The organism is Rathayibacter sp. AC182 (genome assembly GCF_979253875.1).
This window is the reverse complement of record NZ_CEEDEK010000001.1, coordinates 1-56,968: the sequence shown is the minus strand read 5'-3', so window position 1 is coordinate 56,968 and position 56,968 is coordinate 1. Positions and strand designations below refer to the sequence as shown.

Sequence of the window (56,968 nt, the reverse complement as noted above, 5' to 3'; positions counted from 1 at the left end):
GCACCCCGAGCTCCGCGCCGTGAGCGGCCTCTGCGCGCGCCGATCGCGAGCCTCGCCCTCGGTGCGCGCCTCGAGCGGCTCGAGCCCGGACTGCTCGAGCGCGCCCGCCTCCTGCGGCACAACCCGCACCGCCGGCTCGTCGTGGCCGAGGCGTCGCGCGTGGTCAAGATCGTGACCCCGGAGCGGCCGCGTCCGTCGTGGAGGTCGCGCGCGTGCAGTGCGCCCTCGCCGACCGGGGCGTCCCCGTCCTCGTCCTCGCGGTGATCGGCTCCGGCGCCCTCGACCCCGTGGTGGGGCGACGGCGATCTGACCGAGCGCCCCCGCAGCCTGCGGCGCGGCCCGGGCGGGTCCGCGCTCGCCCGACTGCACGCCGTGCGGGGCGTCCTCGTCCCGGCGGGCTCCGGCGACGAGGTCGCCACCGCGGTCCGAGCCCTCGTCGATCTCGTCCCGGATCTCGCCCCGCGGCCCGAGCGGCTCGCGGCCGGTCTCGCCGGCGCGGGCCGCCGCTCCGCCGTCGTGCACGGCGACTTCCGGCCGACCAGGTCCTCGTCGGCGACGGTGTGCGCCTGATCGACTTCGACCGCGTCCGCGCCGACGAGCCCGAGCGCGATCTGCGGCTCCTCGCGGCGGAGCCGCCGTCCTCCGGGCTCGGCGCAGCCCTGCTCGAGGCGTACCGCGCCGACGGGGAGTTCTCGACCCCGCCGCCCTCCGCCGCCGCACCGCCTCGGCCGTGCTCCTGCGCGCCGTCGAGCCGTTCCGCACCGCCCTGCCCGACTGGCGGGAGCGCCGCCGAGGCCGCCCCGCGCGGGCCGAGGAGGGGTGCTCGGTGTGCTGAGCGCGGTGCCCGCAGATCGTCGAGGACGGAGTGACGGGACCGTCACGCGCGCCTGGCCCGCTCCCGACGGCGCCGATCCGAGGCGCACGCAACCGGCTCGCCCGACGTCCGCGGCGGCCGCTGGAGTGCCCCGGGCGGGATCCGGCTCCTGCCCGCCGGCACCGACCGCCGTCTCCCCGCCCTCGAGTCCGCCCCGCCGGGAGGGCTCCGTCGTCGTCCACCGCCCCGGCCGTCGTGCCAGGTGCGCTCGGCCGACGGCGGAGCCGTGCGTGCTGCGCCCGCACGCCGCTCCCGGAGTCGGCCGCCCATGCGAGCGCCGAGGTCTTCGCCGCAGGGTTCGACCTGCCCCGGGTGCTCCACCGCGCCGGCGACCCGAGGGCCTCGTGCGCTTCGCCGCGCTGCCCGGGCGCACGCTGCTCGAGGTCGGCCTCGACCCGCGCACGACGCCCGAGCAGCGGTGCGCGGTCTGGGAGCGCTGGGCCCGGGGGTGGGCGCCCTGCCCCTGGCGCCCGCCGAGCTGCCGGAGCACGGGCCGGCCGCGGAGTCCGGCGTCGTCGCGACCTGGGCCGCGCACGCCGCGACGCAGCGGCCCGCGCACGAGCGCGCCGGCGTGCGTCGCGGCGGCCGCTCGCGTGTCGGAGTCGCTCCTCGCCGCCCCCGCCGAGCCGCTCGTCCTCGCGCACCGCGATCTGCACGACAAGCAGCTCCTCGCCGCCGAGGACGGGTCCCTGGCCCTGCTCGACCTCGACACCGCCGCGCGGGCCGAGGCCGCGCTCGATCTCGGCAATCTGCGCGGCACCTGCGGCTGCGCACCGCGCAGGGGCTGCTGCCGCCCGAGCGGGCCGCCGAGGCCGCCGCGATCGTCGACCGCACCGCCGAGAGGGCCGAGAGCGCCTCCGCACCGCCTCGACGCCCACGACACGGCAGCGCGACTCCGCCTCGCCTGCCTCTACCTGTTCCGGACCGGCCTGGCGCTGCTCGCCGCCCGGTCGCTCGCCCGCACCACCGGAAGGATCCTCGCCCCCGTGAGACCATCGACACCGAACCCGTTCCGCCGCTCGACCCGCACCGGCACGACCCCCGAGGAGACGCCCATGGCCCGACGCGGTCCCGTCCTGCCCGCGGTCGGCGCGCGCTGTCCGCCTCGCCGCGATCATCGGGCGCCGTCACCGTCGCCGGCGCGATGCAGCCGCCGCAGCAGGTCACCGAGATCGGCTCCACCCCGGTCGGCCTGAGCCGCGCCCCCGGGGCCGACGAGACGCCGACCGGGGGTCCGAGTGCCGACCCGGGCACCGCGACCGATCCCGGGACGGCGACGGACCCCGCCGCGACGCCCGCTCCCGCCGCGCCCTCCGCCGAGCCGAGTCCGCCCGCTCAGCCGAGCGGGGGCACGGCCCCCGTGCCGGTCGTCCCGGTCCCGGCCCCCGCGCCGCCGACGGCGACGACGGCGACGACGAGGACACCGACGATCCGGACGACGACGTCGACGACGACACCGACGACTAGCCCGGGGCGTCAGCCCACCATCCGGTACCCCATGCCGCGCACCGTCTCGATCCGGTCGGCGCCGATCTTGCCCTGCAGGTAGCGCACGTAGACGTCCACCACGTTCGAGCCCGGGTCGAAGTCGTAGCCCCACACCCGGCTGAGCAGCTGCTCGCGGCTGAGCACCTGCTCGGGGTGGCGGAGGAACTCCTCGGCCAGGCGCGAACTCGCGGGCGGACAGGTCGATCGTCCCGCCCTCCACCGTCGCCCGGCGCGACCGCAGATCCAGCGTCACCCCGCCGTGCACGAGCGTCCCGTCGTCCTCGCCCGCACCGGTCGCGGCGGCCTCGCGCAGCCGCAGCCGGATCCGCGCGAGCAGCTCGTCGAAGCGGAACGGCTTCGCGAGGTAGTCGTTCGCGCCGAGATCGAGCCCCTCGACGGTGTCGGTGACCGAGCTGCGGGCCGTCAGCATGATCACGGGGGAGCGTCGACCCCTCCGCCCGCAGCGCCCGCAGCACCGCGAACCCGTCCAGGCCGGGCAGCTCCGACGTCCAGCAGCACCAGGTCGAACGGGGTGCCGCGGAGGTACGACAGCGCGTCGTCCTCGCGGGCGGCGCGCGTCGTGGTGTACCCCGCCGCCCGCAGGCCCTTCTCGACGAAGGCGGCGATCCGCTCCTCGTCCTCGGCGATGAGAGGATCGTGCTCACTCGGTGCTCCCTCGTCCTGTCGTCGGTGTCGTCGTGCGGATGCCGCTCCAGCGGCAGCGAGAGGGCGAAGCGGGTGCCGCGGCCGGGCACCGAGTCGAGCTCGACCCGGCCGCCGTGCGCGCGGGCGATGGCCGACACGATCGCGAGGCCGAGACCGGAGCCGCGGATCCCGCGCCCGTCGTCGACCCGGCCGAAGCGCTCGAAGATCCGGTCGCGCGCGGCCGGCGGGATGCCGGGCCCCTCGTCGGTGACGAACAGCTCGACCCGGTCGCCGCGCCGCTCGCTGCCGAGGACGATCGTCGACCCCTCCGGGCTGTACTTCGCCGCGTTGTCGGCGAGCTGCAGCCAGGCCTGCGTCAGCGGGCCGCATCGGCGTCGATCCGGACCTCGGCGACGGGCCCGGAGCGCCACCGGGGCCTGGGGATCACCGAGACCTTCGCGAGCACCTGGCGGGTCAGCTCGCCGATGGCGGTGGGCTGCGGGGCGACGCGGTCCTCGCGCTCCGCCTCGGACAGCTCCGCGATGTCCTCCAGCAGGTGCCCCATCCGGTCCAGCTCGTCGAGCGCGATCGCCCGCGTCGACTCGACGTCCACGGGGTCGCGGGTGTCGACGAGCTCCAGGTGCCCGCGGACGATCGTGATCGGCGTGCCGAGCTCGTGCCGCACGTCGGCCAGGAGCCGGCGCTGCGCCCGAACGAGCCCTCGAGCCGGCCGATCATGTCGTTCACCGTCCGGGTGAGGTCCGGGACGTCGTCGTCGCCGGCGACCGGGATCCGCTCGCCCAGGTCGGTCGCGGTGATGCGCGAGGCGCGTCCGCCGCGCAGCTCGCGGATGGGGGAGAGGAGCCGGCCGGCGACGAACCAGCCGACCAGCCCCGTCGCGGCGAGGGCGACCAGGGCGATCACCGCGTAGCTGAGCGAGACGTCGCTCAGATCCGACAGCCGCGCGTCGGTGTCGATCGCGGTGACGAAGACGCCCTCGGTGCCCGCGCCTCCACCCGGAGCGGCACGGCCGCGTACCGCAGCGTCCCGTCGTCGGTCTCGCCCCAGCCCAGCACGGTCGCGCCGGCGGCGGTCTCCTCCGACACCCGGGCGAGGACGGCGTCGTCGTCGAGCAGGAAGCTGAGGGCGTACGGCTGCGGCTCCCAGCGTGCGACTCCGTCGACGAGGCCGACCGTGCTCCCGTCGAGCCGGGGACACCTGCCCGAGGACGGTCCGCAGCAGAGCGTCCATGTCGGTGAAGCCGGAGCCGTCGGTCGGCGCCGCGGTGAGCGGAGCGTCGTCCGGCTCGACGACCACCGCCTCCTGGGGCGATTCGACGATGGTGCGCACGCTCTCGACCTGCTGGCGCAGCTCCTCGTCGATCGACGCCAGGATCCGGTCGCGCTGCAGGAGGAACGACGCGCCTCCCGAGACGAGGAGCCCGAGCGCCGTCACGACCAGGATCGCGGCCAGGATCCGCACCCGCACCGATCGCAGGCGCCGCACGGGCGCGGACGCGGGGGTCGGGGTCATGGCGGCTCCCGGGGCGGGGCCGATGGACGGCCGTCGGGCGGGAGCGCGGCCGCCCCCGCCGCCATCATCCCAGCGGCCCGCTCGGCCCTTCCTGGAGGCGGGCCCGACGAGAGGCGCCGGAACAGAGATCGACCCCCGACGGCGGGGGCGGGGCCGCCTGCTCGGACCGGGGTCGAGCTCTTCTTGGCGTCGAGCATCCTTCGACGCGCGCCGGGTCAAGACCCCGGCCCACGAGGAGCGGGGCGGCCGTCGGCGCGGTTCCCGGCTCGCGCGGTCGTTAGACCGGACCGCCTGTTTTCCTGCGGCCCCCGGAGCGCGATCCGCCTCCCGGCCGCGACGGGCCAGCACGGGAAGGGCGCACGATGACGGACGGGAACACGATCCTCGAGACCGAGCTCACGCGCGAGCGCGAGTACGTGGCGGGGCTCTACGCCCGGCTGGACGAGCTGATCGCGCAGGCGCGCCGGGCGCTGGACACGGTGCGCATCCAGAGCGTCGGCGGCAACCACCAGAGCCGGCCGGAGCGCGACGCGTACGCCCGACTCTACGAGGACCGCATCCGGACCCTGTCGGGCGCCGACGACAGGCTCGCCTTCGGCAGGCTCACCCTCGCCGACCAGGAGACCGAGCACCGCTACATCGGCCGCATCGGCCTGCGCGACGAGGAGCAGGACACGCTCCTGCTCGACTGGCGCCGCCCCGCAGTCCGCCGCCTTCTACCAGGCGACCGCGGCGCGCCCCATGGGCACCCGCGCGCGCCGCCATCTGACCACCCGCGGCCGCGAGGTCGTCCGCTTCGAGGACGAGGTCTTCGACGAGGAGCTGCTGCGCGAGGGCACGGCGCTGCAGGGCGAGGGCGCCGCTCATGGCCGCGCTCGGCGCGGAGCGCACAGCCGGATGCACGACATCGTCGCGACGATCCAGGGCGAGCAGGACCGCATCATCCGCTCCGACCTGCGCGGCGTGCTCGTCGTGCAGGGCGGCCCCGGCACCGGCAAGACCGCCGTGGCGCTGCACCGCGCCGCCTACCTCCTCTACTCCTACCGCGACCGCATCGCCTCCTCCGGGGTGCTCGTCGTCGGTCCCTCCCGCTCGTTCCTGCGCTACATCGAGGCGGTGCTGCCCTCCCTCGGCGAGACGGGGGTGGTGCTCGACCCTCGGCAGCTCTACCCGGGCCTCGACCTCGTCGACGAGGACGACCCGGCCGTCGCGCGGGTCAAGGGCTCCGCGCGCATGGCGGAGCTGCTGCGCCGCGCGGTCCGCTCGCGCCAGGTCGCCTCGCCGAGACGCAGATCCTCGACGTCAACGGCGAGAAGCTGCGCCTCGAGCCGCACGACGTCGAGCGGGCGATCACCCGGGCGCGGGAGTCGCGCAAGCCGCACAACGAGGCGCGCGTGAGCTTCGTGAAGACCATGATCCGCGACCTCACGAAGCAGCTCGCCGACCAGCTGCGCAGCCACGGCAACACGGTCGACGAGGCCGACGAGGCCGTGCTCCGCGAGGACGTCCGCACCGCGAACGACGTGCGCATCGCGCTCAACACCGCCTGGATCCCGCTCACCCCCGAGAAGCTGATCCAAGACCTCTACGCCCGGCCGAACTGGTTCGCCACGCTCACGCCGCGCTGGACCCCGGCGCAGCGCGCGCTCCTGCCGCCGAGGCCGCGACGCGCCCTTCACGGTCTCGGACGTGCCGCTGCTCGACGAGGCCGCCGAGCTCCTCGGCGCCTACGACGACCACGCCGACGCGCAGAAGAAGGCCGAGAAGGAGCAGCGCCGTCGCGACATCGAGAACGCCGAGCAGGCGATCCGCAACATGGGCGTCGACGGTCTCGTCAACGCCAAGGACCTCGCCGCCGGGTTCGCGGAGCGCACCAGCCTTCGGCACGACCGCCGAGCGCGCCGCCGCCGACCGCTCGTGGACCTACGGCCACGTCGTGGTCGACGAGGCGCAGGAGCTCTCCCCGATGCAGTGGCGCGTGCTCATCCGCCGCTGCCCGATGCGCTCCTTCACCATCGTCGGCGACGTCGCCCAGGCCTCGGGAGCGTCCGCCGCGTCGAGCTGGGACGACGCGCTGCGCGACGGGTTCGGCCGCCAGGGCCGCGCCGGCGAGGCGCCCGTCTGGCGCATCGAGGAGCTCACCGTCAACTACCGCACGCCCGCGCAGATCGTCGCGTTCGCCGAGCGGACGGCACGGCAGAACGGCCTCGAGATCACTCCGAGCCGCTCGGTCCGCTCGACGGAGTGGCCCGTCCGCACGATCCGCGACCGCGGCGACGCGACCCTCCCCGACCGCGTCCTGGGCGCGCTCCGCGAGGACCAGGAGATCTCGACGGAGGGGACCCCGCCGTGATCGCGCCCGACGCCGACCTCGACGCGATCACCGCGCGCCTCGAGGAGGAGTTCGGCCGCGCCGTCGGCCGCGGCTCGACCGGTCTCGACCGCGCGATCGCCGTGCTGTCCACCACCGAGGCGAAGGGCCTCGGAGTTCGACTCTCGTCGTCATCGCCCGTCCGCGCCTGATCGCCGAGGCCGGCGAGCGCGGAGCCGCCGCCCTCTACGTCGCGATGACCCGCCCCACACAGCGCCTCACCCTGGTCGAGTGACTGCCGAGGGAACCCCGGCCCGTCGAGGGAACCAGTAGCACCGGGCTCCTCGACGTCCCCCGGGTTCCCTCACCCGCCCGCTCCCCGCACACCCCGCTCCCGGCCGCCCCGCTCTAAGATCGATGACCATGAGCAGCGAGAACCTGACCAAGCCCGAGGTCGACGCCCCCGAGGGCCCGGCCCTCGATTCCCTCGTCGTCGAGGACATCGTCGTCGGCGACGGCGCCGAGGCGCAGCCCGGCTCGACCGTCGAGGTGCACTACCTCGGCGTCGAGTACGACACCGGCGAGGAGTTCGACTCCTCCTGGAGCCGCGACCAGTCGATCAACTTCCCCCTGAACAATCTGATCCGCGCCTGGCAGCAGGGCATCCCCGGCATGAAGGTCGGCGGACGCCGCAAGCTCGTCTGCCCGCCGGCACTGGCCTACGGCCCCGCGGGCGGCGGGCACCCGCTGTCCGGCAAGACCCTGATCTTCGTGATCGACCTGCTCGGCACGAAGCAGTCCCTCCCGTTGCGCCCTCCGGGCGCACGCACGGCGAAGGCGCAGCCCTCTCGGGTGCTGCGCCTTCGTCGTGTCCGGCGGTCTGCGCACAGCGGATCGGCACCGAGCGGATCGGCACCGAGCGGATCGGCCCCGAGTGGATCGGCCCCGAGCGGATCAGCGCGGCTGCGCCTTCCTCACGCGGTCGACCAGCTCGCGCCAGGCACCGTCGAGCTCCGTCTCGCCGAGCCGCACGTGGTGCGTCTGCACCTGGATCTCGTACACGAAGCGGTCGGGCCGCCCGGCAGCGTGCTCGGGGGACGCGGCACGCGGCGGTGACGGGGCCGAAGCTTCGTCCTCGTCCCACGGCAGAGAGCCGAGAAGCTCGCGCCAGGCGCGCTCGTCCGGCTGCTCCTCCACGTCGACCCGCCACACGCGCCGGAGTCCGGCGAATCCTCCGCCGCGCGACACGATGACGTCCATGCGCGCGATGGTACTCGCCCGGTCTCCGAGCGGCGCGGGCGGCAGCGCACCCGGCGTGAACCCCGCTCAGGCGGACGGCAGCTCGACCTTCACGGTGCTCCAGGCCCGTGCGCACCGCCTCCTTCGACGTCGGACCCCGCTCCGTAGCGCTCGGCCGCCGCGGCGACCGCTGAGGCCCGCGAACGTCGGAGTCGGCGGTGGCGGTGAGCACCCTCCGGTGAGGACGTCGTACCAGACCTGCCCGGCCCGTTCCCAAGCCGTCCCGCCGAGCGTGATCGCCGCCACCGCGAAGGCGCGGTTGGGGATCCCGGAGTTGATGTGGACGCCGCCGTTGTCGTCCTCGGTGTCGACGTAGTCGTCCATCGAGCCCGGCTGCGGGTCCTTCCCGAGCACGTCGTCGTCGTAGGCGGTGCCCGGTGCGATCATCGAGCGCAGCGCCGTGCCCTGGACCTCGTCGGTGAAGAGGCCCTCGCCGATCAGCCAGCTGGCCTCGTCGGCGCCCTGTCCGGCGCCGAACTGCTCGAGCAGCGCGCCGAAGACGTCCGAGATCGACTCGTTGAGCGCCCCCGACTGCCCCCGGTAGACGAGGTTCGCCGTGTACTCGGTCATCCCGTGCGCCAGCTCGTGGCCGATCACGCTGGGCGAGATCGTGAAGCGGCGGAACACCTGGCCGTCGCCGTCGCCGAAGACCATGCGGGAGCCGTCCCAGAAGGCGTTGTCGTAGTCGTCGCCGAAGTGCACGGTCGCTCCAGCGGCAGCCACGCGTCGTCGATGGAGTCGCGGCCGTAGGCCTCTCGCAGGAACGCCGACATCGCGCCGAGCCCGTCGTAGGCCTCGTCGACCGCGACGTCGCCGGTGGCCGGCTGCCCCTCCGTGCGCACGGTGACGCCGGGGAGCGTCTCGGTGGTCTGCGCGTCCGAGATCGTGCGCTGCAGGGCGGCGACGCGGTTGCGGTGGGGAGGGCGCGGCGGTGGCGGTGGGGGCGCCCCGACCGGGGGACGGCTCGCCCGGCCGGACCCGCCGGAACGGCACGTCCTGCTCGAGGAGCGGCTCGCGGCCCGCGCCGCCCGCGCGAAGGCGGGATCGTCGAGGCGGGCGATGCGGACGAGGAGGTACGGCGGCACGACGGTTCGTCTCATGCGCCGATCCTCGCACCCACCGCCGACACCGGCCCCGGGCTCGCCCGCGCGTCCCGGATGCGGTAGCGGCGATCCGCGCCGCCCCCGCGATAGCCTGGCGATCGACGAGCGGTTTCACCGATCCGGGGCCCGGCCCCGAGGACGACGAGGGCGGACATGGGCATCATCACGCGGGGCTTCTTCGGCAAGCGCACCGAGAATCCGGACATCCCGCCGGGGCAGTACCTCGAGACCGGCTTCCCCGCCTCTCGATCGGGCCGACCCCGAACATCCACGAGTGGAGCTTCTCGATCGACGCCGGGGCCGCGGGCGCGCGCAGCTGGTCGTGGGACGAGTTCCAGGCCCTGCCGCAGGAGGACGTCCACACCGACATCCACTGCGTGACGCGCTGGTCCGCTCGGCACCACCTGGCGGGGCGTGTCGGTCGACACCTTGCTCGACGGCATCGAGAGCGACGCCGGATACGTCATGGCGCAGAGCTTCGGCGGCTGACCACCAACCTTCCCCTCGCCGAGATCCGCGGCGGGAAGGCCTGGGTGGCGACGAGCTTCGAGGGCGCGCCGCTGGCTGCCGAGCACGGCGGCCCCGCGCGACTGCTCGTGCCGCACCTCTACTTCTGGAAGAGCGCGAGGCGGGTCAGGAGCCTGCGCCTGATGCCCGGCGACGAGCCCGGCTTCTGGGAGCAGAACGGCTACGCCAGCGCACGGCGACCCGTGGAAAGAGGAGCGCTACCGGTGAGGTGGCAGGAGTCGGTGGCGGAGGCGGTCGCGCCCTCACTCCGACCTCTCGCCTGATCACCCTGCGCGTCCCAGGCTGGCCGGGCCACCTCGCCGGGCAGCACCTCGACGTGCGCCTCACCGCGCCCGACGGCTACCAGGCGAGCAGGTCCTACTCGATCGGAGCCCCCGCCGACGGCGAGCGCGTCGAGCTGGCCGTCGAGCGGCTCGAGGACGGCGAGGTCTCGCCCTACCTGGTCGAGGGCCTCGAGGCGGGCGACAGCCCGCCTCGAGGTGCGCGGACCGATCGGCGGCTGGTTCGTCTGGCGTCCCGAGCAGACCGAGCCGGTGCAGCTGATCGCCGGCGGCAGCGGACTCGTGCCGCTGATGGCGATGGCGCGGGAGCACGGCCGCACGGGCAGCCTCATGCGCCCATGCTCGGCGGTGCTCCGTCCGCTCGCCCGTCTTCGCGTACTACCAGCGCGATCTGCAGGCGCTGGCCGAGCTGCCCGCCGAGCGGGGCGGAGTCGCGGTCGACACGGTCTACACGCGCGTCGCTCCGCCCGGTGCGATGCGGCCGGCCGGCAGGCGCCACTCCGGAGCTCCTCGCCGAGGCGGTGCTGCCGGCGTCGGCCCGGCCCACCGTTCACGTCTGCGGACCCACCGCATTCGTCGAGGTCGCCACCGCGCTCGTCGCCCAGGGCCACGCCCCCGAGCGCGTCCGCACCGAGCGCTTCGGCGGCCCCTGACGCTCGGCGCGACTGCGAGATGCCCCTCCAGTACGCGACACGCCGTGCGGGGCGTACCTGGAGAGGCATCGCGCGCGGAGCGCGCGAGCGGTGCCTACTCGAACGAGACGGTGCGGTTCTCGCCCACGTCCGGCTGTCCGCCCTTCGCCGCGGCGGCGAGCACCTTCAGCAAGGCCACGGGTCCGGGCTCGTCCGAGGCCCACAGCTCGACCGTCTCGGCCTCCGACGCGCAGGAGCGCGACGGTGGGGTCGTCCTTGCCCTCGGGGAACCAGCCCGCGACCTGCGGGCTCCAGAGCTCGTCGACCTTCGCCGCATCGTGCACGACGGTCGCCGATCCGGCCACCGAGAGGTAGCCCTTCTTCGATTCGAAGGCCACGTTCACGCTCGGGTTCGCGCGGATGTCGTCGACCTTGGGCGAGGGTCCTGGGGAAGCACCGAGGATGCCGTCGAAGTCGGTGTCCTGGGCGGCGAGGGGTCGGCTGACGAGCTGCCCGGTCGCGTTCACGGTGGTGAGCAGCCCGATCTTCGCGCTCTTCACGAGCTCGGCGATCTGGGCGACGTCGTCGGAGTTGGCAGGGGTGATGTCGGTGTCGGTCATGGGGGCGACGCTACGCGGCTGCCCGGGGGCCGCAAGGGGTGGCGAGCGCCGGGCGGGCGTGCCTACCGTTCAGGCATGGACACCACCACATGCACAGCCATCCTCGACAGCGGAGCCGAGCAGCAGAGCATCCGCCCGAGCTCGTCGACGGAGCACCCCAGCGCTCCTCACCCGCGTCGCCGACATCGACGGCGAGGAGGTCGAGGTCGTCTGGGAGCTCGAGGACGACGACGAGGGCTTCCACGTCTACCGTCCGACCCGGGTCGAGGCAGCGCGACGACGACAGCGGAGCCGTCTCGGACGAGAACCTCACCGACGGACGCGGCACCAGCGACTTCGCGGGGAGTGACCCCGTCCGCCGCGCTCCGGCTCCGGGGCGCGGCGGACGCCTCAGGCCGTCGGATGCAGCGCGTCGTAACCGCGGAACGCCGGCCGCGTCCGCAGCACCGCGGCGAGGATCGCGAGGATCGCGAGCCCTCCGGCCAGCGGCGGCAGCCAGAGCAGCGCCAGCGAGGCGAGGAGACCCGTGTAGAGGTCGCCCACCCGCGGTCCGCCGGTGACCACCACGATGAACACGCCCTGCAGCCGCCCGCGCATGTTGTCGGGCACCGCGGTCTGCAGCATGGTCTGCCGGAAGATCGAGCTGACGTTGTCGGCCGCTCCGGCGCCCGCCAGGGCGAGCGAGGCGAGGCCGATGAAGGCGAGGTTCGGCACCGAGAGTCGTGCCGCACCAGAGCGGCGGTCAGGAGCACCGCTCCGAACGCCGCGATGAACGCGCCGTAGACCCGGATCGACCGGCCGATGGCGAAGCCCTGCCGCCGGACGCCGGTGAGCCGGCCCGAGAAGACGCCGCTGAGCAGTGCTCCGACGGCGAAGGCCGCGGTGAGGACCTCGACCGTGACCGCGCCCCGCCCAGCAGGAGCGCCGCCGCGGCGGAAGACGACGCGCGGCTGCCCGAAGGTCATCGCGACGATGTCGACCAGGAACGACATCCGGATGTTCAGCGTCCCCGCGCAGGTCGCAGCCCGAACCGCAGCGACTCGAGTCCCGGCCGCTGCCGCTCGCCCTCGGGGACCAGCGCCGGCAGTCCCACGATGCCCAGGAACGCCGCGAGGAACAGGACGACGTCGATCGTGTAGGTGAGCGGGAAGCCGACGCCCGCCACCAGGACGGCCTGCGAGTGCCGGACCCACCGTGACCTCCACGCCGCCGGCGATCCCGCCCAGCGCGGCGGCCGCGAGGACCAGCTCCGGCGGAGCAGCCGCGGCGCGAGCGTCATCCTCGTGGCCCGATGACGACACGTCGCGACGGCGTTCAGCGCGGTCAGGACGTAGAGGGTCAGCGGGGTCTCGGCGCCCAGCCAGGCGAGCGCGGCGATCCCGGCCGTCGAGCCCCAGGCGACGAGGGCCGACAGGAGCAGCACGAGGCGGCGGTCGAACGCATCGGCAAGCATGCCGCCGTAGAGCCCCGCGATCACCGTCGGCACCAGCGCCACGACGCCGACCCGGATCGCGACGGCGAGGGTCGACCCCGGTGAGCTCGTAGATGTGGAGGCGACGGCGACGATCGCCATCTGCCCGCCGATGCCCGAGATCACGCTTGCCGGCCCACAGCCGGGCGAACGCGGGGACTCCCGGAGCGGCGAGACGTCGAGGACGTGGCCGCGCCGGGCGCGCGCGGGAGCTGGCTCCACCTGCTCCACTGTGCTCGGGGCGCGCTGCGGTGCGCTCGGGCGCGCGTTGCGGCCCGGCGGGGACGCGCGCGCGGACCCTCTAGGGTGGTGGGCATGACACGTCATCCGACGGCGCGCCCCGACGTCCGGCCGCCCCCGCGTCGCGAGCGGCCGGAGCAGACTCCCCGCGCCGCTCGGCCCGCACCGCCGCGCCGACCCGCACCGCCGCGCCGACCCGCACGGCGGCGCCGACGCGCGCCGCGTCCCGCCCGCGGACCCGCACCGCCGCCTCCCCGGCGTCCGGCGGGCGCGTCGCCGCACTGTGGCGCCGCTACGGAGCCGCCCTGTCGGGCATGGCGATCGCGGTCGTCACGGTGCCGATCTCGTTCTTCGTCTGGTACTCGATCTCCTGGGCGCCTACCCCGGCGACCGCGCGGTGAGCGATCTCGCCGTCGGCGTCCTCTACACCGCGCTGATCCACGCGCTCCTGCTGGTCGGGATCCTGCTCGGAGTGTCGTCGATCCGCGCCCGCCGCCGCGAGAAGCGCCCGCCGATCGCCGGCTGGATCGCGGTGGTGCTGAACCTGCTCGTCCTCGTCTACTGGGAGCTGCTCGTCTCGCCGTGGCTCGTCGTCCTCTGGAACCGGGCCGTCCGAGCCTGAGCCCCTGCCCCGAGACGGGCTCCGCTCTGTAAGCTCGTCCGGTTGCCGTTCGGACGGCCGCGGATCAAGAGAGCCCACGCATCAGGCGCCGGGCACCGCGCAACGAGAGAGAGGGGATCCACCTATGGCACTCGAAGCAGATGTCAAGAAGGCGATCATCGAAGAGTACGCGACCCACCCCGGTGACACTCGGGTCCCCCGAGGTCCAGGTGGCCGTCCTGACCCGCCGGATCAAGGACCTCACCGAGCACCTCAAGGAGCACAAGCACGACCACCACTCGCGTCGTGGCCTGCTGCTGCTCGTGGGTCAGCGTCGCCGACTCCTCGGCTACCTGTCGGACGTGGACATCAACCGCTACCGCGCGCTGATCGAGCGTCTCGGCCTCCGCCGCTAGTTCCTCCGGGAGCGAGCGCGGGGTCTCGATGACACCGCGAACTTCTTGCCGAACGGGCCGTCCTCCTCGCGGAGGGCGGCCCGTTCCGCGTTCCCGGGGAGCTTCGTCCAGGTCCGGACCGGGCGCTCGACCCCGCCCTCAGCTCCACCCGCGCCGGCCGACTCGAACCAGTCCTCGGCGGTGCGGGAGCGAGCTCGCTCGCCCCCCGCCCGGCGGAGGATCCCCAGCTCGACGAGCGGCGGCAGCCGCCAGCCGTCGGCGGCGGCGCGCGACGACGCCGCCCGCCACGCGTGCGCGCAGCCGGCCGTCGACGCCGCGCGATCGAGTGTCCTCCGGCTCGGTGAGCGACCAGCCCTCGGCGCCTCCGCCGAGAGCGGAGTGCGCAGGTGAGCGCGGCCGAGCGGACGAGGGAGCGCGGTGCCCTCGGCGGCAGGGTCGCCTCCGCGGCGTCCTGCGCCTCGACGATCGCCGTCAGGCGAGGTGCAGCCGCGTCGCCCTCGCGGTCAGGGCGCGGCCGGAGCGTGCGCGGGCCCGGGAGACCGACACGGACGCTCCCGGCGCGACGAGCAGACTCGTCCTGAGCGGGCGGCGTGCAGGAGCGCGCAGCCAGCCTCGCTCACCCTCCCGCCCGGCTGACGACACCGCGGACGGAGGCGTCCCCGAGGACCCAGACGACGGCGTGCGCGTCGTGGATCGTCAGGATCCGGTGGTCCCGGTCGGAGCAGGCGAGCAGTCGTCCCGGATCGGGATCGCCGAGACCGGGGAGGGGCGAGCAGCTCCCTGCGCGTCCGCGCACGCCGCGAGTGCCGCGCCCGCCGAGGCGGGCAGGTCGGCGAGAGGCGCGAGCGAGCCCAGCGCCAGGACCAGCACGGCCGAGGCGGCGGCGGCCGCTGCGGCGACGCCCAGGAGCCGGGGGCGCCCGAGCCGCGCGGAGATCTCGCGTGCCCGACGCGGTCGCGGGGTGCTGCGTCGCACCATCCGGGACTCCCTCTCGTCGGGATCGTAACCCCGGGCCGCGGCGCCGACCAGGCCTTATCGGGAGCAGGAGCGGGACGGATCGGAATTCCTCGAACAAATTCCCGGCTGCGTGCATCCGTCGACGGCCTCCGTCCGGAAGTAGTCCGTGAAGGCCCTTCTCGAGCACCCACCGACCCCTCACCGGGTCCCATCGTGAAAGAGGAACACCGTGAACACCACCCGCTTCTCCCGTCGTCTCCTGACCGGCGCCTGCGTCGGCACCTGGCCGTCGTCGGCTCGCCGCCGCACCGGCGAACGCCGCGGACGCCGACTCGGCCGACCTGTACGTCCTCCACGCGGTCCCCGACACCCCGGTCGACGTGTACGTCAACGGAGCACTGACGCTCGACGACTTCACCCCCGGCACCCTCGCGGGCCCGCTGGACCTGCCGACCGGCACCTACACCGTGGCGATCACGGCCGCGGACGCGGCCGACGCGAGCGCCCCGGTCATCGGCCTGGTCGACCTCGCCCTGGAGGCGGGCAAGAGCTACACCGTCGCCGCGCACCTGAAGACCGACAACACCCCCACCGCGACGCTGTTCCCGAACGACATCTCCGCGACCGCCGCGGGTGAGGGCCGGCTCACCGTCCGTCACATCGCCGCCGCTCCGGCCGTCGACATCCTGGCCGGCGGCTCGCCCGTCCTGACCAACGTCACCAACCCGAACGAGGGCATCCTGAACCTCGCTCCGGCGACGATCTCGACCGTCGTCGCGGCGACCGGAACGACCGCCCCGGTCATCGGCCCGGCCGACGTCCAGGTCCAGGAGGGCGCGAACACGATCGTCTACGCCTGGGGCAGCCTCGACAAGGGCAACCTCGCCTCGCGACGCAGACCATCGACGGCCTGCACTCGACCCCGTCCGGCGTCCCCGCCGGCGAGGCCGGACTCGCCGCCGACAACCGCACCGACGCCGCCGCGGGATGGTGGGCGCTGCCGCCCTCGCCGCTCTCGGTCTCGCCGGAGCGACCCTGATCGGCCGTCGCAAGGCCGCCGCGGGACGCCGACCCGCGGCACGAACCACCGGTCCGGACGCGCTGGGACGCGTCCGGACCGGTCCGCCCGATCTCGACACTGGAGGACGTCGCGAGCCGGAGCCCCTTCCGTCTGCGCGTCCTCGTCGCGACCGGGTCGATCGCGGTCGGCGCGGGCCTCGCCGGATGCTCGGCACAGGCGGCCGGGTCGTGCCCGCCCCTGACGCGAGCGTCTCGTCGGAACAGCCCTCGTCCGCGCCGACCGCGCGATCCCCTCCTCGTCACCTCCCGCTGTGCCCTCCGTGCCCCTCGCGGATGCGAGCCTCGGTGCCACCCTCGCTCCCGCGGTCGTCGCGCCGACCAGGCTCGTCGTCGACGGGCTGCCGGTCGACATGCCCCTCGAGCCCGTCGGAGTCGCCGACGACGGCACCATGGAGCTCGTCCCCGACACCGATGTCGCCGGCTGGTACCGCTTCGGCGCCGGTCTCGACGAGCCCGACGGCACGATCGTCGTCGCCGCGCACGTCGACTCGCTCACCTACGGGCTCGGCCCGTTCGCCGAGCTGAAGAAGGCGCAGCCGGGTCAGACCGTCCGCCTCACGGGCGAGGACGGCGTCGAGCGCTCCTTCACCGTCTCGACGGTCGAGACCACCGAGAAGAGCTCGGTCGACCTCTCCGCCGTCTTCACCCGCGACGGCGCGACCCGCCTGGTGCTCATCACCTGCGGTGGCGACTTCGACTACGACACGCGCCACTACCTCAGCAACGTCGCTCGTCACGGCGGTGCCGTCACCGTGACTCCGCGACCGCGACCGCCCCGCGTACGACAGCGCGCAGCGACCGCCGCAGCGCAGCCTCGCCGCTCGGGCACCGCGCCGTCCTCACCTGGTGGAGTATCGAACTGTCCGACGCCCTTCCCAGCGAGCCCCTCGACGGGGCCGAGGACGAGCGCGCCGTCGTGCACCGTCTCGGGCTCCGCTTCTCGGCGGGCGACGAGTCGGCGCTCTCCGAGGCCTACGCGCGCTGGTCGCCCCTGCTGTTCACCCTGGCCCTTCGCTCGCTGGGCGATCGCGGAGACGCCGAGGACGTCGTGCAGCGCGTCTTCGTCTCGGCCTGGACCGGCCGGCAGAACTTCGATCCCGGCCGAGCCGCCCTCGGCGCCTGGCTGGTCGGCATCTCGCGCAACCGCATCGCCGACGCCCACGAGAACGCTCGAGGGAGCGCCGTCTCACCCAGGCCCTCGTCGCGGTCGCTCCGATCGAGGAGGGGCGACCCCGGTCGATCTGGAGGCCAAGGTCCTGGTCGCGGACGAGCTCGCGCGGCTGGACCCGGTCCCGCGCCGGGCCGCGAGCCTCGCCTTCTACGACGATCCGACCCACGCCGAGATCGCGGAGCGCACCGGGCTCCCGCTCGGCACCGTCAAGAGCCACATCCGCCGCAGCCTCGACAGACTCCGCACCCGATTGAGGTGAGCACCCCGTGACCCACCTGGATCCCGACGAGATCGCCCTGCTCGCCTCGGCGAGGAGTCGACCGACGGCGCCGACGCTCACCTCGCCGAGTGCCCTCGACTGCGCCCGGCAGCTCGTTGAGCCCGGGCACGTCGCCGAGCTGGGCCGCGACACCCGTGCGCTCGAGCCTCGAGTCGCCGTCGGCCGCGGTGTGGACCCGCATCCGCGACGAGCTCGGCCTGGAGGAGTCCGTGCGGCGCCGGTGGCGGCCCGGTCGCCGACGCGGAGTCCGCGCCCGGCTCGGCGCGTCCGGCTCCTCTGCGGCCCACTCGTCCGCGTCCGGCCCGACCGCGTCCGACTCGACCGCGCGGCACCGTCCCGAGCGCCGCCGCCGACGCCGCACGAGCCGCCTCGTCCTCCACCGGCCGTCGCCGCCTGCGCGGCACTCGTGGTCGGCGTCGCGGGCGGTGCGTGCAGGCGTCGCGGACCGGCGCTGATGCCGTCGTGCTGGCGAGCGCCGAGCTCGAGGCCTTCCCGGCCTGGCAGGGAGCGACGGGCACCGCCGAGCTCGAGGACGTCGACGGCGGTCGCGAGCTCGCTCGTGCATCTCGACACCGACGGCTCCGGCGACGGCTACCGCGAGGTCCGGGCTCCTCGCGGCCGACGTCGGCACTCGTGCCCCTGGGGGCGCTTCGACGGCACCGAGGGGGCGCTTGCCGCGTCCCGGCCGATCTCGACCTCGCGCAGTACCCGCTCGTCGACGTCTCCGAGGAGCCGCTCGACGGCGATCCGGCGCACTCGGGCGACTCGATCGTCCGCGGCCCGCTGCTCGAGGCCAGGGCGGGTTCAGCACGCCCGAGCGTCCCGGCGCTCCCGGAGAGCGCGGTGAGCGCCTGGACCGCCGCGGACCGGCTGCGCCGCCGTGCAGACCGAGCCCCCACTCGAGCCCCGGCCAGTCGAGGTCGATCGCGGTGACGCCCGCGAGTGGAGCCACTTCGACGCGCGGCACACCGCCACCCCCAGACCCGCCTGCACGAAGCGCGGGATCCCGGCAGGTCGGCCACCTCGGTCGCCACCCGCCGGGGCACGCCCTCGGCCAGGAAGGCCCGGTCCACGCTCACCCGGTTGCCGAAGCCGCCGGGAGTGTCGACGAAGGTCTCGCCCGTCAGGTCCGCCGGCACAGGTGCCGCCGCCTCGGCGAGCGGATGCCCGTCGGCGACCAGCAGACGTAGCCGCTGCGCACGAGCGGAGTCGCCGCGAGATCCGCGAGCCCGCCGCTCGGCGGCGCGAGCAGGGCCGCGTCCAGCCGCCCGCGGCGGCAGGTCCTCGGCGAGCCCGGTGGATCCGGTGGCGAGGTCCTCAGCAGCAGATCGACGAGCGGATGCCGTCGCCGGTACGCCCCGAGCGCCCCGGGCAGGTCGACGAGGTCCATCCCCGAGAAGGTCCCCACCCGGACGCGGCCGCAGTCCCGCCGCGTCCTCGGCGGCGAGCGGCATCCGGTCGAGGCCGTCGATCGCCCTCCGCGCCTCGGGGAGCAGCGCCTCGCCCACCGCGGTCAGCGCGACCCGGCGCGTCGAGCGCTCGAACAGCGCCGAGCCGAGCTCGAGCCCGAGCGCGCGCGGATGCTGGCCGAGAGCGTCGACTGCACCACGAACAGCCGTGCAGCGGCCCGGGTGAAGTGGAGCTCCTCGGCGACCGCGACGAAGGCGGCGAGCTGACGATCGTCCATGCGCACATTATGCGTCGAAACCGATCAATCGGACCGAGATCCTCCGTTGGACACGCACAGTGCCCGGGAGGACTCTGATCACGTGACCGCATCGGACCTCACCACCCGCCCCACCGCCCCGCCCGCTCCCGCCGCCCCGAGCTCCCGCATCGGCACGGCTTCTGGTGATCGCCGTCGCCTTCCTGACCCGTCATGGCGTTCTCGACGGTCCCCACTCCGCTCTACGCGATCTACCAGGAGCGCGACGGCTTCCCCGCCGTCGTCGTGACGGTCGTCTTCGCCGCCGCCTACGCGTGTCGGAGTCGTCGCCAGCCTCTTCCTCGCGGGCCACGTCAGCGACTGGCTCGGACGGCGCCGCATCCTGCTCGCGTCGATCCTCGTGGAGGTGCTCGCCGCCGTCGTGTTCCTGCTCTGGCCGGAGGTGCCCGGGCTGCTCGTCGCACGCCTGCTGACCGGCTCGGAGTCGGCGCCCTCACGGCGACCGCGACCGCGCACCTGTCCGAGCTGCGCGCGGTGGCGCGTCCCGACGAGGGCCCGGGAACCTCGCGCGCCGTCTCGACCCTCGTCAACATGGGCGGACTCGCGCTCGGCCCGCTCGTCGGCGGGATCCTCGCCGTGACGGTCGACCGGCCGCTTCGTCGTGCCCTACGAGGTCTTCCTCGTGCTGCTCGTCGTGCTGGGCGTCGCAGTGGCGCTGGTGCCGGAGACCGTCGAGCGCCGGGAGATCCTGCCCGCCTACCGCCCGCAGCGGCTCGCCGTCCCCGCCGAGTCGCGCGGCGCCTTCCTCTCGGCCGCGGTCGGCGCGCCCGCGGGCTTCGCTGCCCGGCCTCTTCACTCGTCGCCCTGACCTTCCTCGCCGTCCGCTTCGGCGAGACGTCGCACCTGCTCGCCGGCGCGGTGTCGTTCGGGGTCTTCGCGCAGGAGCGTGGCGCAGCTGGTGTCGGCACGGCTGCCCGCCCGCCCGGCGCTGCTGCTCTCGGCGGCCGCTCAACCGCCGGCTCGGCTCCTGGCGCAACAGGTCGCGGTCGCGGCCGCCGCCGCCGTCGCGCCCTTCGTGGCCGGGGGAGTGCTCCGCCGGCGCCGGAGTCGGGCTCCTCTTCACGCCTGTCCCTCGCGGGTCGCGGGCTCCTCGCCCTCGACGCCGCGCGCGGCGAGGTGCTGGCAGGCATGTTCCTCGCGGCGTACCTCGGTCTCGCGGTGCCGGTCCTCGCGATCGGCGCCGCGCTGGCGTTCCTGCCCGCCGTCCCCGTCCTCCCCTCGCCTTCGTCGCCGTGGTGCTGGTGCTGGGTGCTCGCCGCGGTGATCGGCCGGATGCTCCGCTCCCGAGCCTGATCCGCACCTCGCGCAGGCCTGCCTGGCGGTCACAATGGGGGCATGAAGCTCTTCTCCTTCGGCCGCGACCGACGACCAGAACCCCCTGCCCGCGAACGACCGGCGGATCGGGGAGCTCGACGATCTACGACTACGACCTCCTGCCCAAGTCCCGCCGCGGTGGACACGCTGCTCACCCCTCGCCGACAGCACGCCGCACCAGGAGGAGCTCGCCCGGGTGCTCGCGCTCGGCGAGTGACGAGATCACGGCGGTCATCCCGCGCCGCACCCTCCGAGGAGGAGCAGCGCGGACGCGTCCTATGCCGGCTTCCTGCCGGCTCGCGAACCACCGGCTTCCTCCGACCTCGTCGGCTTCGCAGCCGCGTGCGCGGCCTCCGAGAACGCCGTCGACGCGGCACTCGCGCGACCACGTCGGAGGCGGGGAGGCGGCCTCGCGTGCCCGCTCGGATCGTGACGGTCAAGGGCGCGCTCCGGCGTGCGCCGGATGCACGAGACCCGCGGCTGACCGGCACCCCCGGCACCGCGCGGCACCCCGCTTCCTGGCCCTGGAGCACCTCGCCCTGATGGGCATGAACCTGGTACCTGAACGTCGCGGCCGCCGGCCGTCACCGGGTTCGAACCACGAGCAGGCCGGTGCGGAAGCTGGTCCTCGGTGGTGGAGTCCCGGTTCACAGGTGCGGCGTCGTCGCACAGGAGGCGACCCGGATGCTCACCGGTGGCCAGCACGAACGCCGGCTCCACACGACGGCACGGCGGCGACGCCCTGCCGTGGGAATCGCCCCGATTCCTGACCGGAACTCTGCTCCGACGAACGCCGGTGCCCAGAACGCAGCGCCGCCGCATACGTTGAAGGAGACAGAACCCGCAGGCGTCCTGAAATCACATTCGCCGAAGCCGTTCTCGACAACGGCTCTGTACGGCACCCGCACCGTCCGCTTCGAGACCGGCCGCCTCGCGCAGCAGGCTCAGGGAGCGGTCGCCGCGCACCTCGACGACGACACGAGGGCGATCCTCGGCCACGTCGGCGTCGAAGAACCCGGGAAGGACAACCTCGACTTCTTCCCGCTGACCGTCGACGTCGAGGAAGCGCTCCTACGCCGCCGGCAAGATCCTCGGCTCGTTCTTCCGCCGCGAGGGCCGCCCCTCCACAGAGGCGATCCTGGTTCGCCGTCTGATCGACCGGCCGCTGCGCCCCTCGTTCGTCGAGGGCCTGCGCAACGAGGTCCAGATCGTCACCTACGGTCCTGAGCATCGCTCCCGACGAGTTCTACGACGCGCCTCGCGATCAACGCCGCGAGCGCCTCGACCCAGAGATCTCGGGATCTGCCCTTCTCGGGCCCCACCGCCGGTGTGCGCCTCGCGCTTCAAGGCGTCGGACGGCTCGGGCAACGACCAGTGGATCGCGTTCCCCAAGCGCCTCGCAGCTCGGAGACCGCCGTCTTCGACCTCACCGTCGCGGGCCGCGTCGCCACCAACGACGGACGGCCTCGGACGTCGCCATCATGATGGTCGAGGCCGAGGTGACCGAGGGCTCCTGGAACCTCAACAAGGCGGGCGCCACCGAGCCCGACGAGGTCCGGCCGTGGCTCAGGGCCTCGAGGCCTCCAAGCCCTTCATCCGCGCGCTCGTCGAGGCGCAGGCGAAGATGGCCGCGAACACCGCGAAGCCCGTGAAGGACTACCCGGTGTTCCTGCCCTACGCGCAGGAGACCTACGACAACGTCGCCGAGCTCAGCTACGACGAGCTCGTCCGCATCTACTCGATCGCCGACAAGACCGAGCGCCAGGACGCCGACGACGTCCTCAAGGCGAAGGTCAAGGAGCAGATCGCCGAGCGCATCGCGTCCGGTCAGCTCTCGGCCGAGGCCTACGGACAGGTCTCCGCCGCCTACAAGGGCGTCACGAAGGTCGTCGTCCGCGGACGCATCCTCCGCGACGGCGTCCGCATCGACGGTCGCGGCCTGGCCGGACATCCGTCCGCTCGACGCCGAGGTGCAGGTCATCCCGCGCGTCCACGGCTCGGCGATCTTCCAGCGCGGCGAGACCCAGATCATGGGCGTCACCACGCTGAACATGCTCAAGATGGAGCAGCAGATCGACTCGCTGTCGCCCGTCACCAAGAAGCGCTACCTGCACCACTACAACTTCCCGGCCCTACTCGACCGGTGAGACCGGTCGCGTCGGGTCGCCGGAAGCGTCGCGAGATCGTGCACGGCTTCCTCGCCGAGCGCGCCCTCGTGCCGGTGCTGCCTCGCGCGAGGAGTTCCCCTACGCGATCCGCCAGGTGTCCGAGGCTCTCGGCTCCAACGGCTCGACGTCGATGGGCTCCGTCCGCGCCTCGACCCTGTCGCTCCTCAACGCCGGTAGCCGCTGCGCGCCCCGGTCGCGGGCATCGCGATGGGCCTCGTGTCCGACGTCGTCGACGGTCAGACCCGCTACGCGGCGCTGACCGACATCCTGGGCGCCGAGGACGCGCTCGGCGACATGGACTTCAAGGTCGCCGGCACCGCCGAGTTCGTCACCGCGATCCAGCTCGACACGAAGCTCGACGGCATCCTGTCGTCGGTCCTCGACGCCGCGCTCAAGCAGGCCAAGGACGCGCGCAGCACGATCCTCGCCGTGCTCACGGCCGCGATCGACCAGCCCGACGAGATGGCCCCGACCGCGCCCTGCGTGATCTCGGTGCAGATCCCCGTCGACAAGATCGGCGAGCTGATCGGCCCCAAGGGCAAGACGATCAACGCGATCCAGGACGAGACCGGCGCCGGACATCTCCATCGAGGAGGACGGCACCGTCTACATCGGCGCCGTCGACGGACCGTCGGCCGAGGCCGCCCGTGCCCAGGTCAACGCGATCGCGAACCCGACGAACCCCGAGGTCGGCGAGCAGTTCCTCGAACCGCCGCCAAGCTCGCCACGTGTCGGCGCGTTCGTCTCGCTGCTGCCCGGCAAGGACGGACTGCTGCACATCAGCGAGGTGCGCAAGCTCGCCGGCGGCGGCGTCGAGAACGTCGAGGACGTCCTCGGAGTCGGCCAGAAGCTGCTCGTGCAGATCACCAAGATCGACGATCGCGGCAAGCTGTCCCTCGCGCCCGTCGTGGCCGAGGAGGCCGACGCCGAGGCGCCGGTCGAGGCTCCCGTCGAGAGCTGATCCTCCCGCACGTCGTGACGCCCGTCCCACTCCGGTGGGGCGGGCGTCCGTCGTTCCCGGGCCGATGAGGTAGCGTGGCGGAACCGCGCCGTCGCACCGCCCCGACCGGAGGAACACCGTGACCGACCCGACGCCCCTGGCCCTCGAGCCGGAGACGCTCTCCCGGGCACCACCGCACCCTCGGTTTCACCTCGGCCTCCCCGTGCACCCGCTCGCCCTCGACGGCTCCGCCCTCGGCTGGGCCGCCGGGATCGACGACACCACCGAGGCGCTCGACGCTGCGCCGCGCTCGGCGGCACGCTGACCTCGACCGCCGACCACTACGCCACGGGGCGCAGCGAGTACATGATCGGGCGCTAGCTCGAGGCGAGCGGTGCTCGCGAGCGCATGCTCGTCGCCACGAAGGTCGGCCGCCACCTCGGACGCCACCGGGCCTGGCGCCCGGAGACGTGCGAGCAGCCGTCGAGGGCAGCCTCGAGCGCCTGGGCACCCGCATCGATCTGCTCTCGTTCGACAGCGAGGACCCGGAGGTGCCGATCGAGGAGAGCCTCGCGGCCGTCGCCCCGTTCCTCGCGAACGGCTCCGTCGGCGCCCTCGGCGCCGCGCACCTCAGCGGCGAAGCTCTTCGCCCGCGCCCACGAGGTCGCGACCCTCCAGGGCCTCCCGGTCTTCTCTGTCGTGGTGGCCGAGTACAACCTCATGGAGCGCAAGCACTACGAGTCCGAGGTCGCCCCGGAGGTGGAGCGCCAGGGCCTGGGCACGCTCGCGCGCCTGCCGCTCGCGAGCGGCTTCCTCACGGGTGTCCTGCGCCACCGCTCGGACGAGCCGCAGTCGGTCATGTTCGAGGCGGCCCTCGACTACGCCGGGCGCCACGGCACGAAGGTGCTGGCCGTCCTCGACGAGGTCGCCGAGGCGCACGGCACGAACCCCGGCACCGTCGCCTCGCCTGGGTGCTCTCGCACCAGGAGGTCTTCGGCCGCGATCGTCCGCGCAACGGGGCGCCGCCGAGCCCGAGTCCGTGTTCGGAGCGGCCGCCCCGCCGCTGACCCGCAGCGAGATCGCTCCAGCTCGACCGCGCCTCGCGTGAGGCGGGGGTCCCCGAGGACCCCTGCCCCCGGTCAGCGGCGCAGGATGCGCGCCTCCCACGGACCGAGCGTGGTTCCCGCGGCACCCGGGACGTTCCCGAGCACCGTCTCGGCGTTCGTCCACTCCTCGAGCAGCGGCACCTCGAGCGGCTCTCCCGAGACGCTGCCGACGACGAGCAGCTCGCTCGCGCCGGTGCGGGTGAACGCGAAGAGTGCCGGATGCTCGGGCTCGAGCAGCGAGAACCGGCCCAGCTGGACCGTCTCGTCGGCGTGCCGGAGCGCGATCAGCGCCCGGTAGTACTCGAAGACCGAGCGCTCCGCGGCGCGGTCGGCGGCCACGTTCAGCTCGGCGGAGTTGGGGTTCACCGGGATCCACGGCTCGCCCGTCGTGAAGCCGGCGTTCCGGGTGCCGTCCCACTGCACCGGGGTTCGGGCGTTGTCGCGGCTCTGCGCGCGCAGTCCCGCCAGCACCTGCTCCGGGTCCTCGCCGCGGTCGCCGACCGCCTCGGCGTAGTAGTTCAGCGATTCGACGTCGCGGAAGTCCTCGATGCCCGAGAAGGGCACGTTCGTCATGCCGATCTCCTCGCCCTGGTAGATGTAGGCGTGCCGCGCTGGCAGGTGCAGGAGGGTGGCCCAGAGCGTCGCCGACTCGTAGCGGAACAGTCCGTCGTCGCCGAAGCGCGACACCAGCCGCGGCTGGTCGTGGTTGTTCAGGTAGAGGCTGTTCCAGCCGCGCTCGGCGAGGCCGTCCTGCCAGCGGGCGAGATTCGCCTTGAGCGCGACCAGGTCCAGCGGCACAGGGTGGAACTTGTCGACGCCGTGGTCGATGCCGACGTGCTCGAACTGGAACACCATGTCGAGCTCGCGGCGCTCGGGATCGGTGACGAGGGCGGCCTCCTCGAGCGTCACTCCCGGCATCTCGCCGACCGTCAGGTACGCGCCCTCGCGGCCGGCGAACACGGCCTCGTTCATCTCGCGCAGGTACTCGTGCAGCCGCGGGCCGACTCCGCCGACGATGCCGGTCCCGCCGCCCGTCCCGTCGATCTCGTCGAGGTTCTTCGACACCAGGTTGATGACGTCCATCCGGAAGCCGTCGACGCCCCGGTCGAGCCAGCGGTTCATCATCGCGTGCACCGCGCGGCGCACCTCGGGGTTCTCCCAGTTGAGGTCGGGCTGCTGCACCGCGAACAGGTGGAGGAAGTACTCGTCCGTCGCGGCGTCCCGCGTCCACGCAGGGCCGGGAGAAGTACGAGCGCCAGCCGTTGGGCTCGGCGACCTCCAGGCCGGCCTCCGCGGCCGCGTCGAGCTCGGGCGACCCGCCCGCCGCGGCGCGTCCCTTCCGCCACCAGTACCAGTCGCGCTTCGGTTCTCGCGCGAGGAGCGCGACTCGGCGAACCACGCGTGCTCGTCGCTCGTGTGGTTGACCACGAGGTCCATCACGATGCGGAGGCCGCGCTCGTGCGCCTCGGCGAGCAGGAGGTCGAACTCCGCGAGGTCGCCGAAGAGGGGGTCGATGTCCTCGTAGTCCGAGATGTCGTAGCCGTTGTCGTGCTGCGGCGACGGGTAGACCGGCGACAGCCACACCACGTCGACGCCGAGATCGGCCAGGTGGTCGAGTCGGGAGCGGATGCCGCCGAGGTCGCCGATGCCGTCGCCGTTCGAGTCCGCGAACGAGCGGGGGTAGATCTGGTAGACGACGGCGCTGGTCCACCAGGGTGCGGACGGGGGCGGGGTGAGGGGCTCCATGAGGCCCGAATCTAGCCCCCGGCGCGTGGTCGCGAAGGGGGCGCCGCACCGTCATCGGTGGACAGCGGAGGAGCTTCGCAGCGGGGGGAGGAGTCGCCCGTGTAACGATCTGGCGAACCGTCCCGCACCGCCTCGCGGCGCCCGCTCGGCGCTCGACTACCTCGGTCGTGGCGGGACCCGAGCCGCCGCAGGGAGAGTGGTGGCGTGCCGAGGCTGAAGGCCCGCGCGACGGTGAGGACTTCGCGTCACGGAGCACTCGCCACCGCGTCCGAGGGGTCCGTCAGCGACACTGGTCCGGTCGTCGCCCACACCGTGCGCCGCTCGCTGGGCGACTCCGCTCAGGCGCTGTTCCCCCTCCTGCTCGACGCCGCCGTCCTCGGTCGCCGGGGCGCGGAGGGCGGCCCCGAGCTGTTCGAGCGCTACGCGGCGTGGGGCGGGAACGGCGTCGTGGTCACCGACACCGCGGCCTCGGCCGCGGGCGAGGAGACGGTGGGGCGCTGGCTGGCGGGCCACCGCGATCGCGACCGCTTCCAGCTCCTCGGCCGCCTGGGACCCGGGGCCGGCGCCGAGCCCTCGCCCCGCGCCCTCGTCGCCTGGGTGGAGGAGTCGCTGCGGCGCCCGCGCACCGATCGCCTCGACGTCCTCTCCGTGCGCCCCGACGGCGCCGGGCGCCTCGACGAGCTCCTCAGTGCGGTGGAGGTGCTGCTGGCCCGCGGCCAGGTCCGCACGGTCATCGCCTCCGGATTCGCGCCCGAGGAGCTCTTCGAGGCGCGCGTGCTCGCCGGGCACGGCCTGCCCCGCTTCGCCGGGGTGGAGGTCCGCGCACAGCCTGCTCGAGCGCTCGGAGGCCGAGGGGGACCTCGGGCTGGTGGCGTCCGGTCAGGGCCTCTCGGTCGTCTCGACGGCTCCTCTCGCGCACGGGTTCCTGCACGGCTCGGCGCGCACCCGCCGCGAGGCTGCGCGCGCTGCCCGAGGGCGCTCTGGCATCGGTGCACCTGGGTCGGCGCGGGCGGCGGGTCCTCACGGCGCTCGATGCGATCGGCGCCGAGCTGTCGGCGAGCACCGCGGCCGTGGCGCTGGCCTGGCTGCTCGCCCGCCCGGGCGTGACGGCCGCGTCCGTCGCGCCGTCCTCGCCGGCCGAGATCGACACGCTCGTGCGCGCAGTCTCGATTGAGCTCGATGCTCCTCACCTGGCGGCGCTCGAGCGCGCTCAGCGCTGACCCGCCGTCAGACGCCGACGTCGGCGCCCGGTCATCTAGTGTGGGTCGGATGAACCACGGCGTCGCACTTCCCCTCGACCAGCCCGAGACGACGGTCCGGGCGGCAGGTGGATCGCTGGTCCGCCGCTCCGTCCTGCCCAGCGGCCTGCGCATCCTGAGCGAGGCCGTCCCGGCGCCCGCAGCGCGACCATCGGCTTCTGGGTCGCCGCCGGGTCGCGCGACGAGCAGCCCGCCCGCGCCGCAGAGGGCGACCGCCCCGCCGCGCCGTCGAACTTCGGCTCGACCCACTTCCTCGAGCACCTGCTCTTCAAGGGCACGCGCTCGCGCTCGGCGCTCGACATCGCCGTGGCCTTCGACTCGGTGGGCGGGGAGCACAACGCGCTCACCGCCAAGGAGTACACCCGCTACTACGCCAAAGTGCAGGACCGCGACCTCCCGATGGCCGTCGAGGTCCTGGGCGACATGGCGACGTCGAGCCTCCTCGACCCCGACGAGTTCGAGACGGAGCGGGGGTCATCCTCGAGGAGCTCGCCATGGCCGACGACGATCCGGCCGATGTGGCCGGAGAGCGCCTGTTCGAGGCGGTGTTCGGCGAGCACCCGCTCGGCCGTCCGATCGGCGGCAGCCCGCAGACCATCCGCGAGGCCACGCGCGAGGCGGTGTGGGCCCACTACCGCGCCGCCTACAGCCCGCGCGACCTCGTCGTGACGGTCGCCGGAGCCGTCGAGCACGAGTCGCTCGTGGCGCAGCTCGAGCGCGTGCTCCACTCCGACGGCTGGGACCTCTCGGTGCCGTCGGCGCCCGTCGCCCGGCGCGTGGGCCGCGAGGCGGCGTACGCGCGCGGCAGCGCGCCTCGCTCGGTGCACCGGCCGACCGAGCAGGCCAACGTCCTCATCGGCTTCCCGGGCCTCGCCGCCGCCGACGAGCGCCGCATGACGATGGGGGTGCTCAACTCGATCCTCGGCGGCGGGATGTCCTCCTCGCCTCTTCCAGGAGATCCGCGAGAAGCGGGGCCTCGCGTACTCGGTCTACTCGTTCGCACCGTCGTACTCCGACGCCGGCCTCTTCGGTCTGTACGCCGCCAGCACGCCGGCCAAGGCGGGAACCGTCGCCGAGCTGCTCGTCTCGGAGTTCCACCGCCTCGCCGAGGACGGTGTCTCCCGCGACGAGATCGCGAGGGCGCACGGGCAGCTGTCCGGTGCTGCGGCTCTGGCGCTCGAGGACTCCGACACGCGGATGTCGCGGCTGGGCCGCGCCGAGCTGACGTTCGGCGAGTTCGTCGACCTCGACGAGAGCCTGCGCCGTCTCGCGCGCGTCGGCGCGGAGGATGTCCAGGCTCTCGCGGCAGACTTGGCCGGGGGGCCTGCGTCGATCTCGGCGGTCGGCGCGGTCGACGCGTCGACCTTCGTTGGAGTCGTCGACACCGAGAGCGCTCCCGCCGTCTGATCCGTTCTCGCGAACGACAGTTCTCGCGAACGACCGCCCACCGCGCACCGTCGCGCCGCACCCGGGGAGCCCCACGTGTCCCATTACATCTACCTCGTCCGTCACGGCGAGCAGCAGGACGCCGAGCACGGGATGCCCTGACGGCCCGCTCTCGGCCCGGGGCGAGAGGCAGGCCCGTCTCATCGCCGAGCGGCTCGGCGGCGTCCCGTTCACCGGCGCCTGGCACTTCCCCGCTGCGTCGGGCGGAGGAGACCGCCGCCCGGTTCCGCGCGGTGCTGCCCGGCTCTCGATCGAGCCGTCGTCGCTGCTGTTCGACTGCATCCCGTCCGGGCCGACCCCCGACATGCCGCGCGCCTTCGACTCGTTCTTCGGCAGCGTCACTCCGGCCGAGATCGAGGCGGGCCACGCGCAGATGCAGGACGCCGTCTCCGAGTTCCTCGCCCTCGCGCGAGGACAGGCACGATCTCCTCATCACCCACAACTTCGTGATCGGCTGGTTCGTCCGCCACGTCTTCGACGCCCCGGACTGGCGCTGGCTCGGCGTCAACCAGGCCAACTGCGGCCTGGACAATCATCCGCGTCCGCTCGCGCAAGCCCCCCGTGCTCGTCGTGCACAACGACCTCGCGCACCTCCCAGTGGAGCTGCGCACGGGACTGCCCGAGGCGCAGCCGTACTGAGCGCCGTGCTGCGGCCGGGATGCTCCGAGGACGAGGGGGCGCGTCGACTCTGGTGCGATTCGGCCGCGGCGCGCGACGGCGCGCCCGTCGGCCCCGGCGTCCGCGCCCGGGCTCTCGCGAAGCTCGGCTCCGAGCGCATCGCGTTCCTCGTGGCGGACGAGGACGGCGCACCGGTCGGCTTCGTGCTCGTCGGAGCCCCGGGGACGGGGTTCGCCACCGACCCGCCGGGCGCCGCGTACCTCTCGATGCTCGCCGTCCACCCCGACCGCTGGGGCCGCGGCCTCGGACGCGCGCTCCTGGTCGCAGCGGAGCAGTCCGCCGCGCGGGTGGCCGACGAGGCGGTCCTGCACGTGCTCGAGGGCAACACGGCCGCACGCGGCCTCTACTCGACGAGCGGATGGACGCCGTCCGCGTGCCGTTCGCGCACCCGCTCTCGGGAGCGCGGGTGCTGACGCTGGTGCGGCGCCTGCACCGGTGAGCACCGCCGTTGTTACGCTGACCGGGTGACTACTTCCGTCGCCGTCGTCGGCGCGTCCGGCCGACTCGGCTCCCTGACCTGCTCGCTCATCGAGGCCTCCGACGACTTCGAGCTGGTCGCCCGGCTCGGCTCCCGGAGCGACCCGGACGAGATGCTCGCTGCCGACGTGGTCGTCGACATGACGGTGCCCGCCGTCAGCCAGGGCATCGTGGACCTCGCCGTCGCGAACGGCCGGAAGGTGCTCGTCGGGACTTCCGGATGGACGGGCGACCGCATCGCGGCGCTGCGGCGCAGCGTCGAGGAGCAGCCGGACGCGGGAGTGGTGATCATCCCCAACTTCTCGCTCGGCTCCGTCGTCGCCACCGCCCTCGCCACGGTCGCCGCCCGCTTCTTCGACGCCGTCGAGATCGTCGAGACCCACGGTGCGCGCAAGGTCGACTCGCCCTCCGGCACGGCCGTCCGCACCGCCGAGCTCATCCTGCAGGCCCGGGCCGAGCTCGGACCGGTGCAGGCGCCGCACACCGACCAGCGCGCCCGCGGGCAGCAGGTCCGCGAGCATCCCCGTGCACAGCCTGCGGCTGCCCGGGGTCGAGGCGCGCCAGGAGGTCGTCTTCGGCGGCACCGGAGAGACGGTCACGCTCCGGCACGACACGTCGTCGCCGGCGTCGTACGAGGCGGGCATCCTGAAGGCCCTGCAGGCGGTGCGCTCGACGACGGGCGTCGTCGTCGGACTCGACGCCCTGCTCGACCTCCGCGCGGCCTTCGATGCGGCGCCCTCGCCGAGCGCGCCCCGGCCGAGCAGGTCCCGGCCGACGACGCACCCTCCGGTCAGGCCGCCGCCGCGACGAGCACCCCGTGAGGACCCGCATCGGCGTCGTCCTGATGGCGGTCCTGCTCGCCCTCTACCTCTTCGTCTGCCTGCAGTACTCCGTCGTCGCGTTCGCGGCGGGAACGGTCCCCGGCATCGTGATGGGTCTCGGACTGCTCATCCTCGGCGGTGTCGGCGTGTGGGGCCTCGTGCGTGAGCTGCTGTTCGGGCTGCGCGCCGAGCGGCTCGCCCGTCGGCTGGAGGCCGAGGACGCGCTGCCGCAGGAGGTCCTCGACTCCCGCGCGAGCGGGCGCCCGCTCCGGGAGGAGGCGGACACCCTCTTCCCGCGCTACGCCGCCGAGGTCGACGCCGATCCGAAGAGCTGGCGCGCCTGGTACCGCCTCGGTCTCGCCTACGACGCGAGCGGCGACCGCAAGCGCGCCCGCGGAGCGATCCGGACCTCCATCGGCCTCGAGAAGGACGCTCCGGCCTGAGCCGGAGCGTCGGCGCTCACGCCAGCACCCACTCCAGCGCCTCGGCGACCGTGCGGTGCCGGAAGACGAAGCCGTCGTCGAGGAGGCGCTGCGGGACGAGTCGCTGACCTCGAGAGCAGCAGCTCGTGGCCGGCGTCGCGCAGTGCGAGCTCGATGACCTTCTCGGGCACCGGCAGCTTGAACGGGCGGTGCAGCTGCTCGGCCAGGGTGCTCATGATCTCGTTCGCGGTCGCCGGAGTCGGCCCGGCGAGGTTGACGGGACCAGAGAGCGTCGAGGTCAGGAGGTGGCGGATCGCCGCCGCCTCGTCGTACAGGCTGATCCACGGCCAGACCTGCTCGCCGCCGCCGAGCGGACCGCTGAGGCCGAGCTTCGTCAGGGGGAGCAGCGGCTTGAGTGCTCCGCCGCGACCCAGGACGAGACCGGTGCGGATCGTGGCGACGCGGGTCGACTCCGGTGCGAGGTGCGCCGCCTGCTCCCAGCGCTCGACGACGTCCGCCAGGAACCCGTCGCCGCGCGAGGACTCCTCCGTCAGCTCCTCACCGGGGCGGTCGCCGTAGAAGCCCACGGCCGAGGCGTTGAGCAGGATCGACGGGGGAGTCGCGGCCATCCGCATCGCGTCGGTGATGGTCTGCGTCGCCTGCACGCGCGAGTCGAGGATCTCGCGCTTGTAGGACGAGGTCCACGGCAGGCGGCTGATCGAGGCGCCCGAGAGGTTGATCACGGCGTCGACGCGGTCCAGCACGCTGAAGTCGAGCATGTGCGACGTCGGAGCCCAGTGGTACTCGTCCGCGCTCTCGGGCGCGTGGCGCACCAGGCGGAAGATCTCGTGGCCGTCGGCGCGCAGCTGCCGGGCCAGCTCGGAGCCGATCATGCCGCTCGCGCCCGAGATCAGCACCTTGAGAGGAGCGGCGGGAGCCGACGCAGCGGGGGCGGGAGCGGGGTCGACGGGCGGCAGGACCGCGGGCCGGGGAGCGCTCCCGCGGGTGGAACGGCGGGTCGAGCCGCCGGTCGCGGCTGCGCCGTCCGATTCGCCGGTGTGCCGTGCGGATGAGTCGCTCATGAGTGCCTCCCGAGGCCTGCTGCGGGCGGCCCGCGAGGCGCATCCCAGCCTAGAGCCTCACGCCCGGGAGCCCGCCGAGCGCCCGAGCAGTCCCGCGCGCGCCAGCAGCAGGTAGAGCTCGGCTGCCCAGGCAGAGGCCGGACACCGCGTTGAGGACGGCGGCGAGGAACGCGAGCGAGCCCGCCGCCGCCACGGCGTACGGCACACCCGCGAGATGGAGGAGCACCCCGGCGCCCGTCACGACGAGTCCGACCAGCTGCGCGAAGCGGAGCGGGCGAGCGTCCTCCCACTCCCGGGGCGGCGCGAGTCGCGGGCGGACCAGCCGGCGGGAACACGACCGCCCACGGACCGGAGCCGACGCCTCGCGCCGCCGACCACGCGAACAGCGCGGCGAGCACGGCGAGCAGGAGGAAGCCCGGCTGCACGAGCCGTTCCGAGAGGTCCGCTCGCGCCGGAGCGGCGAGTGCCAGGCCGACCGTGAGGAGCAGGAGGAGCGCGGTCACGGAGGCGGCGAAGCGCGGACCCCGCGGATCGACGCGGCCGGCGGGGGCGGAAGCGGTCACGGGGTCCTCTCCAGGAGTCGGTCGAGCTCGTCGATCACCACGGAGCGGGAGGGGGCCCCGCTGAGGCGGCTGCGCGCCACTCCGTCGGCATCGAGGACGAGCAGGGTCGGGGTCTGCAGGACGCGGAAGCGGTCGGCGAGGTCGGCGCGGCGGGTGAGGTCGACGTCGAGGTAGACGACGCCGTCCCGCTCCCGGACGAGGGCGTCGAGCATCCGGTGCACGCCCGGGCAGCGGGAGCAGTACTCGGTCGAGAACTGGACGACCGTCGCCGTGGCGCCCAGAACGGCCCCCGAGAGGAGCGAGGCGGGATCGATCCGCTCGGCGGAGGCGACGGGCCGGGCGCGGACACGACCGCTCGCGCGCCGGTGGGCCAGGCCGAGCGCCGCCGCGAGGGCGACGAGTCCGGCCAGCAGGGCGGCGATCAGGAGGGGGTCCACGGGGGAAGGCTAGGCGCGATCCTCGCGCTCGTGCACGTTGTTGCGTCGCGAGTCGACCGGCCCCCCGAGTGCTCTATCGTCGTTCCGGTGACCGAGCAGACGAGCGCCGACTCCCCATGGACTCCGACGGAGAGGGGCACGCGATCGAGTTCCGCTCCGATGTCGTCGTCGAGCTGGTGCGTTCGAGCGCCCACGACTCCGACGTCCTCTTCGCCGCCCGCGTCTCGACGCAGGGCGAGCAGACCCTCGCCGGCGCGCTCGACGCCGAGGAGGCCGACGCCGAGATCCAGCGCAAGCGCGACCGCGGCCTCATCAACTACCTGATGCGCGACCGCCACGGCTCGCCGTTCGAGCACAACTCGATGACCTTCTACGTGCAGGCGCCGATCTTCGTGTTCCGCGAGTTCATGCGGCACCGCATCGCCTCCTACAACGAGGAGTCGGGCCGCTACCGCGAGCTCCGGCCCGTCTTCTACGTGCCCGGCCCCCAGCGCAACCTCGTGCAGGTCGGCAAGCCCGGCGCCTACTCCTTCGAGCCCGGCACGCCGGAGCAGACCGAGCTCGTCGTCGCCGAGACCCGCCGTGCGAGCACGCAGGCCTTCGAGGCCTACCAGCGGATGCTCGGCGAGGGAGTGGCCCGCGAGGTCGCGCGCATCGTCCTCCCGCTCAACATCTACTCGTCGATGTACGTGACGCTGAACGCGCGCTCCCTGATGAACTTCCTCTCGCTGCGCACCAAGCGCGAGGACTCGACGTTCCCCTCCTTCCCGCAGCGCGAGATCGAGATGGCGGCCGAGCAGATGGAGCAGCGCTTCGAGGAGCTCATGCCCCTCACCTACGCCGCCTTCAACGCCAACGGCCGCGTCGCCCCCTAGCCGTCGGGCGGCCTCTGGTACGTCGGATCGCCGCGCGCGAGTCGACCCGGACAGGGACGACTCCGCGCGCGAGGCCCGCTCCGCGTCGACTCGAAACGGAGCAGCCGCTCCAGTGGACGCGGGGCGGGCCCTGCTCGTCGAGGACGCCCCGGTCCGCGTCCTCTCGACGAATCGGTCCCCGCCCGACGAAGCCCCCGGCCACTCCCGCCCGACCCGCTACCCTGGCCTCGTGTCAACTCCGGAGAATCCTTTCGGCCAGGTCCTGGTCGCCCTGGTCACCCCGTTCACCGCCGACGGCGAGGTCGACTGGCCCGGCGTCGAGAAGCACATCGACGACTGCATCCGCGCGGGCGCCGACGGCATCGTCGTGACCGGCACCACGGGCGAGACCAGCACGCCTCACCGACCCCGAGAAGATCCGCCTCGTCGAGGTCGGCAAGTCGGTCGCCGCGGGCCGCGCGAAGATCATCACCGGCGGCGGCTCGAACGAGACCGCGCACGCGATGCAGCTCGCCCGCCAGAGCGAGAAGGCCGGCGCCGACGGCAACATGATCGTGACGCCGTACTACAACAAGCCCACGCAGGCCGGCATCCTCACGCACTTCCGGATGATCGCCGACGCGACGGACCTGCCCGTCATCCTCTACGACATCCCGGGGCGCACCGGCGTCCCCATCCGCTACGAGACGATCCTTCGTGCGGCCAAGCACCCGAACATCCTGGCCGTGAAGGACGCCAAGGGCGACCTGTCCGAGGTGAGCCGCGTGCTCAATCAGACCGACCTGATGTACTTCTGCGGCGACGACGCGAACGTGCTGCCCGAGCTCGCGATCGGAGCGACGGGCCTCATCGGCGTCACCGCCAACATCGCGTCCTCGCCCTACCGCACCATCGTCGACGCGGTGAACGCGGGCGACCTGCGTGCCGCGACCCTCGCCCACCAGCAGCTCGAGCCGCTCGTGCGCGCCGTGATGACGCACGTCCCCGGCACCGTCGCGGCGAAGTACATCCTCCACGGTCTCGGCCGCATCTCCTCCCCGCGCGTGCGCCTGCCCCTGGTCGGCCCGGAGGAGTCGGAGGCGGCGCTCATCGAGGACGAGCTCGGCCTCGTGCGCGACATCCCCGGCGTCGACTTCCGCAACTTCCGCCCCGACCGCAACGCGGCCGCCGGCGGCGCCCTCCCCAAGGTCGCCGGCACCACACGCTGACGCCGCTCGAGCGGCACCTCCACCGAGAACCGAACGAAGAGGAGGGCGCATGCCCAGTCCCGTGATCACCCCGCCGGAGCTCGCGGCCGGCACGCTGCGCATCATCCCGCTGGGCGGTCTCGGCGAGATCGGCCGCAACATGACGATCTTCGAGATCGACGGGAAGATCCTGGTCGTGGACCGCGGCGTGCTCTTCCCCGAGGAGAACCAGCCGGGCGTCGATCTGATCCTCCCCGACTTCTCCCCGATCAAGGACCGCCTCGACGACATCGTGGGCGTCGTCCTGACCCACGGCCACGAGGACCACATCGGCGCCGTCCCGTACCTCCTGAAGCTCAAGCGCGACATCCCGCTCATCGGCTCGACGCTCACCCTCGCGCTGGTCGAGGCGAAGCTCAAGGAGCACCGGATCAAGCCGTACACGCTGGCGGTGAAGGAGGGCGACATCGAGAACCTCGGGGCCCTTCGAGCTCGAGTTCGTCGCCGTGAACCACTCCATCCCGGATGCGCTCGCCGTCGCGATCATCACGGACGCGGGCTCAGTCCTGCACACCGGCGACTTCAAGATGGACCAGCTGCCCCTGGACGGCCGGATCACGGACCTCCGCGCCTTCGCCCGACTGGGCGAGGAGGGCATCGACCTCTTCATGGTCGATTCGACGAACGCCGACGTCCCCGGATTCACGCCGAACGAGCGCGACATCGGCCCGGTCATCGAGAGCGTGATGGCGAAGGCGTCGCGCCGCGTCATCGTCGCGAGCTTCTGAGCCACGTCCACCGCGTGCAGCAGGTCCTCGACGCCGCGCACGCGAACGGGCGACGCGTCGCGCTGCTGGGCCGCTCGATGGTCCGCAACATGGGCATCGCCGCCGACCTCGGCTACCTCAGGGTGCCGCAGGGCGTGCTGATCGACTTCAAGAAGGCGGGGGACATCCCCGAGGACCGGATCGTCTACACGTCGACCGGCTCCCAGGGCGAGCCGATGGCGGTCCTCAGCCGCATGGCGAACCTCGACCACCAGATCGAGCCGGGGGAGGGCGACACCGTCATCCTCGCGTCGAGCCTCATCCCCGGCAACGAGAACGCCGTCTACCGCGTGATCAACGGCCTGACCAGGCTCGGCGCGACCGTGGTGCACAAGGGCAACGCCAAGGTGCACGTCTCGGGTCACGCGGCGGCCGGCGAGCTGATCTACTGCTACAACATCCTCAAGCCGCTCAACGTCATGCCGGTGCACGGCGAGTACCGCCACCTCGTCGCGAACGCGAAGCTCGCGCGCGACACGGGCATCGCGGAGGAGAACACGATCATCGCCGAGGACGGCACGGTCCTCGACCTCCTCGACGGCACGGTCACCCGGGTCGGGCAGCTCGATCTCGGCTTCGTCTACGTCGACGGCTCGACGGTCGGCGAGATCACGGACGCCGATCTCAAGGACCGCCGCATCCTCAGCGAGGAGGGCTTCATCTCGATCATCGTCGTCGTGGAGGCGGGGACGGGCCGCATCGTCGTCGGCCCCGAGATCCACGCCAAGGGCTTCGCCGAGGACGACCGCGTCTTCGACGAGGTGAAGCCGCGCATCGCGAAGGCGCTGGAGGAGGCGGTGCAGAGCGGAGTCAGCGATCAGCACGCCCTGTCCCAGACCATCCGCCGCGTCGTCGGCCGCTGGGTGAACTCCAGCTACCCCGCCGCCGGCCGATGATCGTGCCGCTCGTCATCGAGGCCTGACCCGGCGGGCGCGGGGAGCGCTGCTCCCGAGTCCGCCGCATCCGACGAGAGGGCGCACCGCCTCGCCGGGGGAACCACCGACCGAGCAGCCAGGAGGCCGCACGTGGAGTACAGGATCCGCACCGCCCGGAGCGAGGACGCGCCGTTCCTCGCCGACATGCTGGTCGAGGCCGCCAACTGGAACTGGACGACCGCCAGGACCCGGATCGACGTCCTCGAGGAGGAGTCCACCCGCCGGTACGTCGCGGGCTGGCCCCGCCCGGGAGACCTGGGCTCGATCGCCGAGACAGGTGAGGGAGAGCGGATCGGCGCGTGCTGGTCGCGCCTGTTCACGACCGGCCGTGCCGGGACGCGGCTTCGTCGCGCCGGGCGTCCCCGAGCTCACGCTCGGAGTCCGGCCGGTCTGGCGGGCGCAGGGAGTGGGGCGCGCGCTGCTCAAGGCGGCGCTCGAGCAGGCGCGGGTCGGCCGGCTACGCCCGGGTGTCGCTGAGCGTCGCGACCGACAACTTCGCCCGCCGCCTGTACCGCAGCGAAGGCTTCACGGCCGTCGCCGACCGGGGCGACGCCGAGACCATGGTCGCCACCCTGCGCTGAGCGCCCGCCTCGGCGCGGGTCCCCGGCGATGACGGGGGCTGCAGGTACGGTGGCAGCATGGCCACGAGTACCAAGACGACCTCCCGCGGGCGGGGAGCTCGCCCGCGCGCTCCGGCGCGCCGCGTTCCGGCCGGGGCTCGGGGCGGGGAGCGGCCGAGACGAAGGCCACCGTCGCCTTCGACTCCGGTCCGCGCACCAACGTCCTCGTCCGCCTGTGGATGACGCTCGCGCACGTCGTGGGCGGCGCCGCGCGCGCTCTCGGCCCCGAGCGCCTCGCGAAGGAGGAGCGCCGCGACGGCGTGCCGTTCCTCCTGGTCCTGCTGGGCGTCGTCGGAGCGGTGGTCGAGTGGTTCCTCGCGGGCGATCCCGTCGCCCAGGTGCTCGACGCGTGGAGCTTCGGCGCCCTCTTCGGACGGGTGGCCTACGTCCTCCCGGTGGTCCTCGTGCTCTTCGCGCTGTGGCTCTTCCGGCACCCGAGCTCCGTCGACGACAACGGCCGGATCGGCGTGGGCCTGTCGTTCCTGCTGATCGCCTCCGCCGGCATCTGCCACGCCCACCTCGGCACGCCCTACCCGGGCGACGGCATCCTCCGCATGGCCGCCGCCGGCGGCGTGCTCGGCTGGCTGGTCGGCGCCCTGCTGGTCGCGATCGCGACCGTGCCCGGCGCGACGGTGGTGCTCTCCGCCGTCATCCTGCTCTCGCTCTTCATCATCACCAAGACGCCGCCGAACAGGCCTCGGCTCGCGGTTCCGCGACCTCTACTCCTACCTGTTCGGCGCTCCGGTCGTCGACGACGAGGAGCGGGCCCGTCTGAAGGCCGAGAAGGCCGCCGCCAAGGCGGCCGCCAAGGCCGAGGCCGAGTCGTCCGACGACCAGGAGGACGGCGGTGAGCTGCCCTGGTGGCGCCGGACCGAGTCCGGCCGCGAGGACGAGCCGATGGTGCAGGCCGAGCTCCCGATCGACTCCCTCGCCGAGGTCGACGACGAGCCGAAGGGCCGCCGCGGCCGCTCCCGCACGAAGGGCTTTGACACCGCGCTCGAGGAGCACGACGAGCCCTCCGACCCGCCGACGCGCTCCTACGAGACCCAGGTGCTCTCCGACGTCGAGGACGCCGAGGCGGCCCTCGCGCGCTTCGAGCGCTCCGGTGCCGCCACCACTCCCGTCGGGGTCGTCGACGACGACGCGACCGGAGTCATCCGACTGGACGACCTCGACGTCGCGCCCGCCGTCCCGGTGCCGCCGGTCATCGAGACCGGCCCCATCGCCCCCGTGCCCGCCGAGGACCCGACCGCCGGCTTCGACTCCTCGTTCGAGGACGACACCCCCTACCGGCTCCCGTCGGCCGCCGCGCTGTCCACCGGCACGCCGTCCAAGGCGCGCTCCGCGGCGAACGACGAGATGGTCCGCGCGATCACCGAGGTGCTGCGGCAGTTCAACGTCGACGCCACGGTCACCGGCTTCTCCCGGGGGCCCACTGTCACGCGCTACGAGATCGAGCTCGGTCCTGGCGTGAAGGTCGAGCGCGTCACCGCGCTGAGCAAGAACCTCTCCTACGCCGTCGCCAGCAACGAGGTCCGGATCCTCTCGCCGATCCCCGGCAAGAGCGCCATCGGCGTCGAGATCCCGAACACCGACCGCGAGATCGTGGTCGCTGGGCGACGTCCTGCGCTCCTCGGCCTCCACGACGTCGACCCATCCGATGACCATCGGGGTCGGCAAGGACGTCGAGGGCGGCTACGTCGTGGCGAACCTCGCCAAGATGCCGCACCTCCTGGTCGCCGGCTCCACCGGCTCCGGCAAGTCCAGCTTCGTGAACTCCATGATCACGAGCCTGCTCATGCGCGCGCGGCCGCAGGACGTCCGCATGGTCCTCATCGACCCCAAGCGCGTCGAGCTGACGATCTACGGAGGCGTGCCGCACCTCATCACGCCCATCATCACGAACCCCAAGAAGGCGGCCGAAGCGCTGCAGTGGGTCGTGAAGGAGATGGACATGCGGTACGACGACCTCGCGTCGTTCGGCTACCGCCACATCGACGACTTCAATGCCGCTGTCCGCGGCGGCGAGATCGTCCTGCCGCCGGGCAGCAACCGCGTGCTGAAGCCGATACCCCTACCTGCTGGTGGTCGTCGACGAGCTGGCCGACCTGATGATGGTCGCCCCGCGCGACGTCGAGGACTCGATCGTCCGCATCACCCAGCTTCGCGCGCGCCTCCGGCATCCACCTGGTGCTCGCGACCCAGCGCCCGAGCGTCGACGTCGTCACCGGCCTGATCAAGGCCAACGTGCCGAGCCGTCTCGCGTTCGCGGTCACGAGCGTCACCCCGACTTCCGGGTGATCCTCGACCAGCCGGGCGCCGACAAGCTGATCGGCCAGGGCGACGGACTCTTCCTGCCGATGGGCACGAACAAGCCGATGCGCGTGCAGGGCGCGTGGGTCCGCGAGGACGAGATCGCGAAGGTCGTCGAGCACGTCACCCGGCAGGCGCAGCCCGAGTATCGCCAGGACATCACCGTCCAGGCGCAGCGCAAGGAGGTCGACTCCGACATCGGGGACGACCTCGAGCTGCTCGTCGCCGCGGCCGAGCTCGTGGTCAGCACGCAGTTCGGCTCGACGTCCATGCTCCAGCGCAAGCTCCGTGTCGGGTTCGCGAAGGCGGGGCGGTTGATGGACCTCCTCGAGTCGCGCGAGGTCGTCGGGCCCTCCGAGGGGTCCAAGGCCCGCGACGTCCTGGTGACCGCCGAGCAGCTGCCCGGGGTTCCGGCCCGCATGCGCGGAGAGGGCCGGGCGAGGCCCTGTCGCACCTCCGCGGTCGCCCGGACCCCTACGACGACCCGCTGGCCGAGCCGACCGGTCCCGCTGCCGTCGACTACCACGACCACGACGAGAGCTCGGACGACGACGCCTGGCACCTCACGGGACGCGACCTGAGCGATGATCCGCGCGGCGCACCGGACGACCACGACGAACGCAGGAGCACGATGAGCACTCCCACTCACGACCAGGCCTCGCCGGTGAGCAACTGGAACCTGCCGAACGCGATCACCGTGGTGCGGATCCTGCTCGCGCCGGTGTTCTTCTGGATGCTGCTCGCCGACGGGGGAGACGACGGCGGCCTCCGGATCGCGGCCGCGCTGCTCTTCATCGTCGCCATCGCGACCGACGGCATCGACGGGCACATCGCCCGCAGCCGCGGCCTGGTCACCGATCTCGGCAAGCTGCTCGACCCCATCGCCGACAAGGTGCTGACCGGCGCCGCCCTCATCGGGCTCTCGATCCTCCTCGAGCTGCCGTGGTGGGTGACGATCCTCGTCCTCGTGCGCGAGATCGGCATCACCGTGTTCCGGATGGCCGTGCTGTCCGATCGCGTGATCCCCGCCTCGCGCGGGCAAGCTGAAGACGATCGCGCAGTCCGTGGCCCTCTCGCTCGCGCTGCTGCCGTTCTGGAACGTGCTCGGCGAGTGGGTGCACTGGCTGAACGGCGCGACCATGACCGTCGCCGTCGTCCTCACCGTCGCGACTGGGCGTCGACTACCTCGCCGACGCCGCCCGCCAGAGTCGAGCGGCATCGCCGGCGTGATCGCCGAGGCGCTCGTCCGCGCGCTGGAGGCCCGCGGACTCGGACTCGCCGTGGCGGAGTCGCTCACCGGCGGAGCACCGAGCTCCGCGATCGTGGAGGTGCCCGGCGCCTCGGTGGTGCACCGCGGAGCCGTGGTGAGCTACGCGACCGACCTCAAGCACCGGCTGCTCGGCGTCGACGGGGCGCTCCTGGAGGCGGAGGGCCCGGTGCACCCCGAGGTCGCGCTGCAGATGGCCCGGGAGCGGCCGAGCGGCTCGGAGCCGTCGGCGCCCGCACGGTCGGCATCGCGACCACCGGAGTCGCGGGGCCGGACCCGCAGGAGCGCGCGGTGGGCACGGTCTTCATCGCCGTGGTGCTCGGAGGTCCCGGAGACGGTGCGCGAGCACCGCTTCGAGGGCGACCGTGCGGGGATCCGGGCGGCGAGCGTACAAGCGGCCCTGCGCCTGGCCGAGGAGACCGTCGCGCACTCTCGGACGAAGCCGCCTGAGTATTCCGGAATCGCTCCGGAATCGTGGAATGCTCCTGGGTTTCGCCCCGGTTACATCTGACGTCGCTCACACGCAAAGTCCAGTCATCCGGTATTAGAGTCGACTCACACGAGCCGGGTAGTGAACAGCTATCCGGTTCCTTCGTACACACCCCCTTCGAATTCATGCTCCGGCATCACTCGACGAGACCGTGGACGAAGAAGCGGTTGACGTGGAGAAGGAGGGTCCAATGGTTCTAGTTCGTCAGGAGATCGGCGATGTCCTCGGGGACTTCCGCCTGCAGAAGGTCGCACGCTGCGCCAGGTGGCCAGCAAGGCGAGTGTCGCCTTGGGCTACCTGAGCGAGGTCGAGCGAGGCTCGAAGGAGGCCTCCTCGGAGATCCTCGCCTCTGTCGCCGATGCGCTCGACACCCCCATCTCCGTGATCATGCGCGAAGTCGGAGACCGGCTCGCGGTGATCGAGGGGATCGACACCATTCCCGACACCATCCCGGCCGACATGGTCGCCGGATTCGACGCGGACCTCGTCACGCGGTAGACGGTCCCGCCGCTTCATCCCCCACCTCCATTCCACGCGAAGGGCGCCCCGGCTCCGGCCCGGGCGCCTTTCGTCATTCCCGGCCGGCCGCCTCTGCGGTTAGCGTGGAGTCACGAGGTCGAGCGAGTTCCGACAGCTGGTCGACGACGAGTTCGGGGCGTCCTACGCCCGCGTGCTCGTGTCCGATCTCGTGCTGACCGAGCTCGACGGGCGGACGGCGGACCGGGCGCTCCGGGACGGTGCGGAGCCCCGGGAGGTCTGGCTCGCCCTGTGCCGCGCGAGCGACGTGCCCGAGAGCCGCTGGCACGGATCGACCCGAAGAGCCGTCGCCGCTGAGCCGTCGCTCGCCCTGACTCCCGAAGTCGTGTTCGACACGCCGGGTGCCGATGACCGAAGTCGCTGTTCGATCGGGCTCAGGCTCCTCCACAGAAGCAGGAACGCCGCCGTGTCCACGGAGGCGCTCGCGCCGGGCGCCGATGTCGGTGGTCCGGCATACCGTGATGACAAGTCAACGGACCTGCTTCACCGCCTTGTCGCAGCCGGCCGGCGTCGTGTTCACCACGGCGGCATCACCGGCACGACGCGACAGCCTGTAGGCGATACCACCCCGACACGAGAGCGAGACGGCCATGCCCAGTTCCTCAGACCGCAGAAGTCCCCCGAGACCGCACTCGCGCAGATCGACCGCCAGTTCGGCAAGGGCGCCGTCAGCGCCTCGGCAGCGACGAGCGCGCCCCCGTCGAGGTGATCCAGACCGGCTCGATCGCCCTCGACGTCGCGCTCGGCATCGGCGGGCTCCCGCGCGGCCGCATCGTCGAGATCTACGGCCCCGAGTCCTCCGGTAAGACGACGCTGACGCTGCACGCCATCGCGAACGCGCAGCGCAACGGCGGCATCGCGGCGTTCATCGACGCCGAGCACGCGCTCGACCCCGAGTACGCCAAGAAACTCGGCGTCGACATCGACTCCCTGCTCGTGTCCCAGCCCGACACCGGAGAGCAGGCCCTCGAGATCGCCGACATGCTCGTCCGCTCGGGGTCCATCGACCTGATCGTCATCGACTCCGTCGCCGCACTCGTGCCGCGTGCCGAGATCGAGGGCGAGATGGGCGACTCTCACGTCGGCCTGCAGGCGCGCCTCATGTCCCAGGCGCTGCGCAAGCTCACCGGCGGACTGAACACCACCAACACCACGATGATCTTCATCAACCAGCTCCGCGAGAAGATCGGCGTCTTCTTCGGCAGCCCCGAGACCACCGCCGGCGGCGAGGCGCTCAAGTTCTACGCGTCGGTCCGCCTCGACATCCGCCGCATCGAGACGCTGAAGGACGGTACCGACGCGGTCGGCAACCGCACCCGCGTCAAGGTCGTCAAGAACAAGATGGCGCCGCCGTTCGAGCAGGCGGAGTTCGACATCCTCTACGGCATCGGCATCTCGCGCGAGGGAAGCCTCATCGACTTCGGTGTCGAGCACGAGATCGTCCGCAAGTCGGGTGCCTGGTACACCTACGACGGCGACCAGCTCGACAGGGCAAGGAGAAGGCGCGCCAGTTCCTCATCGACAACCCCGACATCGCGGCAGAGATCGAGAAGCGCATCCTCATCAAGCTGGGTGTCGTCGCCGATCCGAACGCGGTGAAGGACGCCGCTCCGGTCGCGATCGAGACCAAGCAGCCCGTCGCCAAGCAGCCCGTCCGCAAGGGCGCCTGAGCCCGGTGCGAGACGCGAACGGGGAGAGGGCCGAGGGTCGTCCCGTGGCCTTCCTCCCCTGGGTCACGGACGGCGAGCAGGAGACGGAGGCGTCCGCCTCCGCTCCGACGGGCGCGGGCGACGGGCGGACGGATCGGATCGCCGAGCTGTCGGCCCACGTCGCCCGCCGCTCGCCGGCCGCTCCCGAGGCGGCCCTCCCCGAGTCCACTCCTGCTGGAGGAGGCCGCCGACGAGGACGACGCAGGCGTTCGAGCTGCCCGAGGAGCCTGGATCCCGAGCAGATCGCCGACCGCATCGTCCGTGGCCTCTCGCGCAAGAGCCTGTCGGTCGCCGAGGTCGAGGCGCGCCTCTACACCGAGGGCGTCGCCGAGAAGGACGCACTTCGAGATCCTCGAGCGGTTCGCCCGCTTCGGCTACCTCGACGACCACCGGATGGCCGAGCAGCTCGTCACGCAGCTGCGCGAGCGCAGGAAGCTCGGCAGGTCCTCGATCATGCAGGAGCCCGCGGGCGCAAGCTCGACCCCGATGCCATCGCCGCGGCGCTCGACGAGCTCGACGGCGACGACGAGTACCGCACCGCCGTCGAGCTCGCGCGCAAGCGCCTGCCGAGCCTGCGCTCCCTGTCGGACGAGGTGGCGGAGCGGCGCCTCACCGGGTTTTTGGCGCGCCGCGGCTACTCCGGCGCCCTCGTGCAGCGCGTCGTGCGCGAGACCGTCCGCAAGCCCTGGCTCGAGCGTCCGCTTCCGCTGAGCCGCTCGGGGTGCTCCCACCCCGAGGGCGCGCCGAGAGCGATCCGAGCGGCGCGTAGAATCCCAGACCATGACCACGCTCATCCCCGCTCCGGTCTCCGCCGCCGGTGCCCGCCCGAGGACCTACGAGGTCCGGACGTTCGGCTGCCAGATGAACGTCCACGACTCCGAGCGGCTGAGCGGGTCGCTCGAGGCGGCGGGGTACGTCCCGGCCGACGGCGCCGAGGCCGGAGACGTCGTCGTCATCAACACCTGCGCCGTGCGGGAGAACGCCGACAACAAGCTCTACGGGAACCTCGGCCACCTCGCCTCGGTCAACCGCCGCCACGAGGGCATGCAGATCGCCGTCGGCGTGGCTGCCTGGCGCAGAAGGACAAGAACGTCATCCTCGACAAGGCCCCGTGGGTCGATGTGGTCTTCGGCACCCACAACATGGGCGCTCTGCCGCAGCCTGCTCGAGCGCGCCCGCCACAAACGGAGGAGGCGCGGCTCGAGATCCTCGAGTCGCTCGACGTCTTCCCGTCGACGCTCCCCACCAAGCGCGACTCGACCTGCGGCGGGCGGGTGTCCATCTCGGTGGGCCGCAACAACACCTGCACGTTCTGCATCGTCCCCTCGCTCCGCGGCAAGGAGAAGGACCGCCGTCCCGCGCGACGTCCTTGCCGAGATCCAGGCCCTCGTCGACGACGGGGCCATCGAGGTGACCCTCCTCGGGCAGAACGGCCCGAACTCCTACGGCGTCGAGTTCGGCGACCGCCAGGCGTTCCTCGAAGCTGCTGCGCGCCGCAGGCACGATCGACGGGCTCGGGCGGATCCGCTTCACGAGCCCCCACCCCGCGGCCTTCACCGACGACGTCATCGACGCGATGGCCGAGACTCCGGCCGTCATGCCTCAGCTGCACATGCCCCTGCAGTCGGGGTCCGACCGGGTGCTCAAGGCGATGCGCCGCTCGTACCGCTCCGAGCGCTTCCTCGGGATCCTCGACCGGGTGCGGGCGCGGATCCCGCACGCCGCCATCAGCACCGACATCATCGTCGGGTTCCCCGGCGAGACCGAGGCCGACTTCGCCGAGACGCCGCGCGTGGTCGAGGAGGCGCGCTTCGCCTCGGCGTTCACCTTCCAGTACTCGATCCAGGCCGGGACCCCTGCGGCGACGATGCCCGACCAGCTGCCCAAGCAGGTGGTGCAGGAGCGCTACGAGCGCCTCGGTCGCCCTGCAGGACGCGATCAGCGAGCAGGAGAACCTGCACGGTCGTCGGCCGCGAGGTCGAGGTGCTGGTCGCCACGCGGGGAGGGTCGCCGCGACGCCGAGACGCGCTCGCCTCAGCGGTCGTGCCGAGCACAGCCGGCTCGTCCACTTCGACGTGCCCGCCGGTTCGGAGCAGCCGCGGCCCGGAGACGTCGTCTCGGTCCTGGTCCGCCCCGATGCCGCTCCGTTCTACCTGCTCGCCGCCTCCCCGGACGGAGCGCCGCTGCGTCCGCAGGGCCCGGGCGAGCGACGCGTGGGACCGCGCGCAGACGGAGTCGTGCGGCGTGCCGTCGACCGGCGGCACCGGCGCGCCGCGGGTCTCCCTCGAAGCCCGCCGGCGCTCCGGCGCGGCCGGCGGCGCCCGACGACTCCGATCTACGCGACGCTCTCGATGGCGAGCGCTGAGGCGGGAGCACCCGAGCTGATCGCGGTCGGGCCGGGGCCACGGGCACGGGCAAGTCCGAGCTCGCCCTCGATCTCGCCGAGCGGGTGCGCGCGGCCGGCCGGTCGGCCGAGATCGTCAACGCCGACGCCATGCAGCTCTACCGCGGCATGGACATCGGGGACGAGCGAAGCTCCGTCCCGACGGCGAGCGGCGCGAGGATCTCCGCACCACCTCCTCGACGTCCTCGACGTCACCGAGGAGGCGTCGGTCGCGCGCTACACAGTCCGAGGCGCGCCGCGTCGTCGACGAAGCGCTGGCGCGCGGGGCCCTGCCGATCCCTGGTCGGTGGCTCAGGTCCAGGCCGTCTCGAGCGTCGTCTTCGAGTTCTCGTTCGCGGGCACCGATCCCCGAGGTGCGCCGAGCGCTCGAGGAGACGGCGGAGCGCGAGGGCGCGGGGCCGTCCTGTTCGAGCCGCCCGCGCCGCTGGACAGGCCGGGTCGTGCTGCCGCTCTCGGATCGGCCCGCACAACGTCCGCCGCATCGTCCGCGCCCTCGAGATCACCGAGCTCACCGGCACCCCGGGCGGCGCCCTGATGTCCGACGAGCTCTGACCTCTGGCAGCCGGCGGAGCTGCTGTTCCTCGAGGCGCCCCGCGACGTCCTGGTGCGCCGGCTTGACGAGCGGGTCGAGCGGATGTGGGCCAGGACGGCGTGCTCGACGAGGTGGAGCGGCTGAGTGCCCCTCGGGATCGAGCGAGGCGTCACCGCGAGCCGCGCGATCTGGGCCGCCGCCCAGGCGCTCGGGCAGCGTGCGGGCGAGCTCTCGCGGGAGGAGGCGATCGCCTCGACGCAATCGCTCACCCGCCGCTGCGCCCGGCGGCAGAACAGCCGGTTCCGCCGCTACCGCGAGCGCCCACCGCCTCCCGTCGAGGCACCGGATCTGGCGGCACGGGCACGCGGTCGCAGCCCAGCTCGACGACTCCGCTCCTCGCCAGGCTGTCCGCGCCATGACGATCGAGCTGCACTTCACCAAGGGCCAGGGCAGCCTGGAGACGACTTCCGTGCTCTTCAGCGACCCCGACGGTGAGGTGGACCTCACTCCCGCGCAGATCGCGATGATCTGCGGACGGGCACTTCGGCGTCGGAGCCGACGGGATCATCCGCGCCGTGCGCTCGAGGGCGATCGCCGAGGGTGCGGCCTTGCTCGCGGAGGAGCCGGAGGCCGAGTGGTTCATGGACTACCGCAACGCCGACGGGTCGATCGCCGAGATGCGCGGCAACGGCGTCCGTGTCTACGCGGCGTTCCTCACTGGCGGCGAGCGGCCCTCGCCGAGCTCGAGCCGGGCGACACCCTGCCGATCGGCACCCGCGCCGGTGTGCGCGACCCCGCGCGCAGCGGCTCCGGATTCCAGGTCGACCCGGAGGCGCTGGGAGCTGGCGGGCGGCGAGCCGCTGGTGCGGGCCAAGGAGCTCAAGGTCGCCCGTCCCGGCCTCGGGATCGATCTCGGCAACCCGCACGTCGTCGTCGCCCTCAGCAACGACGCCGAGCTCGACTCCGCCGATCTGACCTACATCCCGCAGGTCGAGCCGGAGCCCGCGGACGGTGCGAACATCGAGTTCGTCGTGCCGGGGGAGCCGCTGATCCACGACGGGATCGGCCGCATCCGGATGCGCGTCCACGAGCGGGGCAGCGGGGAGACCCTCAGCTGCGGCACCGGCGCCGCGGCGGCCGCCCTCGCGGTGCGCTACTGGGCGGGAGCCCGTGCGCCGCAGTCGTGGCGCGTCGACGTCCCGGGCGGCACGCTTCGGAGTCACGATGTTCGCCACCGAGGAGGGCGAGCACGTGGGCCTCGTCCGGTCCGGCCGATCTCGTCTACTACACCGGCACGATCCGCATCGACTGACGCGGGAGTCAGGCCGAGCGGGTGGTCCGCGGGATGCGGGAAGCCCTTGGCGCTGCCGACCCGTTCGACCTCGAGCCGCTCGTCGAAGGCCTCGACGAGCCACTTCTGCAGCGAGTCGGACCCGAGTGTTCCTCTGCACGACTTCAGCCACCCGTCGGCTCCGGCAGCCAAGCGGGGGAGCCAGCGCTCGAGCAGCGCGTGCAGCTCCTCCTTGCCGATGCGGATCGGCGGGTTCGACCAGATCGAGTCGAACCGCACGTCCGCGGGAACATCCTCCTCCGGCAGGACGGCGGCGACGGTCGGTGACGCCGAGTGCCTCGCAGTTGCGACGGACCAGCCTCGAGCGCCCGCTGATCGACGTCCACCGCCCACACCGCGCGTCCGGAGCGCCGAGGGCGAGCGAGAGGCGATCGGGCCCCCAGCCGCAGCCGAGGTCCAGCAGATCCCCGCTCGCGGGAGGCTCGGGGACCGCGTCCAGCAGGACGCGGGTTCCGGAGATCCACGTGGCCGGGGCTGAACACGCCTCCGGCGGTGGTCAGCTCGAGGTCGCAGCCCGCCGAGACGGGCCGTGATCCTGCCGCAGGAGCCGGATGTCACCGTCCGGGCGTACTCGTGAGAAGTAGTGCTCGGCGGCCATGAGAAGTGAACCTATCAAGACCTGAGGAGTTAGTGTTATCCGGGGATGACGGCGGAAGACCTGAACGAGACCGGCACGACCGAGGCCGTGGACGTCGTCTCTCGAGGGTCCTGGCGAACGCGCAGTCGCGGTCGGCGGGATACTCGCGCTTCGTCTCGGGCGGCGCCCAGGCGCTGCGGACGTCGGGCCACGGGGGCGAGGACTCGGACGGCGAGCAGTTCGACCGCGAGGGCCGGCAGGCCCTGCGCCGCGTCGCCGGCCCGTCGACCGAGCTCGAGGACGTCACGGAGGTCGAGTACCGCCAGCTGCGCCTCGAGAACGTGGTGCTGATCGGCGTGTACTCGCAGGGCTCGCTCGAGGACGCCGAGAACTCGCTGCACGAGCTCGCCGCCCTCGCCGAGACGGCGGGGGCGACCGTGCTCGACGGACTGCCGCAGCGCCGTCCGCACCCCGACCCCGAGCACGTATCACCGGCAAGGGCAAGGCCCAGGAGCTCGCCGGCGTCGTCGCGGCCCTCGGCGCGGACAACCGTCGCGGCCGACACCGAGCTCGGCCCCGAGCCAGCGCCGTGCGCTGGAGGACGTGGTGAAGGTGAAGGTGATCGACCGCACCGCGGTGATCCTCGACATCTTCAGCCAGCACGCCAAGAGCCGGGAGGGCAAGGCGCGAGTCGAGCTCGCCCAGCTCGAGTACCGCCTCCCGCGACTGCGCGGATGGGGCGCAGGTCGATGTGTCCCGCCAGGCCGGTGGCCAGGTGGGCGCGGGTGCCGGCACGGGCTCGCGCGGACCGGGTGAGACGAAGATCGAGCTCGACCGGCGTCGCATCCACACCCGCATGGCGCGACTGCGCAAGCAGATCACCGCGATGAAGCCCGCCCGCGAGGCCAAGCGCGCGAACCGCGGGCAAGCGCAACGCCGTCCCGTCGGTCGCGATCGCCGGCTACACCAACGCCGGCAAGTCGAGCCTGCTCAACCGGATGACCCACGCGGGCGTCCTCGTCGAGAACTCGCTGCCCGCCACGCTCGACGCCACGGTCCGGAAGGCTCAGACGGCCGACGGCCGCCTCTGCACGTCTGCCCGACACCGTCGGCTACGTGCGGGCGCTGCCCCGCCAGCTGGTCGAGGCGTTCCGCTCGATCGCTCGAGGAGGTCGCCGACTCCGACATCATCGTGGCTCTACGTCGTCGACGCCTCGCACCCCGACCCCGCGGGGCGCAGATCGCGACCGTCCGCGACGTGATCGGCGAGGTGGGTGCGCGCAGCATCCCCGAGATCATCGCCTTCAACAAGTCCGACCTGGTCGACGAGGGCGCTCGTCTGGTCCTCCGCGGCCTCGCTCCGGACGCCGGTCCTCGTGTCGGCGAGGACGGGTGAGGGCATCGACGAGCTGCGCTCCCGCATCGCCGAGATCCTGCCCGAGCCGAACGTCGAGCTTCGATCTGCTCGTGCCGGCCGACCGCGGCGAGTACGTGATCTCGCAGCTGCACCGCAGCGGCGGGATCCTCGGCGACCGCCTACGTGGACGGCGGCACCCGCGTGCAGGCCCTGGTCCACCAGGACCCGGCGGGCCCGCTGGCCGAGTTCACCGCCTCCGGCGCCGGCCGTCGAGGCCTAGCAGCACCACTCCGAGCGCCCGCGCTCCCCGAGGAGGGGGCGCGGGCGCTCCGTCGTTCCGGACACGTCCGAACCGCTCTGCACAACGCCCCGCGACACACTCCGTCACGCCCGAGTCACACCGCGTCCCACGCGCCTCGACGGCGCGGCGGAGCCGTTCCTCACCGTGGACCCCGGAGCGCCACCCGGCGCCTGGAGCGACAGCCGAGCCCGGCACCCGCCCCACCGATCACACGCTGTGGAACGGAGGGCCCGCCGTGCCGTCGACCCGCTCGGAGACCCCTCCGGACACGCACTGTCCGACTCCGGTCCCCTTCTCCTTCGAGGTCTACCCGCCTCGCACCGACGCGGCGACAGCGGCTCTTCGTGCGCACGGTCGACCTCCTCGCCGCGGCGGGCCTCGTCGTTCATCTCCGTCACGTACGGCGCGGGCGGCTCGTCCCGGCGTGCCTCGCTCTGGGCTCCTCCGCCACATCCGGCAGCACACCTCCGTCGAAGCCCTCGCCCACCTGACCTGTGTGGGGTCGACGGCCGCGGCGGCAGGTCGGCTCGTGCACGAGTCCCCCGAGGCCGGGCGTCTCCCGGTTCCTCGCGCTGCGCGGCGATCCTCCCGCGGACACGGCCGACGGCGAGCCGCGATTTCCTCGGCGAGCTGGGCGGTGCCGCGGAGCTGGTGCAGCTCATCCACCGTGTGCAGGCCGAGCGCGAGCCCTACGCGGCGGTCGCCGTTCCAGGATCGACGGCGCTGCGAGTGGATCCGGCGTCGCGCCCCGCGCGCCCAGCGTGGCGGTCGCGGCGTTCCCCACCGCGCACCCCCGCTCGCGGTCGTCGTCGCAGGACATCGACGCGCTCCTCGCGAAGGAGGCGGCGGGGCGTAGCTCGTTCTGCGATCGCGCAGCTCTTTCGCTTCCATCCCGGCCGACTACGTGCGCTTCGTCGAGTAGTGGCGCGAGCCGCCGGCGTGCGCATGCCGATCATCCCGGGCGTGATGCCGGTGACCAGCCCCGGCCGCCTCCGCCGGATGCTCCGAGCTCAGCGGGGAGGACCTGCCCGCCGAGCTCGCGATCGCGCTCGACGTCGAGCCCGACGACGAGGCGCGCACGCCGGATCCGGAGTCGAGCACGCGGCGGGCCTCGTCCGCACGCTGGTCGAGTCCGGAGCGCCCGCCGTCCACCTGTACGCCTTCAACCGGCACGAGGCGGTTCTCGCCGTCCTCGCCGAGAGCGGCCTCCTGGCTGCTCCCGCCCCGACCACGACCCTCACCACGGAGAGAGCATCATGACGACGACCGCACCCGACTTCCCGACCGGCACGATCCCGGGGTACCCGAGGACCTGGCCGCGAGGCGCGAGCTCAAGAAAGCCGTCGAGGCCTTCTGGAGCGGTGCCGCGACAGCCGACGAGCTCGAGCGCGAGGCCGCCGGCCTGCGAGCCGCGACCCGCGAGCGGCTCGTCGCTCTGGGACCGGACGCACCGACTCCTCGATCCCGGAGGCGCACTCCTTCTACGACCAGGTCCTCGACACCACCCGGCCGCCGTCGGCGCGATCCCCGAGCGCTTCGCCGATCTCGCTGCCGACGCCTCGCTGGACCTCGCCGGCTACTTCACGCTGGCCCGCGGCGACGGCGAGCGCGCTCCGCTCGAGATGACCAAGTGGTTCGACTCCACTACCGCTACACTCGTGCCGGAGATCGGGCCCGAGACGTCGTTCTCGGCGTCGGACGACCGCCGGGTGCGCGAGGTGGAGGAGGCTCGGGACGCCGGCTTCGTCACCCGTCCCGTGCTCGTCGGGACCGGTGACCTACCTCCTGCTCGCGAAGTCGACGGACCGGGCCCCCGGCGGGGTTCTCCCCCGCTCCCGTCTCGCCGATCTCCTCCCGGTCTACGTCGAGCTCCCGGCCCGGCTGCGCGCGGCGGGCGCCGACTGGGTGCAGCTCGACGAGCCCGCGCTGGTCTCGGAGTCGGTCGATGCGCCGCGAACGGAGGAGCTCGATGCCGTCCGCGAGGCGTACCGCGCGCTCGGCGGCGCGTCGACCGTCCGGCGCTGTTCGTCGCGGCTCCCTGCGGCGATCTCCGCGACGCCCTGCCGGTGCTCGCCGCGTCGGCCGTGGAGGCCGTCGGAGTCGATCTCGCCAAGCGGATCGGCGCCCGCGCCCACCCCGGGGCTCGAGAGCACGGTGCTGGTCGCCGGCGCCGTCGACGGCGGCACAACGTGTGGCGGGGCGACCTCGCGGCGGCCCTCCGAGACGGCCGAGGGCCATGCGACCGCTCGCGGGCGGTCCTCGCCGTGTCCAGCTCCACGTCCCTCCTTCACGTCCCGCACGACGTGACGGACGAGCCGGATCTGGACCCGCGCCTGGCAGTCCCGGCCCGCGTTCGCCGATCAGCAGGTCGAGCAGATCGCCGTCCTCGCCGAGGGGCTCCTCGCCGGCGCGGCGGCCGTCGAGCCGGCCGCTGCGCGGCCACCGCCGCGCTCGAGGACCGTCGCTCCGCTCCCGGAGTGCGCGACGGCGCCGTGCGGCGGCGTGCGGCGCGACTCACCGTCGTGACGATCACCGCCGAGTCCCCTACGAGGAAGCGCGAGGCGGCGCAGGAGCAGTCGCTCGGCCTCCCGGTGCTCCCCACCACGACGATCGGCTCCTTCCCCCAGACGCGGGGGATCTCAGCACCAGCGCGTCAGCCGCTCCCTGACGCGCGGCGAGCTCTCGCACGAGCCGTACATCGAGCGCATGCGCGACGAGATACGGCAGGTGGTGGCGCTCCAGGAGGAGATCGCCCTCGACGTGCTGGTGCACGGGGAGCCTCGAGCGCAACGACATGGTCCAGTACTTCGCCGAGAACCTCGACGGGTTCGCCGTCACGCGCAACGGCTGGGTCCAGTCCTACGGGAGCCGCTGCACGCGATCCCGTCGCTGCTCTGGGGCGACGTCTCGCGGCCCGCGCCGATCACCGTCGAGTGGTCGAGCTTCACCCAGTCGCTCACCGAGCGGCCGGTCAAGGGCATGCTCACCGGGCCGGTGACGATCCTGGCCTGGTCCTTCGTCCGCGACGACCAGCCGCTGGCGGACACGGCCGTGCAGGTGGCGCTGAGCCTCCGCGACGAGATCCGCGCCGACCTTCGAGGCCGCGGGCGGCCGCATCGTCCAGGTCGACGAGCCCGCCCTCCGCGAGCTCCTGCCGCCCGAGAAGGCGGATCAGCCGGACTACCCTCGAGGTGGTCCGTCGGGTCCTTCCGGCTCGCGACGGCCGGAGCCCGCGCCGCGACGCAGATCCGCACGCACCTCTGCTACTCCGAGTTCGGCGTGGTCATCGACGCGATCGACGCGTGGCTCGACGCCGATGTGACGAGCATCGAGGCTGCGCGCTCCCGGATGCCGAGGTCGTCGTCGACATCGAGCGCTCGGGCTTCGCCCGGGGCATCGGCCCGGGCGTCTACGACATCCACTCCCCGCGGGTGCCGGGCGTCGAGGAGGTCTCGGACCTCGTCGGGACCGCGCTCGGCTCCATCCCCGCGCGGCAGGTCCTGGATCAACCCGGACTGCGGCCTCAAGACGCGCGGGTACGACGAGACGGTCGAGTCGCTGCGCTCCCCGGTCGCGGCGGCGGCCGAGGCGCGCTCCTCGCGCCGACGGAGGCCGTCGTCGTAGAAGAGCTCTCGCGACGAAGGGGGCGGACGGCGCGCAGCCGTCCGCCCCCTTCGTCGTCGGCGCTCGCACGGAGCGCAGGACCGCGGCGATCTTGCCGAGCACCCCGGCCTCGTCGCCGAGGATCGGCTCGAGAAGTTCGAGCTTGCGGGGGAGCAGCCAGGTGTGCCCGTCTCGCTGGCGCAGGACCTTCACCGTGGCCTCGCCGTCGAGCATCGCCGCGACGATCTCGCCGTTCTCGGCCGTGCGCTGCGACCGCACGACGACCCAGTCGCCGTCGCAGATCGCGGCGTCGATCATCGACTCGCCCACGACCTTGAGCATGAAGAGCTCGCCCTTGCCCACCAGCACGGCAGGAGGGGGAACACCTCGTCGATCTGCTGGTCCGCCGTGATGGGGACTCCGGCGGCGATCCGCCCGACCAGCGGCACCATCGCGGCGTCGCCGACCGTCACGCTCGACTCGAACATTACGTCGTCCTCGGTCGAGCTCGGCACGTCGATGAGGATCTCCCAGGCGCGCGGGCGGTTCGGATCGCGGCGGAGGTAGCCGCTGAGCTCGAGCTGGTTCAGCTGGTGCGTGACGCTCGGGCGAGGGCGAGGCCGACCGCGTCGCCGATCTCGCGCATGCTCGGCGGGTAGCCCCGGCTCGACACCGAGCGCTGGATCGCGTCGAGGATCGCGAGCTGCTTCGCGCTCAGGTTCTTCCGGCGGCGTCCGGTGCCCTGCTTGGCCTTGGCGGTCTGCGCGTCGCTCACGTGATCCTCTCTCGGCGCGCACCCCGCGTGCGCGCCGGGTTGCGGTCGATCGCCGATGTCGGTGGTCGCTGCTGTACTACCAGCGGGCTCTCGAAACTGTATCCGGCCAGGGTTCCCGTTCGAAACATTCGTTCGAGTGTGTCGCGCGTTCTCGGCAACGGATACGACGCGTCAGGCTCTTGCCTCCCGCTTTCTTCGAAGATATATTCGGAACGGGAGTTCGGGGCGGCCTCCCGGCCGAGTCCACCCCGAATCCCCTGCTGAAAGGAGCGATCCCCATGATCGATCAGCACACCCACCAGCACAGCACCGCCGCCCTCGACGGTGCCGACGCGCAACGTCCCTGCCGTCGTGCGCACTCGACTCCGGGATACCCGCCGCGGCCGAGCCGCCTCTCGGTCCTCGGAGCGCTCCCGCTCATCGCCGGCGCCTTCGCGTTCAGGCTCAACGGTGGAGAAGGCGGTCGCCTCGGCCGAGACCTCCGAGGTCGGTTCGATGCGTGACGGTGCGCGCAGAGTCGCTCTGGTCCCTCGCCGAGGAGATCGCACCCGACAGCGACCCGCGCGATGTCGTCTCCGACATCGTCTCCCTCAACCAGCTCTCGAGCGCCGGCCTCGAGCCCGGGCAGCGCCTCGCCGTCCCAGGCGCCTACGAGCTGGTCCGCTGAGCGGAGCGCCGGCTCGGCTCGACTCTGCGGCAGGCCCTGCCTCCTCGACGGGCGCCGCTACCATTCCCTGGTGACGACTCTCGACGACCTCCCTCTCCGTGACGACCTCCGCGGCAAGCTGCCCTACGGCGCTCCGCAGAAGGTCGTCCCCGTCACCCTCAACGTCAACGAGAACACGCACCCCGTCCCCGACGACGTCATCGCCGACATCGTCGAGGAGGTGTCGGTCGCTCTGCGGACCGTGAACCGGTACCCCGACCGCGAGTTCCGCGAGCACGGGGACTCGCTCGCCGGTTACCTCGGTCTGGTGACCGCCGACAACATCTGGGCGGCGAACGGATCGAACGAGGTGCTGCAGCACATCCTGCAGGCCTTCGGCGGACCGGGTCGCTGCTCGGCTTCGCCCCGACCTACTCGATGTATTCGATCCTCGCCTCCGGCAACGGCACCGAGTGGATCCCCGCGCCCCGGCAGGCCGACTTCGAGGTCGAGGCCGACCACGCGGCGGAGCAGGTCCGCCGTGCGCAGCCGGACATCGTCTTCCTCTGCGCGCCGAACAACCCGACGGGCACACCCCTGCCGCTCGCGACCATCGAGGCCGTGTACAACGCGACCTCCGGGATCGTCGTCGTCGACGAGGCGTACGCCGAGTTCGGCCAGGACGCCGACACCGCCCTGAGCCTGCTCCCCGGCCGCCCCCGACTGCTCGTCTCGCGCACGATGAGCAAGGCCTTCGCCTTCGCCGGCGTGCGCCTCGGCTACCTGGCCGCCGACCCCGCGGTCGTCGACGCCCTCCGGCTCGTCCGCCTGCCGTACCACCTCTCCGCCCTCACGCAGGCGGCCGCCACCGCGGCCCTCGCCCACGCCGACGAGATGCTCGCGATGGTCGGCGACATCATCGAGCAGCGCGACCGCATGGTCGTCGG

At 73.0% G+C, this 56,968-nt stretch carries 43 protein-coding genes and 26 pseudogenes (1 of these 69 cut by a window edge); 51 read left to right on the top strand and 18 right to left on the bottom strand.

Annotation, left to right across the window (positions count from 1 at the left end; genetic code table 11):
* The 3 genes from AC0CII_RS00345 to AC0CII_RS00335 all read left to right on the top strand — a co-directional run.
* Positions 1-175, top strand: partial view of an ATP-binding cassette domain-containing protein gene (locus AC0CII_RS00345; RefSeq protein ID WP_465228351.1) — the 3' portion only. 1,046 nt of this gene lie to the left of the window's left edge; only the last 175 of its 1,221 coding nucleotides appear in the window; its start codon lies beyond the left edge, outside the window; its stop codon occupies positions 173-175.
* Between the two features lie 37 nt (positions 176-212).
* On the top strand, positions 213-869 hold the full coding sequence (locus AC0CII_RS00340) for a hypothetical protein (RefSeq protein ID WP_465228350.1): 657 nt from the start codon (positions 213-215) through the stop codon (positions 867-869).
* Positions 870-1,104: 235 nt separating this feature from the next.
* Positions 1,105-2,070 (top strand): phosphotransferase family protein, encoded by a 966-nt coding sequence (locus tag AC0CII_RS00335; protein ID WP_465228349.1) that lies wholly within the window; start codon positions 1,105-1,107, stop codon positions 2,068-2,070.
* A gap of 280 nt (positions 2,071-2,350) precedes the next feature.
* On the opposite strand, the pseudogene AC0CII_RS00330 reads toward AC0CII_RS00335, so the two are convergent.
* The 4 genes and pseudogenes from AC0CII_RS00330 to AC0CII_RS00315 form a co-directional block, all read right to left on the bottom strand.
* Positions 2,351-3,010 (bottom strand): annotated as a pseudogene (locus AC0CII_RS00330) (response regulator transcription factor).
* A 122-nt stretch (positions 3,011-3,132) separates the two neighbouring features.
* Positions 3,133-3,438, bottom strand: a pseudogene (locus AC0CII_RS00325) (sensor histidine kinase); the annotation flags it as partial.
* Entirely contained in the window at positions 3,384-3,692 is a 309-nt protein-coding gene (locus AC0CII_RS00320) for a histidine kinase dimerization/phospho-acceptor domain-containing protein (RefSeq protein ID WP_465228348.1), read from the bottom strand. The gene AC0CII_RS00320 and the pseudogene AC0CII_RS00325, both read right to left, overlap by 55 nt.
* 47 nt (positions 3,693-3,739) lie before the next feature.
* Positions 3,740-4,258: pseudogene (locus tag AC0CII_RS00315) on the bottom strand (HAMP domain-containing protein); the annotation flags it as partial.
* A 1,023-nt stretch (positions 4,259-5,281) separates the two neighbouring features.
* On the opposite strand from AC0CII_RS00315, the gene AC0CII_RS00310 reads away from it, so the two are divergent.
* From AC0CII_RS00310 to AC0CII_RS00300, 3 genes and pseudogenes are all read left to right on the top strand, one after another.
* Positions 5,282-5,938 (top strand): UvrD-helicase domain-containing protein, encoded by a 657-nt coding sequence (locus AC0CII_RS00310; protein ID WP_465228347.1) that lies wholly within the window; start codon positions 5,282-5,284, stop codon positions 5,936-5,938.
* 291 nt (positions 5,939-6,229) lie between these two features.
* Positions 6,230-7,063 carry a hypothetical protein gene (locus AC0CII_RS00305; protein ID WP_465228346.1) on the top strand — a complete coding sequence of 278 codons (834 nt, stop codon included), beginning with the start codon at positions 6,230-6,232 and terminating at the stop codon, positions 7,061-7,063.
* Between the two features lie 211 nt (positions 7,064-7,274).
* Positions 7,275-7,640 (top strand): annotated as a pseudogene (locus AC0CII_RS00300) (FKBP-type peptidyl-prolyl cis-trans isomerase); the annotation flags it as partial.
* Between the two features lie 165 nt (positions 7,641-7,805).
* On the opposite strand, the gene AC0CII_RS00295 reads toward AC0CII_RS00300, so the two are convergent.
* From AC0CII_RS00295 to AC0CII_RS00285, 3 genes are all read right to left on the bottom strand, one after another.
* A complete protein-coding gene (locus AC0CII_RS00295; protein ID WP_465228345.1) occupies positions 7,806-8,111 on the bottom strand; it encodes a protealysin inhibitor emfourin in 306 nt (101 codons plus the stop codon).
* A 66-nt stretch (positions 8,112-8,177) separates the two neighbouring features.
* Positions 8,178-8,852, bottom strand: a complete 675-nt coding sequence (locus tag AC0CII_RS00290) for a M4 family metallopeptidase (protein WP_465228405.1) — start codon at positions 8,850-8,852, stop codon at positions 8,178-8,180.
* On the bottom strand, positions 8,744-9,250 hold the full coding sequence (locus AC0CII_RS00285) for a hypothetical protein (RefSeq protein ID WP_465228415.1): 507 nt from the start codon (positions 9,248-9,250) through the stop codon (positions 8,744-8,746). The genes AC0CII_RS00290 and AC0CII_RS00285 overlap by 109 nt, the downstream gene beginning before the upstream one ends.
* A 156-nt stretch (positions 9,251-9,406) precedes the next feature.
* On the opposite strand from AC0CII_RS00285, the gene AC0CII_RS00280 reads away from it, so the two are divergent.
* The 3 genes from AC0CII_RS00280 to AC0CII_RS00270 are packed head-to-tail and all read left to right on the top strand — an operon-like array spanning position 9,407 to position 10,715.
* Complete coding sequence (locus AC0CII_RS00280) at positions 9,407-9,634, top strand: hypothetical protein (protein ID WP_465228414.1); 228 nt, start codon at positions 9,407-9,409, stop codon at positions 9,632-9,634.
* Entirely contained in the window at positions 9,541-10,044 is a 504-nt protein-coding gene (locus tag AC0CII_RS00275; RefSeq protein ID WP_465228404.1) for a molybdopterin-dependent oxidoreductase, read from the top strand. The genes AC0CII_RS00280 and AC0CII_RS00275 overlap by 94 nt, the downstream gene beginning before the upstream one ends.
* Positions 9,990-10,715: an FAD-binding oxidoreductase gene (locus AC0CII_RS00270; protein WP_465228344.1), complete on the top strand. Its 726-nt coding sequence runs from the start codon at positions 9,990-9,992 to the stop codon at positions 10,713-10,715. Before AC0CII_RS00275 ends, AC0CII_RS00270 begins: the two co-directional genes overlap by 55 nt.
* On the opposite strand, the gene AC0CII_RS00265 is transcribed toward AC0CII_RS00270, so the two are convergent.
* Complete coding sequence (locus AC0CII_RS00265) at positions 10,613-11,314, bottom strand: pyridoxamine 5'-phosphate oxidase family protein (RefSeq protein WP_465228343.1); 702 nt, start codon at positions 11,312-11,314, stop codon at positions 10,613-10,615. The two genes, AC0CII_RS00270 and AC0CII_RS00265, sit on opposite strands and share 103 nt — an antisense overlap.
* 58 nt (positions 11,315-11,372) lie before the next feature.
* Here AC0CII_RS00265 and AC0CII_RS00260 point away from each other — a divergent pair, with 58 nt between their 5' ends.
* Positions 11,373-11,663: a hypothetical protein gene (locus AC0CII_RS00260; RefSeq protein ID WP_465228342.1), complete on the top strand. Its 291-nt coding sequence runs from the start codon at positions 11,373-11,375 to the stop codon at positions 11,661-11,663.
* A 41-nt stretch (positions 11,664-11,704) separates the two neighbouring features.
* On the opposite strand, the gene AC0CII_RS00255 is transcribed toward AC0CII_RS00260, so the two are convergent.
* Together AC0CII_RS00255 and AC0CII_RS00250 are read right to left on the bottom strand one after the other, a co-directional pair.
* A complete protein-coding gene (locus tag AC0CII_RS00255) occupies positions 11,705-12,028 on the bottom strand; it encodes a hypothetical protein (RefSeq protein WP_465228341.1) in 324 nt (107 codons plus the stop codon).
* A gap of 286 nt (positions 12,029-12,314) precedes the next feature.
* Positions 12,315-13,007 (bottom strand): MFS transporter, encoded by a 693-nt coding sequence (locus AC0CII_RS00250; RefSeq protein ID WP_465228340.1) that lies wholly within the window; start codon positions 13,005-13,007, stop codon positions 12,315-12,317.
* Between the two features lie 415 nt (positions 13,008-13,422).
* Here AC0CII_RS00250 and AC0CII_RS00245 point away from each other — a divergent pair, with 415 nt between their 5' ends.
* Both AC0CII_RS00245 and rpsO read left to right on the top strand, forming a co-directional pair.
* Positions 13,423-13,647 carry a hypothetical protein gene (locus AC0CII_RS00245; protein ID WP_465228339.1) on the top strand — a complete coding sequence of 75 codons (225 nt, stop codon included), beginning with the start codon at positions 13,423-13,425 and terminating at the stop codon, positions 13,645-13,647.
* Between the two features lie 124 nt (positions 13,648-13,771).
* Positions 13,772-14,042 (top strand): annotated as a pseudogene (rpsO, locus tag AC0CII_RS00240) (30S ribosomal protein S15).
* A gap of 696 nt (positions 14,043-14,738) precedes the next feature.
* Here the strand turns inward: rpsO and AC0CII_RS00235 are convergent.
* Complete coding sequence (locus AC0CII_RS00235) at positions 14,739-15,020, bottom strand: hypothetical protein (protein WP_465228338.1); 282 nt, start codon at positions 15,018-15,020, stop codon at positions 14,739-14,741.
* A 275-nt stretch (positions 15,021-15,295) separates the two neighbouring features.
* On the opposite strand from AC0CII_RS00235, the pseudogene AC0CII_RS00230 reads away from it, so the two are divergent.
* The 6 genes and pseudogenes from AC0CII_RS00230 to AC0CII_RS00205 form a co-directional block, all read left to right on the top strand.
* A pseudogene (locus AC0CII_RS00230) lies at positions 15,296-16,070 on the top strand (DUF4397 domain-containing protein); the annotation flags it as partial.
* 359 nt (positions 16,071-16,429) lie between these two features.
* A pseudogene (locus AC0CII_RS00225) lies at positions 16,430-16,777 on the top strand (class F sortase); the annotation flags it as partial.
* A 218-nt stretch (positions 16,778-16,995) separates the two neighbouring features.
* Positions 16,996-17,187 (top strand): annotated as a pseudogene (locus tag AC0CII_RS00220) (RNA polymerase sigma factor); the annotation flags it as partial.
* Positions 17,105-17,509, top strand: coding sequence for a sigma factor-like helix-turn-helix DNA-binding protein (locus tag AC0CII_RS00215; protein WP_465228403.1), 405 nt, complete (start codon positions 17,105-17,107; stop codon positions 17,507-17,509). The pseudogene AC0CII_RS00220 and the gene AC0CII_RS00215, both read left to right, overlap by 83 nt.
* Positions 17,510-17,664: 155 nt before the next feature.
* Positions 17,665-17,985 carry a hypothetical protein gene (locus AC0CII_RS00210; protein WP_465228413.1) on the top strand — a complete coding sequence of 107 codons (321 nt, stop codon included), beginning with the start codon at positions 17,665-17,667 and terminating at the stop codon, positions 17,983-17,985.
* Positions 17,960-18,463, top strand: coding sequence for a hypothetical protein (locus AC0CII_RS00205; RefSeq protein WP_465228412.1), 504 nt, complete (start codon positions 17,960-17,962; stop codon positions 18,461-18,463). Before AC0CII_RS00210 ends, AC0CII_RS00205 begins: the two co-directional genes overlap by 26 nt.
* Here the strand turns inward: AC0CII_RS00205 and AC0CII_RS00200 are convergent.
* Both AC0CII_RS00200 and AC0CII_RS00195 read right to left on the bottom strand, forming a co-directional pair.
* Positions 18,430-18,920: pseudogene (locus tag AC0CII_RS00200) on the bottom strand (LysR substrate-binding domain-containing protein); the annotation flags it as partial. The gene AC0CII_RS00205 and the pseudogene AC0CII_RS00200 sit on opposite strands and share 34 nt — an antisense overlap.
* 123 nt (positions 18,921-19,043) lie before the next feature.
* Positions 19,044-19,217, bottom strand: coding sequence for a LysR family transcriptional regulator (locus AC0CII_RS00195; protein ID WP_465228337.1), 174 nt, complete (start codon positions 19,215-19,217; stop codon positions 19,044-19,046).
* A 192-nt stretch (positions 19,218-19,409) separates the two neighbouring features.
* On the opposite strand from AC0CII_RS00195, the gene AC0CII_RS00190 reads away from it, so the two are divergent.
* From AC0CII_RS00190 to AC0CII_RS00170, 5 genes and pseudogenes are all read left to right on the top strand, one after another.
* On the top strand, positions 19,410-20,549 hold the full coding sequence (locus AC0CII_RS00190; protein WP_465228336.1) for an MFS transporter: 1,140 nt from the start codon (positions 19,410-19,412) through the stop codon (positions 20,547-20,549).
* Between the two features lie 42 nt (positions 20,550-20,591).
* Positions 20,592-21,113: a hypothetical protein gene (locus tag AC0CII_RS00185; RefSeq protein WP_465228335.1), complete on the top strand. Its 522-nt coding sequence runs from the start codon at positions 20,592-20,594 to the stop codon at positions 21,111-21,113.
* Between the two features lie 314 nt (positions 21,114-21,427).
* Positions 21,428-23,699, top strand: a pseudogene (locus AC0CII_RS00180) (polyribonucleotide nucleotidyltransferase).
* Between the two features lie 118 nt (positions 23,700-23,817).
* Entirely contained in the window at positions 23,818-24,003 is a 186-nt protein-coding gene (locus AC0CII_RS00175; RefSeq protein ID WP_465228334.1) for a hypothetical protein, read from the top strand.
* Positions 24,004-24,148: 145 nt separating this feature from the next.
* Entirely contained in the window at positions 24,149-24,745 is a 597-nt protein-coding gene (locus tag AC0CII_RS00170) for a hypothetical protein (protein WP_465228333.1), read from the top strand.
* Positions 24,746-24,817: 72 nt separating this feature from the next.
* Here AC0CII_RS00170 and AC0CII_RS00165 read toward each other — a convergent pair whose 3' ends face one another.
* A complete protein-coding gene (locus AC0CII_RS00165; protein WP_465228332.1) occupies positions 24,818-26,530 on the bottom strand; it encodes a glycoside hydrolase family 13 protein in 1,713 nt (570 codons plus the stop codon).
* A gap of 204 nt (positions 26,531-26,734) precedes the next feature.
* Between AC0CII_RS00165 and AC0CII_RS00160 the strand changes: the two genes are divergently transcribed.
* The 6 genes and pseudogenes from AC0CII_RS00160 (at position 26,735) to AC0CII_RS00135 (ending at position 31,654) form a co-directional block, all read left to right on the top strand.
* The gene (locus AC0CII_RS00160) at positions 26,735-27,637 is read left to right on the top strand and encodes an aldo/keto reductase (protein WP_465228331.1); all 903 of its coding nucleotides are present in this window, start codon (positions 26,735-26,737) and stop codon (positions 27,635-27,637) included.
* The gene (locus AC0CII_RS00155; protein ID WP_465228330.1) at positions 27,601-27,750 is read left to right on the top strand and encodes a hypothetical protein; all 150 of its coding nucleotides are present in this window, start codon (positions 27,601-27,603) and stop codon (positions 27,748-27,750) included. The genes AC0CII_RS00160 and AC0CII_RS00155 overlap by 37 nt, the downstream gene beginning before the upstream one ends.
* 49 nt (positions 27,751-27,799) lie before the next feature.
* Positions 27,800-29,196: pseudogene (locus tag AC0CII_RS00150) on the top strand (M16 family metallopeptidase).
* A gap of 272 nt (positions 29,197-29,468) precedes the next feature.
* A complete protein-coding gene (locus AC0CII_RS00145) occupies positions 29,469-30,326 on the top strand; it encodes a GNAT family N-acetyltransferase (protein ID WP_465228329.1) in 858 nt (285 codons plus the stop codon).
* 51 nt (positions 30,327-30,377) lie between these two features.
* Positions 30,378-31,211: pseudogene (dapB, locus tag AC0CII_RS00140) on the top strand (4-hydroxy-tetrahydrodipicolinate reductase).
* Positions 31,208-31,654, top strand: a complete 447-nt coding sequence (locus tag AC0CII_RS00135; RefSeq protein ID WP_207407778.1) for a hypothetical protein — start codon at positions 31,208-31,210, stop codon at positions 31,652-31,654. The pseudogene dapB and the gene AC0CII_RS00135 overlap by 4 nt, the downstream one beginning before the upstream one ends.
* On the opposite strand, the gene AC0CII_RS00130 is transcribed toward AC0CII_RS00135, so the two are convergent.
* From AC0CII_RS00130 to AC0CII_RS00120, 3 genes are all read right to left on the bottom strand, one after another.
* On the bottom strand, positions 31,573-32,715 hold the full coding sequence (locus AC0CII_RS00130; RefSeq protein ID WP_465228328.1) for a TIGR01777 family oxidoreductase: 1,143 nt from the start codon (positions 32,713-32,715) through the stop codon (positions 31,573-31,575). The genes AC0CII_RS00135 and AC0CII_RS00130 overlap by 82 nt on opposite strands.
* A 49-nt stretch (positions 32,716-32,764) precedes the next feature.
* Positions 32,765-33,037, bottom strand: coding sequence for a DUF4395 family protein (locus tag AC0CII_RS00125; protein ID WP_465228402.1), 273 nt, complete (start codon positions 33,035-33,037; stop codon positions 32,765-32,767).
* 237 nt (positions 33,038-33,274) lie between these two features.
* Positions 33,275-33,715, bottom strand: coding sequence for a TlpA family protein disulfide reductase (locus AC0CII_RS00120; protein ID WP_465226078.1), 441 nt, complete (start codon positions 33,713-33,715; stop codon positions 33,275-33,277).
* 116 nt (positions 33,716-33,831) lie between these two features.
* On the opposite strand from AC0CII_RS00120, the gene thyX reads away from it, so the two are divergent.
* From thyX to metE, 19 genes and pseudogenes are all read left to right on the top strand, one after another.
* The gene (gene thyX, locus AC0CII_RS00115) at positions 33,832-34,590 is read left to right on the top strand and encodes an FAD-dependent thymidylate synthase (RefSeq protein WP_207405880.1); all 759 of its coding nucleotides are present in this window, start codon (positions 33,832-33,834) and stop codon (positions 34,588-34,590) included.
* A 229-nt stretch (positions 34,591-34,819) separates the two neighbouring features.
* A pseudogene (dapA, locus tag AC0CII_RS00110) lies at positions 34,820-35,798 on the top strand (4-hydroxy-tetrahydrodipicolinate synthase).
* A 49-nt stretch (positions 35,799-35,847) separates the two neighbouring features.
* Positions 35,848-37,526 (top strand): annotated as a pseudogene (locus AC0CII_RS00105) (ribonuclease J).
* A 103-nt stretch (positions 37,527-37,629) separates the two neighbouring features.
* Entirely contained in the window at positions 37,630-38,016 is a 387-nt protein-coding gene (locus AC0CII_RS00100) for a hypothetical protein (protein WP_465228327.1), read from the top strand.
* Between the two features lie 322 nt (positions 38,017-38,338).
* Positions 38,339-39,010: a DNA translocase FtsK 4TM domain-containing protein gene (locus tag AC0CII_RS00095; protein ID WP_465228326.1), complete on the top strand. Its 672-nt coding sequence runs from the start codon at positions 38,339-38,341 to the stop codon at positions 39,008-39,010.
* 433 nt (positions 39,011-39,443) lie between these two features.
* A pseudogene (locus AC0CII_RS00090) lies at positions 39,444-41,049 on the top strand (DNA translocase FtsK); the annotation flags it as partial.
* 54 nt (positions 41,050-41,103) lie between these two features.
* Positions 41,104-41,702 (top strand): annotated as a pseudogene (pgsA, locus tag AC0CII_RS00085) (CDP-diacylglycerol--glycerol-3-phosphate 3-phosphatidyltransferase).
* Positions 41,699-42,250 carry a CinA family protein gene (locus AC0CII_RS00080; RefSeq protein WP_465228325.1) on the top strand — a complete coding sequence of 184 codons (552 nt, stop codon included), beginning with the start codon at positions 41,699-41,701 and terminating at the stop codon, positions 42,248-42,250. The pseudogene pgsA and the gene AC0CII_RS00080 overlap by 4 nt, the downstream one beginning before the upstream one ends.
* Before the next feature lie 169 nt (positions 42,251-42,419).
* Positions 42,420-42,727, top strand: a pseudogene (locus AC0CII_RS00075) (helix-turn-helix domain-containing protein).
* 127 nt (positions 42,728-42,854) lie between these two features.
* Positions 42,855-43,010: pseudogene (locus AC0CII_RS00070) on the top strand (DUF3046 domain-containing protein); the annotation flags it as partial.
* A 346-nt stretch (positions 43,011-43,356) separates the two neighbouring features.
* Positions 43,357-44,436 (top strand): annotated as a pseudogene (gene recA / locus AC0CII_RS00065) (recombinase RecA).
* Between the two features lie 5 nt (positions 44,437-44,441).
* Positions 44,442-45,128: pseudogene (locus AC0CII_RS00060) on the top strand (regulatory protein RecX); the annotation flags it as partial.
* A gap of 127 nt (positions 45,129-45,255) precedes the next feature.
* Positions 45,256-46,860, top strand: a pseudogene (miaB, locus tag AC0CII_RS00055) (tRNA (N6-isopentenyl adenosine(37)-C2)-methylthiotransferase MiaB).
* A 64-nt stretch (positions 46,861-46,924) separates the two neighbouring features.
* Complete coding sequence (locus tag AC0CII_RS00050) at positions 46,925-47,431, top strand: hypothetical protein (RefSeq protein WP_465228324.1); 507 nt, start codon at positions 46,925-46,927, stop codon at positions 47,429-47,431.
* 124 nt (positions 47,432-47,555) lie between these two features.
* Complete coding sequence (locus AC0CII_RS00045) at positions 47,556-47,906, top strand: hypothetical protein (RefSeq protein ID WP_465228323.1); 351 nt, start codon at positions 47,556-47,558, stop codon at positions 47,904-47,906.
* Positions 47,827-48,723, top strand: a pseudogene (gene dapF, locus AC0CII_RS00040) (diaminopimelate epimerase). The gene AC0CII_RS00045 and the pseudogene dapF overlap by 80 nt, the downstream one beginning before the upstream one ends.
* Positions 48,724-49,470: 747 nt before the next feature.
* A pseudogene (gene hflX / locus AC0CII_RS00035) lies at positions 49,471-50,945 on the top strand (GTPase HflX); the annotation flags it as partial.
* 196 nt (positions 50,946-51,141) lie between these two features.
* Positions 51,142-52,257: a methylenetetrahydrofolate reductase gene (locus tag AC0CII_RS00030; protein ID WP_465228322.1), complete on the top strand. Its 1,116-nt coding sequence runs from the start codon at positions 51,142-51,144 to the stop codon at positions 52,255-52,257.
* Positions 52,254-54,621, top strand: a pseudogene (metE, locus tag AC0CII_RS00025) (5-methyltetrahydropteroyltriglutamate--homocysteine S-methyltransferase). The gene AC0CII_RS00030 and the pseudogene metE overlap by 4 nt, the downstream one beginning before the upstream one ends.
* Before the next feature lie 66 nt (positions 54,622-54,687).
* Here the strand turns inward: metE and lexA are convergent.
* A pseudogene (gene lexA / locus AC0CII_RS00020) lies at positions 54,688-55,375 on the bottom strand (transcriptional repressor LexA); the annotation flags it as partial.
* A 278-nt stretch (positions 55,376-55,653) separates the two neighbouring features.
* On the opposite strand from lexA, the gene AC0CII_RS00015 reads away from it, so the two are divergent.
* The 3 genes and pseudogenes from AC0CII_RS00015 to AC0CII_RS00005 form a co-directional block, all read left to right on the top strand.
* Positions 55,654-55,878: a hypothetical protein gene (locus AC0CII_RS00015; protein WP_465228321.1), complete on the top strand. Its 225-nt coding sequence runs from the start codon at positions 55,654-55,656 to the stop codon at positions 55,876-55,878.
* Positions 55,875-56,042: a LysM peptidoglycan-binding domain-containing protein gene (locus tag AC0CII_RS00010; protein WP_465228320.1), complete on the top strand. Its 168-nt coding sequence runs from the start codon at positions 55,875-55,877 to the stop codon at positions 56,040-56,042. Before AC0CII_RS00015 ends, AC0CII_RS00010 begins: the two co-directional genes overlap by 4 nt.
* 70 nt (positions 56,043-56,112) lie before the next feature.
* A pseudogene (locus AC0CII_RS00005) lies at positions 56,113-56,968 on the top strand (histidinol-phosphate transaminase); the annotation flags it as partial.

Excerpts from the sequence above, each read along its gene's own strand:
- AC0CII_RS00310 (WP_465228347.1), top strand. The coding sequence starts at position 5,282 with ATGGGCACCCGCGCGCGCCGCCATCTGACCACCCGCGGCCGCGAGGTC.
- AC0CII_RS00295 (WP_465228345.1), bottom strand. The coding sequence starts at position 8,111 with ATGGACGTCATCGTGTCGCGCGGCGGAGGATTCGCCGGACTCCGGCGC.
- AC0CII_RS00285 (WP_465228415.1), bottom strand. The coding sequence starts at position 9,250 with ATGAGACGAACCGTCGTGCCGCCGTACCTCCTCGTCCGCATCGCCCGC.
- AC0CII_RS00280 (WP_465228414.1), top strand. The coding sequence starts at position 9,407 with ATGGGCATCATCACGCGGGGCTTCTTCGGCAAGCGCACCGAGAATCCG.
- AC0CII_RS00265 (WP_465228343.1), bottom strand. The coding sequence starts at position 11,314 with ATGACCGACACCGACATCACCCCTGCCAACTCCGACGACGTCGCCCAG.
- AC0CII_RS00235 (WP_465228338.1), bottom strand. The coding sequence starts at position 15,020 with ATGGTGCGACGCAGCACCCCGCGACCGCGTCGGGCACGCGAGATCTCC.
- AC0CII_RS00195 (WP_465228337.1), bottom strand. The coding sequence starts at position 19,217 with ATGGACGATCGTCAGCTCGCCGCCTTCGTCGCGGTCGCCGAGGAGCTC.
- AC0CII_RS00190 (WP_465228336.1), top strand. The coding sequence starts at position 19,410 with ATGGCGTTCTCGACGGTCCCCACTCCGCTCTACGCGATCTACCAGGAG.
- AC0CII_RS00185 (WP_465228335.1), top strand. The coding sequence starts at position 20,592 with ATGAAGCTCTTCTCCTTCGGCCGCGACCGACGACCAGAACCCCCTGCC.
- AC0CII_RS00165 (WP_465228332.1), bottom strand. The coding sequence starts at position 26,530 with ATGGAGCCCCTCACCCCGCCCCCGTCCGCACCCTGGTGGACCAGCGCC.
- AC0CII_RS00130 (WP_465228328.1), bottom strand. The coding sequence starts at position 32,715 with ATGAGCGACTCATCCGCACGGCACACCGGCGAATCGGACGGCGCAGCC.
- thyX (WP_207405880.1), top strand. The coding sequence starts at position 33,832 with ATGGACTCCGACGGAGAGGGGCACGCGATCGAGTTCCGCTCCGATGTC.
- AC0CII_RS00095 (WP_465228326.1), top strand. The coding sequence starts at position 38,339 with ATGACGCTCGCGCACGTCGTGGGCGGCGCCGCGCGCGCTCTCGGCCCC.
- AC0CII_RS00015 (WP_465228321.1), top strand. The coding sequence starts at position 55,654 with ATGATCGATCAGCACACCCACCAGCACAGCACCGCCGCCCTCGACGGT.